The organism is Streptomyces sp. NPDC111520, from assembly GCF_055635295.1.
In genome coordinates this window covers 53796-110664 of the sequence record NZ_JBVKBW010000021.1, presented here as the reverse complement: position 1 = coordinate 110664, position 56869 = coordinate 53796, and the positions used below count along the sequence as shown (strand labels likewise).

The following is a 56869-nucleotide window of genomic DNA, read 5'->3' as shown; positions in this document are numbered from 1 at the left end:
GGGGCGGCCACACCGGCAGTTACGCCCGCAGCGTGCGGGTCGGGGTGCTGGAGGGCATGGAGCGGCTGGCCGGGATGCGGGCCCGCGGCAAGCGGACCACCGTCGTGGCCCCGCTGACCGCGCTCGGCGACGACGCGCTCGACCCGCGCACCTGCGGGGTCTACTCGGACGCCTTCTACCGGGCCCAGGACGTCGTGCGGCCGTTCGCCCCCGACCGGCCCCTCCCGTGGGTGTGGGGCTACTCGCTGCGCGAGCGGCGCCCGGTGCTGGTCCCCGAGGTGCTGGCGTACTACCACGCGCCCGGCGGCCTGGAGAACCGCTTCGTGCAGGAGAGCTCCAACGGCTGTGCCTCCGGCGGCAGCCTGGAGGAGGCCGTGCTCTTCGGGCTGATGGAGGCCGTCGAGCGGGACGCGTTCCTGATCGCCTGGTACGCCGGGCTGCCGCTGCGGGAGATCGACCCGGCGACCAGCGGACGCGCCGCGACCCGGCACATGGTCGAACGGCTGGCGATGTACGGCTACCGCGCCCGGTTCTTCGACACGCGGATCACCTTCCCCGTCCCCGTCGTCACCGCCGTCGCGCAGCGCGTCGACGGGGGCACCGGTGCGCTCTGCTTCGGCGCCGGGGCCGCGTGGGACCCCGAGGCGGCCCTCGCCGCGGGCCTGTCGGAGATCGCCACCGACGCCGTCAAGCTGCGCCGCCGCACCGAGCGGGACCACGACCGGCTGGCGGCGATGGCGGCGGACTTCGGCGCGGTCCGGGTGCTCCACGACCATCCGCTGCTGTACGGGCTGCCCGAGATGGCCCGGCACGCCGCCTTCCTGCTGGACCGCGGGGACGAGGAACCGTTCGCCGGGCCACTCGCAGTAGCCGACCTGCGGACCGGCCGCCCGCCCGCCGCGGACCTGCGCGAGGACCTGGAGGCGGCCGTCTCCGCCGTCACCGACCGCGGGTTCGACGTCGTCGTGGTGGACCAGACGATGCCCGAACAGCGCGACGCCGGCCTGCACACGGCGTCCGTCCTCGTACCCGGGCTGGTCCCCATCGACTTCGGCTGGTACCGCCAGCGCGCCCTGCACATGCCCCGGTTGCGCACGGCCCCGCGCGAGGCCGGGTTCACCGGCCACGACCTGCGGACCGAGGAGCTGAACCTCGCCCCGCACCCCTTCCCCTGAACCGCCGCCCGTGCACAGCGGCACGACGGCCGCAGACAGAGAGGACCGGACATGGGGCACACCCATGAGTACGCGACCGCGGTGATGCGGCGCGGCAGGGTCGCGATGGAGCCCGCCGACTTCGTACCCGACTGGGTGGACCGGCCCAGGAAGGAGAAGTACTACCCGGGCGCCGAGCGCTTCCCGCTGCCCGACGGGGACTTCCCCGACGACGCGGGCGTCGGCCGGGGCCTCGCCGGGCCGCACGGCGACGCGCCGTTCACGCTTCCGCTGCTGGGCGGAATGCTGCGCGACTCGTACGGGCTGGTCGGCCGCCGCCTGGCCGTCCAGGCCAACACCGACCTGGGCACGCTGCCGATGTACACCCAGGCCAACTGGTCGCGCGGCACGGCCTCCGGCGGCGGCCTGTACCCGGTGGGCGTGCACTGGGTCAGCGGTGCCTCCGGCCCGATGACCCCCGGCGTGTACCACTACGCGCCCTCGCACCACGCCGTGCAGCGGCTGCTGACCGGCGACGTGTCGGCGGAGGTCCGCGCCGCGGTCGGGGACGCCCGGCTGCACCGGGACACCGACCAGTTCCTCGTCCTCGGCGTGAAGTTCTGGCAGAACTCCTTCAAGTACAACAGCTTCAGCTACCACGTGGTGACCATGGACACCGGGGCGCTGCTGCAGACCTGGCGGACGTGGGCGCAGGCCCGCGGGCTGCGGATCGACCCGGTGCTGTGGTTCGACGAACCGCGCCTGGGCCGCCTGCTGGGGGCGGAGGCGGACGAGGAGGGCGTGTTCGCGGTCGTGCCGCTGCGCTGGGCCGGGACCGTCCGCTCCGTGTCGGGCGGGGCGGCCACCTCGGGGGTCCAGCGCACCGAGCAGGAGCGGTCGCGCCGCGTGCTCGCCTTCGAGACCGTGCGGCAGGTGCACCACGCCACGCTCGACGGCGCGTCGGCCCGTCCTGCGCCGGACGCGCTGGAGGACGCGGCGGCCCCCGCCCTGCCACCCGGCGGACCGCGGCAGCCGCTGCCGCCCGCCGCGCCCCTGGAGCTGAGCGTGCGTCGCGCGCTGCGGGAACGGCGCAGCAGCTTCGGCCGGTTCACCGGCATCCGGCCGCTGTCGGCGGAGCACCTGGCCGCCGCGCTGAAGGCGGCGGAGGCGGGCGCGGCGCTGGCCACCGACGTCACCCCGAACGGCAGCCCGCGGCTGGCGTCGCTGTACGTCTTCGTCAACCACGTCGAGGGCGTCGCGCAGGGCGTGTACGCCTACGACGGCGGGGCGGGCGAACTGCGGCTGCTGAAGAAGGGCTCGCCGGGCGCCTTCCTGCAGGCCCACTACTTCCTCAACAACTACAACCTGGAGCAGGCCGCCGCGGTGATCGTGCCGGCCGTCCGCACCCACGCCGTCCTCGACGCCGCCGGGGACCGGGGCTACCGGCTCGTCAGCGCGGCGGTCGGCGCCGCCGCGCAGGCCGTCTACACCGCCGCCGCGGCCTCGGGGACCGCGTGCGGCGTGGCGCTCGGCTTCGACAGCGTCGCCTTCGCCGAGGAACTCGGGCTCGCCGGCACCGGGGAACTCCCGCTGCTGCTGATGCTCGTCGGGCACGAGCGGCCGCGCCCCGCCGACTTCCGCTACGACCTCGTGCCGTCCCCGGAGGACGGCGGCACGCGCGGCGGCGGGGCGGACCGGGACGTGCGGGAGGGCGAGGCCCGGTGAGCACCTCACTCGAACGGCCCGTCACCGGTCGGGCGACCGCGCTGTCCCCGCGCTTCATGCTGCGGCTGGCCGGACTGCCCGTCGAGGCCGCGCAGCGGCTGCGCAGCGCGGACGCCCGCCGGTGGGCGGACGACGTCCTGGACGAGGAGGGCCGGCTCGCCGAGGCCGGCGCCCGGCTGAGCGACCCGCTGGCCGCGCTGGTGGCGGACAACGCCGACGACGCGATGCGCCGCGAAGTGCTGCGGCTGCGCCGCGCCGTCTTCAACAACCGCCTGCCGCAGGACGTGCCGGGCGCCCTCGCGCTCGCCGCCGGGCTGGACGGACCGACCGGCGCGGAGCTGCTGTCCTGGCTGCGCGACCGGCACGCGTGGGAGGAGCGGCGCGCCCGCGGCCGGGCGGTGCTGGAGGCCGCGTTCGGCGAGGGACGCGCGGCGCTGCGCGAACTCGCCGCCGGGGAGCAGCTGCGGACGGGCCTGCTGCTGGCCTCGCCCACCCTGGACGGTCAGCTCGACGCCTACGTCCGGGGCGACGCGGCGGCGGCCGGCAAGCGGGGCCGGAAGATCGAGCGGTCGCTGCTGGCGTACCTGTACCGCACCGCCTGCAAGACCAGCCCGTTCAGCACCTTCACGGGCGTCGCCGTCGGCGAGTTCCGCGCGGACGGCGCACCCGGCGGGGGCCTCCACGTCGCCGAACGCTGGAGCGGGCACGCCCGGCTGAACGTGGTGGTGCTGCGGCGGCTCGCCGACGCGATCGCCGCCGACCCCGAGCGCCGCGGCGACCTGCTGGTCTCCCTGGCGTCGGGCTGGGAAATGGACGACGAGCGGGTGCGCTTCGTGCGGCGCTCGGTGACCGCGGGCGACGATTCCGCCGCCGTCAGCTTCGACGCGGCCCGCGACCGGCTGTTCTTCCTGCGCCGCAGCGGCGCCCTGGAGGGGCTGCTGGCCCTGCTGCGCGAGCGGCCGCGGCTGCGCCACCGGGACCTGGTGGCCTGGCTGTGCCGGGAACGCGGCGCCACCACGGAGGAGGCCGGACGCTATCTGTCGGCGCTGCTGCAGCTCGGCATGGTGCAGCTCAACTCCCTCCACCCGGACGTCCACAGCCCCGACCCGCTGCGGGACTTCCAGGCGGCGCTGCGCGAGGTCGGCCGGCCGTGGGCCGCGGCGCTCGCCGCGCGGCTGGAGGGGACGGCCGCCGGTGTCGCCGCCTACCCGGCCGCGCCGCTCGGCCGGCGGCGCGAGCTGCTCGGCGGGCTGCGGCGGGAACTGCCCGCTGTCGTGGAGTCGCTGGGCGCCTCCGGGACGACGCTGCCGCAGACCCTGCTGTACGAGGACGCGCGCGCCGCGGACGGTCCGGTCACCGCCGACCTGCGCCGGTGGACGGAACTGGCCGAGGGGCCGCTCCGCTCGCTGTCCCGTGTGCTGCCGGCCTTCGACGTCTCCCTGGCGCAGCGGCTGACCTTCAAGGGCTTCTTCCTGGCCCGCTACGGCCGGGGCGGGCGCTGCGACGACCTGCTGAGGCTCGTCCACGACTTCCACGAGGACCTGTTCGAGCAGTACCTGCTCTTCACGTCCCAGCGCCCTCCGCACGACGGCCGGAAGGGCCACCAGCCGGAGGAGAACTGGCTGGGCCTGCCCCAGATCACCGCGCTGGACCGGGCCCGCGCCGCCTTCGTGGCGGGCATGCGGGAGGCGTGGCGGGACCTGGGCGCGGACCCGGGCGCGAACCCGGACACGGCCCCGGGCGCCGCCGAACTGCACGTCGGCGACGGCCTCGTCGACGCGGTCGCCGCCGAACTCGCCCCGATCCCGGCCGGTTTCGCCCCGCAGAGCCACTTCCTGCAGCTCGCCGACCGGGCCGAGGACCCCCTGGTCGTCCTCAACGGCTCCTACGGCGGCCTGTGCTTCCCCTTCACGCGCTTCACCCACTGCTTCGACACCGTCGCGGACTCCCCCGGTCTGTCGGAGCGCCTGCTCGCCACCCTGCGGGCCACCCAGCCGCGGGGCGCGGTCTTCGCCGAGATCACCGCGGGTTCGGCGACCACCAACCTCAACCTGCACGGTCGGCTGACGGACTATCAGATCCTCTGTCCCGGGGAAACCGGGTCGGCGCCGCCGGAGGCCCGCATCCACCTCGACGACCTCTTCGTCGAGCACGACACGGGCGAGGACCGGCTGGTCGTGCGCTCGCGAAGGCTCGGCAAGGAGGTGATCCCGCTCTACCTGGGCTATCTGGTGCCGATGGTGCTCCCCGAGATCCCGCGCACCCTGCTGCTGCTCTCCCCGACCTCCAAGACGGCGCTCGACGTGTGGACCGGCGTCCCCGAGGCGCCCGCCGTCGACGGGGTGACGACCCGGCCGAGGGTCCGGCACGGCTCCGTGGTGCTCGGCCGCCGCCGCTGGACGGCCGACGCGACGGCGCTGCCGCGGCGCGCCGCCGGGGAGGACGACGCCGACTGGTTCCTGCGCTGGCGGCGCTGGCGGCGCAGGCACGGCGTGCCCGCCCGGGCCTTCGCGACGGTGCTGCCGGGGGCCGGGGCGCCGGCGGGCTGGGCGGGCGGTTCCAAGCCGCACTACGTCGACTTCGACGCCCCGTTGTCCCTGCTGGCCCTGGAGGGCCTGGTGAAGGACCCGGCGGGGCGTGTCGTCCTGGAGGAGATGCTGCCGGCCGAGGACGACCTGCACGTCACCTCCGGTCGCGGGCGGCACGTCGCGGAGCTCGCCGTGGAGCTGTTCCCCACCGGCCCGGCACATCCCGTACCCGACGAGGAAGGACATGGTGAGCGGGCATGACCTCACCCGCCCTGACCGGCACCGGCGGTCCCGGGGGCGCCGGCGCGCCCGGTGACTGGCAGGCCCTGCACGTCTTCTACGCGGCGAGCCCGCGGCCGCTGCTCCTGGACTGCGTCAGGCCGCTGGTCGACGAACTGACCGACGACGGGCTGCTCTCCGGCTGGTTCTTCATCAACTACTGGCTGCAGGGCCCGCACGTCCGGCTGCGCCTGAGGGCCTCCTCCGCGGCCGCCGAGGCGGAGGTCCGGGACCGCGCGCTGGCCGCGGTGCAGCGCTTCCTCACCACGCGCCCGGCGCTGTACGAGGTCAAGGCCGGTTTCCTGGCCGACCTGTACAACACCCTGTTCGAGCTGGAGTACCCGCAGGAGCAACGTGGGAAGCTGCTCGGCCCGGACGGCCGGATGCTGCTCCGGGACAACAACTCGGTGAGCCTCGAACCGTACGAGCCGGAGTACGGCAAGTACGGCGGCCCGGCCGGCGTCGCGCTCGCGGAGTGGCACTTCCAGCGCTCCAGCGACCTGGTGCTCGAGGCGCTGCGCACGATGAACCTGCACGTCCGCACCGTGCTGCTGGGGACGGCGGCACAGCTGATGATGGTGATGTCCGCGTCCTTCCTCGACGACGACGAAGAACTGGCGCATTTCCTGGAGCGCTACCACGCCTTCTGGGACGGTGCCTTCTCCGAGACCGAGTTCACCGCCCGCAAGGGCTACGACCGGGCCTACGCGGAGATGGGCGCGGAGCTCGGGCGTCGTTTCGCCTCGGTCAGGGCCGCGATCGCGCGCGGCGCCGAGGAGGAACTGCCGGCGTTCCTGCGGGGCTGGGCGGTGCACTGCCGCGAGCTGGCGGGGCGGGTGCGCGGGCTGGCGGCCGACGGGCGGCTGGTGTTCCGGCGCTGGAGCGGGGGCGAGGAGTTCGGCGTCGCCGACGAGCGCCACGCGCTGGCGATGCTGATGTCGCCGTACATGCACATGACCAACAACCGGCTCTCGGTGACCATCCGGGACGAGGCGTTCCTCGCCTACGTGCTCGCCCGCACCCTGCGCGAGGGCGGAGGCCCCGCCGCGGCACCGAAAGGGACCGGATGAGAACCCCCGGCATGCTGGAGGCGCGGCCGCGCCGGCGCCCCGACCTGCTGGTCGGCCCCGCGGTGCTGCGCGGGGCCGCGGAGCTGCGCCCGGTCAAGGAGCCGGCCGGCGGCCGCCGTTACGAGCTGCGGGCCAAGGAGTTCTTCGTCCTGGACCACCTGGACGGGGAACGGACGCTCGCCGAGGTCGGCGACGCGTACGCCCGGCGCTTCGGCGCGCGTCTCGGCGAGGCCCAGTGGCGGCAGTTGCTCGGCCTGCTGTACGGGCGCGGTCTGCTGGCCGGCGCAGAGGGCCCCGCGCCGGTGGGGACGCCGGGGGCGGCCGGGCCGGGACCCGAGGGCGCCCTGGCCGGCCGGTCCACGGTGCTGAGCGGGCACGTCCGCATGGTCGCCGACGCCGCTGCGTTGATCGAGCGCCTGCACCGGCGCACCGCCTTCGCCCGGACGCCGTTCTTCCTGGGCACGGTGGTTCTGCTGGTGTGCGCGATGATGATCCATCTGGCCGCGGAGTTCGGCACACTGGTCCACGACATGAATCAACTGGCCCGCACCCCAGTGCTGTTGATGGCCGTGGGCGTCGGGCTCTGGGTCAGCATGGCCCTCCACGAGCTGGCACACGGCCTGGTGGGCCGCGCCTTCGGCGGCACCGTCACGGAGATCGGGCTGCGCTGGCGGCTGCCGGTGACCTACATGTACTGCCTGGTGCAGGACGTGCCGTTCTTCGCGCGGCGCCGCCACCAGATGGCGACGGCGGTCGCCGGCCCGGCCATGAACCTCGCCCTCCTCCTCCCGCTGTGGCCGCTGTGGGTGTGGGCGCCGCCCGGGGCGCCGCACTCGGCCCTCGGCGGCGCGCTGCTGACGGGCCTGGTCTTCGCGCTGGCCAACCTCCTTCCGCTGCCCCCGCTGGACGGCTACAAGCTGCTCGGGTACGGCCTGGGCGTGGAGCGGCTCGCCGCGGGCAGCCGCGACTACCTGCGCGCCGCCGTCGCGGGCCGGTGGGGCCGCGGCCCCGGCACCGCCGGCTACCCGCCGCGGGCGCGTGCCGTCTACACGGCGTACGGGCTGCTGGCCGGTGCCCTGACCACGGGGGCCGCCGCGCTGCTCCTGCTCCTGGCCGGCCGGGCGCTGGCCGACCGCTACGGCGCCGTGGGCGGCTGGGCCCCGGCGCTGCTCCTCCTGGCCGCCGTCGTGCTGTGGCGGCTGGGCCTGGCCGCGCGCGCCAGGCGCCTCCAGCACACACCGCCGGACGGGGACGAGGGCGCGCGGGAGTCCGCGCGGCCACCCGGTACCGCGCCCGCCGTCACCGCGCACCTGCCGCGGGAGACGGCCGGCGACGACCATCACCCAGCAAGGGAACCAAGGGAACAAGTGATGACGCCAGTGGAACCGGCCGCCGAGGCCGTGGTGATCGACGACGTGCGCAAGAGCTACGGCGACCTGAAGGCCGTGGACGGGGTGTCGCTCACCGTGCGCCGCGGGGAGTTCTTCGGCATCCTCGGGCCGAACGGCGCCGGGAAGACCACGCTCATCGAGATGGTCGAGGGGCTGCGGCGCGCCGACGGCGGGAGCGTGTCCGTGCTCGGTTCGTCCCCGTGGCCGCGCAACACTGAACTGCTGCGGCGGCTCGGCGTCCAGACCCAGGCCTCGGCGTTCTTCACCCGGCTCTCCGCGCTGGAGCACCTGCGGACCGTCGCCACCCTCTACGGCCTCGGCCCCGAGGCCGCCGACCGCGCGCTTTCGGAGGTGGGACTGGGCGAGCAGGGCGGCACACGCGTCGACGACCTGTCCGGCGGACAGCGCCAGCGTCTGGCGATCGCCACCGCGCTCGTCCACGAGCCCGAGTTGATCATGCTGGACGAGCCCACGGCCGCCCTCGACCCGGAGGCCAGGCGCTCGCTGTGGAGCCTGCTGCGGGGCCTGAAGGGCCAGGGGCGCACCATCGTGCACACCACGCACCACCTCGACGAGGCCGAGGCCCTCTGCGACCGGGTGGCGATCATGTCCCACGGCAGGGTGATCGCCCTGGACACGCCCGCCAACCTGGTGCGTTCCCTCAAGGCGCCGACCCGCGTGCTGGTGCCCGCCGACCGCATCACCGTCGAACGCGCCCTGGCCATCGACGGCGTGGACCGCGCGGAGGTGGACAACGGCGAGGTCGTCATGGAGACCCGGGTGGCCGGCCAGGTGATCGTCGCCGTGAACGAGATCGCCGGGCCCGACGCGGTGCAGACCCGCACCGCGACCCTGGAGGACGCCTACCTCGCCCTGACCGGATCGGAGCACTGACCGTGAGCGCGTACACCGCACTGACCCGGGCCAACTACCGTGCCGCGGTCCGGGACAAGACGACCGTCTTCTTCACCTTCGCCTTCCCCCTGCTCTTCCTGATCGTCTTCGGCCTGATCTTCCAGGGCCAGACCGTCAAGGACGACGGCCCCCCGTACATCAACTACATCGCCCCCGGCGTGCTGTCCTGGGGCGTCGGCAACGCGGCCATGTTCGGGGTGGCCTTCACCCTGATGCACTGGCGCCGCGACGACATCCTGCGGCTCATCTGGCGTACGCCCGCCTCGCTGACGTCCGTGCTCGCCTCCCGCTACGCCATAGCCGTCGCGGTGGGGCTGGTGCAGGCCGCGCTGTTCATCGGCGTGGCCCTGCTGCCGGGCTTCGGGCTGCGGCTCGCGTCCGGGTGGCCGCTGGTGATCCCGGTGCTGGTGCTCGGCATCACCACGTTCATGGCGCTGGGCCTGGTCGTGGGCAGCCTCGCCGACACGCCGGAGGCGGTCGCGGCGATCGCCAACTGCATCATGGTGCCGATGGCGTTCCTGTCCGGGTCGTTCTTCCCGGCCGACCTGATGCCGCCCTGGGTGCGCGACCTGTCGCTGGCGCTGCCGCTGCGCTACTTCAACGACGGCGTCCTCGGCGTGCTGTCCGAGACCCACCACGGGAGCGCGGCCGACTACGCCCTCTCCTGCGCCGGACTCGTCGGCTTCGCGGTGCTCTTCGCGCTGCTCGCCGCGAAGACCTTCCGCTGGAGCAACCGCGGATGACCACCGAACTCGCCCCCACGACGGCGCCCCCCGCGGCGCTGATGGACACCGCGGCCCGCGCGCTGCGCGAGGCCCTGGCCGAACGGCATCCCGCGGCGCCGCCAAAGGTGGTGCCGCTCGGCACCGCCGACACCCTCGCCCCCGGACGCGACCCCCACCGCGCCGGGCGCCCGGCCGCCCGGATCCACCTCACCTGGGACGCGGTGCTCGTCGGCCCCTGGGCCGGCACCGACCCCGCCGAGCGGGCGTGCGGCCAGTGCCTGGCCATGCGCTGGCAGCGGCTGCGCACCCGTTCGGAGCGCGAGGCCTGGGAGACCGGCACGCGGACGCTGGCGGCGGGCGAGTGGCCCGCCCTGCCCGGCTACGTCGTCGACGCCGTCTCGGCCCTCTACGAACGCGCCCTGGCCGCGGGCCCGTCCGGACCGCTGCCCCGCGTCACCCGGCTGGACCTGGCGACCCTCCAGGTCAGCTCGGTGCCCCTGCTGGGCGAGCCCCTGTGCCCGCACTGCGTCCCGGAGGGCCAGGACGGCGGGGAGGCCGCGGAGACGGTGACGGCGCCGCCGCCCCGGCCCAAGCCGTCCCCGGAGGCGTACCGGCTGCGCTCCCCGCGCTCGTACGGGCTGCCCGCCGACGCGCTGGCCAACCCGGTGTGCGGCGTTCTCGGCGCCACCACCTGGACGGACGTCAAGTCGCCCACGACCGCCCCGGTCGCCGGGAGCGTCTTCATGCGCGGCTACGCGGGCCTGACCGACGTCACGTGGAGCGGCCAGGCCAACTCCTTCCGGGCCAGCCGTGACCTGGCCTTCCTGGAGGGCCTGGAGCGGTACGCGGGCACCCACCGGCGGCGCCTCGGGCCGCTGCTGACGGAGGCGTACGACGTGCTCGGCGACCGGGCGCTCGACCCGCGCGAGTGCGGGCTGTACGCGCCGGAGACGTACCGCGACGACCCGATGCTGAGCCCGTTCGCGCCGGACCGTCCCATCCCGTGGGTGCGGGGGTGGTCGCTGCGCGACGAACGGCCGGTCCTCGTCCCGGCCCGGCTCGTCCACTACAGCGCGGGCCTGGCGGCGGACAACTTCGTCTTCGAGTGCTCCAACGGCTGCGCCATCGGCAGCTGCTGGGAGGAGGCGGTGCTGTTCGGCCTGCTGGAGCTGATCGAGCGGGACTCCTTCCTGCTCGGCTGGTACGGCAACGCGGCGCTCACGGAGATCGACCTGGCCTCCTGCACCCGCGGGGCCACCCGGGCCATGGTCGACCGGGCCGCCCTGCAGGGCTACGACGTGCACGTCTTCGACAACCGGGTGGACCTGACGGTGCCGGTCGCCACCGGGCTCGCGGTGCGCCGCGACGGCGGCCCGGGCACCCTGGCCTTCGCCGCGGGCGCGGCCTTCGACCCGGAGACCGCCGTGGAGTCGGCGGTGTCCGAGATCCTCACCTACATCCCCCACCTGCCGGGCCAGGTCGGCGAGCGCCCGGAGGAACTGGCCGCCATGGCTCGGGACTTCGGGCTCGTGCGGCGGCTGCCCGACCACGCCGCGCTCTTCGGGCTGCCCGAGATGGCCGAGCACGCCGCCTCCTACCTGCGGCCGGCCGCCGTACGCCCGCTGGGCGAGCTGTACGCGGACTGGGAGCGGCGGTTGCCGCGCACCGGGGACCTCCTCGACGACGTCCGGCTGTGCCGGGACGTCCTGACCGGGGCCGGCTTCGACGTGATCGCCGTCGACCAGACGACACCGGAGCAGGAGCGCCTGGGTCTGCGGACCGTGGCCACCCTGGTGCCCGGGCTGCTGCCGATCGACTTCGGCTGGACGCGGCAGCGCGCCCTGCACATGCCCCGGCTGCGCACGGCGTTCCGGCGGGGCGGGCTGCGGAGCACGGATCTCGGGGAGGACGAACTGCGGCGCGTGCCGCACCCGTTCCCCTGAACCGAGGGCCGCTCGCCGTGTCACCGCCCCGGCCGGGGCGGTGACACGGCGAAGCCCCCCGCGCGGCGGCGCGAGCCGCGGCGCGGGGGGCGATGACCCGGATCCGGAGGATCAGGCGGTGCAGCTGGTGGTGCTGGTGGTGCTGGAGCAGGTGCTGGTGCTCGAGCAGCTGGTGGACGAGCCCAGCATGACCTCGCTCGCGTCCGAGTAGTCGGTGATCTCGAAGGTCTCGGACTCCAGCTCGAGGATCTCCTGGGCGAGCGACTCCAGCGAGTTCTGCGGCATCGTGTCTCCTCCTGAGGGAACGGGCCGGTCGGCCCATGGGTGAACGCGACGACAAGGGCGCGGCTCCGGGCGCCGGTTGCGGACAACCGCACACCCGTGCGCCGTACCCGGGTTCCTTTCTAAGGGGTGCCGCTGGCAGATCCGTGCGCGTCCCGCTGTCACCCCGCTGTCAGCCCCCGGCGCAGCCGCCGCCGGCCCCGGCACCCCATCGACAGGAGGCAGTCGTGAGCCCTTCCGCGAACGGCGCGGAGAACGGCACGAAGAACGACACGGAGGACGGCGCGTACGGCCCGGTCCTCGACGGACTGCGGGCCGTGCTGCGGCCCACCGTCGCCGACTACCTCGACCTGCACCGGCATCCCGAGCTCTCCGGCGCCGAGGAGCGCACCGCCGCGCGGCACGCCGAACGCCTGCGGGGCGCGGGGCTCGACGTCACCACCGGCGTCGGCGGCCACGGCGTGGTCGGCGTGCTCCGCAACGGCCCCGGCCCCGTGGTGATGCTGCGCGCCGAACTCGACGCGCTGCCGGTCCGGGAGGCCACCGGCCTGCCCTACGCCAGCGAGGCCGTCGCCCTCGACGCCGAAGGCCGCGCGGTGCCCGTCATGCACGCGTGCGGGCACGATCTGCACCTGGCGTGCCTCGGTGGCACGGCGGCGCTGCTGGCGGCCGCCACCGGCCACTGGTCGGGCACCTTGGTGACGGTGGGCCAGCCGGCGGAGGAGACCCTCGGCGGGGCCCGCGCCATGCTGGAGGACGGCCTGTACACCCGCTTCCCGGTCCCCGACGTCGTCCTGGCCCAGCACACCGCCCCGCTGCCGGCCGGGATGGTCGCCCACGCGCACGGTCCGGTGCTGGCGGGCAGCCGGCTGCTGGAGGTCGTCGTGCACGGCTCGGGCGGTCACGCGGCAAGCCCCCACCTGGCGGTGGACCCCGTGGTGGCCGCGGCCGCGATCGTGCTGCGGCTGCAGACCGTGGTGTCGCGGGAGACGAGCCCGGCCGAGCAGGTGGTGCTGACGGTCGGTTCGCTTCACGCCGGCACGCGGGGCAACGTCGTGCCCGAGACGGCGACCCTGGAGGTCTCGGTGCGCGCGTTCGGCGAGGAGGCGCTGGAACGGGTGACGGCGGCCGTGCACCGCATCGTGACCGCCGAGTGCGCCGCCTCCGGCTGCCCGCGCGAACCCTCCGTCCGGGTCCTCGCACGGTCGCATCCGACGCTCGCGGACCCCGGCACGGCCGCCGCCGTGCGGCGGGCGCACGAGCGGGCCCTCGGCGCGGAGCGGGTGGCGGTCTGGCCCGCGTCCACGGCCACCGAGGACTTCCCGCTGTACGGCGCGGCGGGGGCGGCGCTGCACGGTGTGGGCGAGGTACGCACCGCCTACTGGATGCTGGGGTGTGTCGGCCCGGAGCAGTGGGCGCGGACCCCGGGTGCGGGCGCCGCGGCCAAGATGGCGGCGCTGCCGCCGAACCACTCCCCCGCGTTCCGTCCCGATCCCCGGCTCGCCGTCCCGGCGGGCGTCACCGCGCTGACGGCGGCCGCCCTGGCCCAGCTGGCGGGCGCGGCTCAGGTGACGGACCAAGGGCCCCCCACCGGGGCGGAATTGGCCGCTCCACCCGTTCCCGCGCCCCGTCAGGCGCCGTGAGCGGCTGTGTGCTCTGCGCAACGATCTCGTCAAAAGATCTTGACTTGGCGGCGCGCCGGGCCGTGAATAGGACGGCGCGCTGCCCGTCCCCGGGAGGAACAGCCGTCTCCGGGGAATGAGGAAGGTGCGATGCCACAACGGGGTGGAGGTACGGATTGAAGACACAACGGAAGGTACGCAGAACTGGAGTGCTCGACGTCGGGTGCCACAGCGCCCTGCTGACGATCGTGGAACGGCGGGAGGACTCGCCGCTGGAGCCGGTGCTGGCGCGCAAGGTGCGGCTGCGGCTGCACGAGACGCTCGACGCGGCGGGACGGCTCGACCGGTCGGGGGTGCGCAGCGTCCAGCACGCGGTGGCCCGGACCCTGGCGGCGGACGGTGGGCGATCGCTGCCCTCGGTGTACGCGTTCGCCACCTCCGTCATCCGGGACGCGCCGAACCGTGACGAGGTCATCGCCCAGGTCGCCCGGACCACCGGCACACGGCTGCGGGTGCTCTCGGGCGAGGAGGAGGCCCGGCTCGCCTACGTGGCCGCCCGCCGCTGGGCCGGGGAGGACGGACTGCCGCTGCTGGTGCTGGACATCGGCGGCGGCACGGTGGAGATCGCGGACGGCACCGGGCAGCAGCCGCGTGCGGTCCACTCCTTCCCGCTCGGGGCCCGCGCCGTCAACCGGCAGTGGGACCTGGTGGAGGCCGTCAGCTCGAAGCGGCGGCTGCACGAGGTCCGCGACCGTCTACGCGCGTCGGTCGGCGAGCTGGGCGACACCCTGCCGCGGGCACCGCGGGACGGCCGGGTGCTGGCCTCCTCCAAGACGTTCACCCAGCTGGCGCGGCTCGCGGCCGCCCGCGGCGTGTCGGACGAGGGCCCGGACCGCCTGTCGCTGCGGCAGGTCCGGGAGATCGTGCCGGTGCTCGCGGCCATGGGCCCGGCGGGGCGCGCCAAGCTCCCGGGCATCTCCCGGCACCGCGCCGGTCAGTCGCTGGCGGGGGCGCTGGTGGCCGAGACGCTGATGGAGATGTGCGGGGTGGACAGCGTGGAGATCTGCCCGTGGTCGACCCGCGAGGGGCTGCTCCTGGAGCGCCTGGAGTCGCCGGCCCCGGCCGGCCGCCGCCGCGCCGTCTGAAGGGGCCGGCGGACCCGGGGCTTTCGCGTCAGCCGTCGCCGGTCCGCGGGGGCCCGCCCGTCCCGGCGCCGACGGCCGCCGTGACGTCCCAGTCCAGGCGCAGGACCGCCAGGTCGTCGGTGTGGCGTTCCTCGTTGAGGTCGCGGACCTGCCGGATCAGCGCGTCGAGGTGGGCGTCGGGCCCCGTCACGGGGGTGCGGGCGAGCAGACCCAGCAGCCCCTCCGAGCCGAGCCGCTCACCGCCGGGGCCCGCGTGGCCCTCGATGAGGCCGTCGGTGTAGAGGGTCAGGGTGCCGCGCTCCGGCAGGTCCAGCACGGTGGCGGGCCAGTGGTCCAGGCCGGGGGCGATGCCGAGGGCGACGCCGTGGGCCGCCTCCACCGGTCGCGTCACGCCGCCGGTGGTCAGCAGGGGCTCGTGGTGGCCGGCGAGGTGCACCGTGGCCCGGGACGCGGCGAAGTCCAGGGTGAGCAGCGTGCACGTGGTGAACAGGTCGGGGTGGGAGCGTTCCGCGACGAGCATCCGCTCCAGCAGGCGCAGGAGTTCCGGGCCGCGGTGGCCGCCCAGGGTCAGCGCGCGCCAGGCGATGCGCAGGCAGACGCCCAGTGCCGCGGCGTCCGGGCCGTGGCCGCTGACGTCGCCGATCACGGCGTGGACGCGCCCGTCGTCGGTCTGCACCACGTCCAGGAAGTCGCCGCCCAGCAGGGCGCTCTCCCGTCCCGGGAGGTAGCGGCTGGTGGCGGTGACGGCGGGGGTGGTGAGCAGCGGCTGCGGCAGCAGGCCCCGTTCGAGGCGGGCGTTCTCCTGCGCCCGCAGCCGGCCGGCCTGCAGGTCGGCCCCGGCCCGTTCGACCTGCTTGCGCTGCACGGCGTAGCGCACGGCGCGCTGCAGGAGTTCCGGCTCGACCTTGCCCTTGACGAGGTAGTCCTGGGCGCCGGTGGCGAGGGCTCCGGAACCGGCCTGCCCCTCCGCGAGGCCGGTCAGCACGATGACCGCGGTACCGGGGTCGGCGCGCTGGATCTCGGCGACGGCGCCGAGGCCCGCGGCGTCGGGCAGGTGCAGGTCGAGCAGTACGCAGTCGGCCGCCCGCTGGGACAGCTCGAAGCAGGCGTCGGCCAGGGTCTTGTGCCAGACGAGCGTGTACCGCAGCGAGGTGTCGGCGAGCAGTTCCGTCACCAGCAGGGCGTCCCCGGCGTCGTCCTCGACGAGCAGGATCCTGTGGTGCGTGACGGGTGCGAGCTGGGTGGGGGGTGTCGTCACGGTCGGGGCTCCCCCGCGCCCCCGTCGGCGTCCGCCGTGGCGGTCCCGGGCACGGTCTCGGACTCGGGCCCGGGGTCGGGCTGCTGCTGTGCGGGGAGGGTGAAGGCGATGCGGGTGCCGGGGCCGTACTCCGGGTCGATGGCGATGGTGCCGCCGTGGAACTCGACGATCTTCTTGCACATGGCCAGCCCGATGCCGTTGCCGGGATAGGCGTCCTTGGTGTGCAGCCGCTGGAAGATCACGAAGACCTTCTCGGCGAACTCGGGGTCGATGCCGATGCCGTTGTCCGTGACGGAGAACCGCCACAGGTCGCCGTCGCGCCGGGCCGCGACGTGGATCCGCGGCACCCGTTCGGGGTGGCGGAACTTCACCGCGTTGGAGATCAGGTTCTGCCAGAGCATGCCCAGCTGCGTGGTGTCGCCGACGACGGTCGGCAGCGGGTCGCGGGTGATCCCGGCGCCGGACTCCTCCAGGGCGACGCTCAGCGCATCCTCCGTGGCGTCGGCGATCCGCTCGAGGTCCACGGTGCTCTGCTGGTTGTGGACCCGGCCCACCCGGGAGAAGGCCAGCAGGTCGTTGATGAGGGTCTGCATGCGGTTGGCGCCGTCGACGGCGAACGCGATGTACTGGTCGGCGCGCTCGTCGAGCTGGTCCCCGTAGCGGCGTTGCAGGAGCTGGGTGAAGCTCGACACCTTCCGCAGCGGTTCCTGGAGGTCGTGCGAGGCGACGTAGGCGAACTGCTCCAGCTCGGCGTTGGAGCGCTTCAGCTCGGCGGACTGCTCGTCGAGCATCCGCCGGGCCCGCTCGGCGAAGGAGAGCTCTTCCGCGAGCCTGCCGCGCATGGCCTCCACGTCGCCGCCCAGGCGCCGCAGGTCCGCCGGGCCGGTCGCGGTGATGGGGTGGTCGAAGCGGCCGCGTGTCACGTGCCGGACCTCGTTGCCGAGCCGTTCCAGCGGCCCGTTGATGCCGCGGCGCAGTCCCTCGAAGACGAGGACGGCCAGCAGCACGATGACCGCGGCGATGGCGGTGAAGACCGCGTTGCGCAGCCGCACGGCGGCGTCGAGCTGGGTGCCGGCGGTGACGCGGGCCTGCCGCAGGTGCTCCTGCTGGGCGTTCAGGGCGCCGCGGACCCGGTCGAAGGCGGCCCGGCCCTCGTCGGCGCGCTCGGTGGCGAGCGGCAACGGCTCCCCCGGCGTCGCGGAGAGGGCGGCGACGGGCCGCGCGATCAGTCCCTGCCAGGCTTCGGCGGCGTCCACCACGCCGTCGAGGTCGGCGCGCGCCCGCGGGTCGTCCTCGACGAGGGGACGCAGCCGCTCGAGGGCGGTCCGCTCGTCGGTCAGGCCCTGGGTGTACGGATCGAGGAACTGCCGTTGCCCGCTCAGCCCGTAGCCGCGGACGCCGGTCTCCTGGTTCACCAGCGCGGCCTCCAGCCGGATGGCGTTGACCAGCGCCGGGGAGCGCTGGTCCACCAGCTGGTCGGTCAGCGCGGTGCTGCGGTCCAGCGCCCATATCCCGAGCGCGCCCAGCGCGGCCAGCACCGCGAGGGCGAGGCTGACGCCGACGCGGAGCCACCGGCGGGTCGTCCACGCCGACAGCCGGCCCGGGCCGCGGGCGTCGTCGGGGACGTGCGCCGCCGCCTCCGGTCCGCCGCCGGCCGCCTGCACGATCGTCTCGCCCGTTGCCACGCCGCACACCCTCCGCTTGCCTCTCCGCCGTTCGGACGCCCGAAGGCGGAACCCACTGTAACGGCCACCCGACAACACTTGTTGTCGTGCGATGTGGCAGGTCCTAAGGTGGGGGCCATGCCTGGCACCCACTTCGCTCCGCGCCTGTCGGAGGAGGAACTCACCGCACTGGCGATCGGCGCGGTCGACGACCTCGCCGGGCGCCTGGCCCGCCGTGCCCTCCGCCCGCTCACCGTCCCCGGGACCCCCGCGGACGACGGTACCGAAGCACGCGGTGAGGCCCTAGCGTACCTGCACATGCTCAACCTCCTCCAGCAGGCGATCGCACACCTGGAGGACCTCGCGGCCGAGCAGGCGGCCGCCGCAGGTGCCGGATACCCCCAAATCGGCCGCGCCTGCAACATCAGCCGCCAGGGCGCCCGCCGCCGCTGGCCCGGCCTGGTGACCAGCGACACCCCCCACCGTCCTTCGCGGCGCACCGACCGGACCCGGAGCCAATGATGATGATCGCCCCCGCCCGCCCCCACGACGTGCTGCTGGTCGAGGACGACCCCGCGGACGCCATGCTCATCGGCGACGCCCTCGCGGAGCGCGGTGCCCGCAACCTCACCCAGGTCGAGGACGGCCTCGCGGCGCTGGAGTACCTGCGCGACCCGGCCAACCGGCTGCCCGACCTGATCGTCCTCGACCTCAACATGCCGCGGATGAACGGCCACGAGCTGCTGGCGATCCTCAAGAGCGACGAGGAACTGCGGGCGATCCCCGTGGTCGTGCTCACCACCTCGGCCGCGCCCGACGACGTGACCGGCGCCTACCGGCAGCACGCCAACGCGTACGTGACCAAGCCCGTCAACCTGGACGACTTCGAGCGGGCCGTGCGCAGCATCGACGCCTTCTACCTGGACACCGTCACCAAACTGCCCCGCCGGTGAAACCGGCCGGGAGCCGATGAGTCACCGGCGGAAAACGGGGTAGACGGACGGCTGGCCGCGCCTGAGCGCGGCCGGCCGGGAAGCAGTACGAAAGGCACCACCATGGAACCGAGGCTGGACGGCCGCCCCGCCCACCTGGCCGACTGGCCGTGCATCCACGCCGGATTCGCGCACGAGGGCGACTCGGAGGCGATCTCCGCGGCGCGCAGGTTCGCCGCCGACTTCCTCGCCCGCGTCCAGGGTGAGCACGGCGTCCCGGTACCGGTCGAGACGGTCGAGACCGCCCAGCTCGTCGTCAGCGAGCTGGTCACCAACACCTGCAAGTACGCTCCCGGCCCCGGCCTGCTCGACCTCGAGGTGGACGTGGACACGGCGACCCTGCTGGTGTCCGTGTGGGACACCAGCAGCACCCTCCCGCTGGCCCGCGCCGCCGAGCCGGGACGGATCGGCCAGCACGGCCTGGAGATCATCCTCGCGCTGTGCGAGGGCTACGACGTGCAGCGCCAGCCGGTGGGCAAGCGGATCACCGTCCGCGTCTCCCTGGAGCCCCGGGTCCGCTGAGGCACGCGGCTCCACGGCCGTGGCGGCGATCGGGTGAACCCCCCGGCCCGCCCGGTTCGCCGCCGGGCGCGCATGGAAGGTGCCTCACGCGCCGGACCGCCTTTCCGGCGCCCCGCCCGGCCACCGGAACAGGACCGTCCAGGAGCAGCACCATGACCAGGATCGCCGTCATCCTCGGCAGCACACGCCCCCGGCGCCTCGGCGAGGCCGTCGCGCAATGGGTGTACGAACACGCCGCGCTGCGCGGCGACGCCGAGTACGAACTGGTCGACATCGACGACTACGACCTCCCGCTGCTCGACGAGCCGGTGCCGCCGTCGATGGGGCAGTACAGCCGTCCGCACACCTTCGCGTGGGCGGAGAAGATCGGCTCGTTCGACGGCTACGTCTTCGTGACGGCCGAGTACAACCACTCGATCCCCGGGGCGCTCAAGAACGCCATCGACTACCTCTTCGCCGAGTGGAACAACAAGGCGGCGGGCTTCGTCGCCTACGGCAGTGTCGGCGGGACCCGCGCGGTGGAGCACCTGCGGCTGGTGATGGCAGAGCTGCGAGTCGCCACCGTCCGCGCGCAGGTGGCGCTCTCCCTCTTCCGTGACTTCGCCGACATGAGCCGCTTCGAGCCCGGCCCGCGCCGGGCGGGTGAGCTGGAGGTCGTCCTCGACGAGGTCCTGGCCTGGAGCGACGCGCTGGCGCCGCTGCGCCGTACGCCGTCCTGATCTTGCCCCCGCCCGGGGTTCCCTCCCGCCGCGGCGCCCTCGTAGGGTCCTGCCATGGACGGACGACAGGGGGGCGGTACGCCGGAGTGCGAGCGGTGCGGTGGGACGGTGGCCCCGGACGGTCACTGCTGGGACTGCGGCGCCGCCCAGAGCGGGTTCAGGTCGCGGGTGGAGGCCGTCGCGGGAGGCGCGGCCGGCGTCACCGACCGGGGGAAGCGGCGTGAGGTGAACGCCGACGCGATGGCCGTGACCACGGCCGGGGCCTGGACGATCGGCGTGGTGTGCGACGGGGTGTCCATGTCCCCGCGCTCCGAGCGGGCGGCACGGCTCGCCGCGGAGGTCGCCTCGGGCGCGCTTGCGTCGGCGTTGCTCGCGGGCACCGTGCCCGAGGTCGCGCTGGAGGACGCGACGCGGCGCGCGGGACGCGCCGTCGCCGCACTCGCCGTCACCCCGGACGAGGCACCGGCCTGCACCTTCGTCGCGGGCGTCACCGGTCCCGGCGGGCTGTGGTGCGCGTGGATCGGTGACAGCCGGGCGTACTGGCTGCCGGACGAGGGCCTGGCCCTCGCACTGACCGACGACGACACGGGCGAGCTGGAGGCCCTGACCGGCTGGCTCGGCGCCGGGAACGGCGACCCCGTACCAAGGGTGCGCAGCGGCCGCCCGGCCGTCCCCGGCCGCCTGCTGCTGTGCACCGACGGGCTGTGGCGGTACCTCCCCGGCGCGGAGGAACTGCGTGCCCGGCTGACCGCGACGCCCGCCTCCGGGGCCGGCGCGACGCCGCTGGACGGCGCCCGTTCCCTGGTCGGTCACGCGCTCGACGCCGGCGGCCACGACAACGTGACGGCGCTGCTGCTGCCCGTTCCCGCCGACGTACCGCCACGGGCGGGGTCGGCGGGAGAGGTGTAAGCAAGAGGTATGCGTCTTGCACCACGCGCCCGCACGTACTGGTCCGTGGAGCGGAATCCCGCCCTGATAGCGGTCCCGGTGCTGCTGATCGTGGCGATCGTCATCAGCGACCTGGTGATCCCCACGGAGGGCCACCTGGGTCCGCTCCTGGTCGTGGCACCGGCGCTGACCGCGTCGTTCGGCGGGCTCCGGCTCACCGCCCTGATCGGCGGGCTGGCGGTGGCGTCGCTCACCGTGGTGTCTGTGGCCGACGGCACCATCACCACCTCGTACCGCCAGAGCGAGATCATCGCGCTGGTCCTCGTCTCCGCCTTCACCGTGCTCTTCGTCAGGCTGCGCGAACGGCACCAGGCCGAGCTGCAGCAGGTGCGCTCGGTGGCGGAGGCCGCGCAGCAGGTCGTCCTGCAGCCCCTGCCGGAGCGCATCGGCCCGCTGCGGATCGCCTTCGACTACCAGGCCGCCGAGGACCAGGCCCGGATCGGCGGCGACCTGTACGCGGCGGTGCGCACGCCCGGCGGCACCCGGCTGCTCATCGGGGACGTCCGCGGCAAGGGCCTGCCGGCGATCGGCGACGCCTCCCTGCTGCTCGGGGCGTTCCGCAGCGTCGCCTACCGCGCCCCGCCACTGCCGGCGATGTACGCGCACCTGGAGGCGACGGTGTCCTGGAAGGCCGCGCAGGGCTGCGGCGACGGGCTGCAGGAGGACGCCGCGGTCGAGTCGTTCATCACCGCGATCCTGGTCGACTTCCCCGACGACCGTCCCGAGGTCCGCATCCTCAACTGCGGCCACCCGTCGCCGCTGCGGCTGGCCGAGGACGGTCTCGCCGCGCTCGACCCGACCCAGCCGGCGCCGCCCATCGGCCTCGGCCTGCTGCAGCCCTCGCACCCCGGCGTGGACACCTTCGCCTTCGGCCCCGGCGACGTCCTGCTGCTGTACACCGACGGCGTGACGGAGGCGCGTGACCCGTCGGGGCGCTTCTACCCCCTCGCCGAGCGCGTGGCGTCCTGGCAGGGCCGTCGGACCCCCGAGGACCTGGTGCGGCACGTGCGCGAGGACCTCCTCGCCTACTGCGGCGGACGGCTCGGGGACGACGCCGCGCTGATCACCGTGCGCCGGGAGCCGGCGGGCATCGGGCTGTCGCACGGACCGCCGGCGGTCGACGGGCCGTCGGCCCTGTCCGGGGGGCCCGACCCCGGTCCCTCCACGCGGGTGCCGCCCTTCGGCTCCGAACGGGAATGACCTCTCCCCGCGTCCCGTCGTCCCCGCCCGTGTTCCGCCGCCGGAGCGCTGATCTACGCTGGGCCCGCCCACGCCAGCGGCGGCCCCGTGGCATCACGCCCAGGGGCCCGCCCCACCGGAAGGACGGTCCATGAACGAGCAGCGCCCGATCGACTGGGACGAGGCCACGTGGCTCAACGCCCCGCAGCACGCCGAGGCGGACGGATCGGGGTTGCTGGTCACCACCCGGGACCGCAGCGACTTCTGGCGCACCACCGGCTACGGCTTCGTCCGCGACGACGGCCACGCCCTGCTCGCCGCCTTCCCGGCGGACTCGTCGGTGGAGGTGACCTTCCGCGCGGACTTCGACACCCTGTACGACCAGGCCGGGCTGATGATCCGGGTCGACGCGGAGAGGTGGATCAAGGCCGGGATCGAGATGTCCGACGGCGTGCCGCACCTCGGCGCGGTCGTCACCCGCGGGGTCTCCGACTGGTCGCTGGCGCCGGTGCCGGACTGGGCCGGGCGCTCCGTCACCGTACGCGCCAGCCGTTCCGGGGACGCGGTGACGATCCGCGCGCGCCGCGACGACGGCCCCTGGCGGCTGGTGCGGCTCGCGCCTCTCGACCCGGACGCCGCCGCGGGCGCGGGACCGTTCTGCTGCTCCCCCGAACGTGCCGGTCTGCGGGTTGCCTTCACCGGATTCACGCGGGGCGCGGCCGACTCGGCGCTGCACGAGGAGCCGGCGCAGGCCGGCACGGGGGCCACTGAGATCCGGTGAGGACACGATGGGCTTCGTTGGCGAGACCTGGCGGGTGCTGAGCGACGGCGAGCCCGTCGGTGACATCACGGTCGAGGAGGCCGACTTCCCGTGGCTGTCGGGGCGGTTCACACCCGCCCCGGCGTTCGCCCGGGTGGGGCCGCTGTTCGCCCGGGAACTGGACTTGATGCAGACGGCGATGACCGCGCCGGCCGAGGAGGACGAGCCCTGGGCCGCGTGGGAGGCGGCGTACGCGGAGGTGCGGCGCGCGGTCACGCTCTCCTCGCCCTCGGGGCCCGTGGCGGAGTTCCTGCTGCACATCGAGGACGACCAGGCCTGGTTCCGGTGGAGCGACGAGCCCTTCGACGACGACTCGCCGAGCGACTGAGCCGGTACGGCCTCCCGGGGCCGTCGGCCTCCCGCCCGCTGAACGCGGAGCCTGGTAGTGGCACTACCAGGCTCGCTCCTTGACGTCGCGACCTGGCGGTCGCAGCGTGGGGGCTGTGGACAAATAGTGGCAAAGGCAACATTTCGAACATCACCACTTGACCGCGGGACGTCACAGTCCGCGGGCGGGGGTGGGGCGCCGGCCGAACGTGCGGCGCAGTGGCCTTTGAACCGCGTCCACGCCCAGGAACCAACCTGGCTAGGAGAGTTCTCATGCGTATTTCCAAGTGGCCCCTCGCCGCAGTGGCAGGCCTCGCGCTCGCCCTTGGGGGTGCGGCCTCCTCGGCCGTCGCGGCACCGACGAGCTCACCGGCCTCAGCGGCGGTCAGCTACGCCGAGCACGGCGGTGGCGGCGGCGGTGGCGGTGGCCACGGCGGCGGCGGTGGCGGTCACGGTGGTGGCGGCTACGGCGGCGGCTACGGCGGTTACGACCGCGGCGGCGACCACGGTGGCGGCTGGGGCGGCGGTTACGACCGCGGCTACAGCGACTACGGCTGGGGTGGCGGCGGTGGCGGTCACGGTGGTGGCGGCGGCGGCCACGGTGGTGGCGGCGGCGGTCACGGCGGTGGCGGCGGCGGCCACGGCGGCGGCGGCGGTGGCGGAGGCCACGGTGGCGGCGGCGGAGGCCGGTAACACCTCCACCAGGGAGCGGTCGACAATCGTTCCCCGGTACCAGCAGGACAATCTGCGACCGGCCGCAGCAGGCTTCTGACCAGCGTTTCGGCGGTCGCGCACCTCACGGAAGCGGAAGCCGCGCCCACGGGAGACCGGTGGGCGCGGCTTCCGTTCTTCGTACCCGCGCGAAGTCCGTGAGGTCCGGCGCATCGCACCGGACGCAGGGAGCACCGGACACCGGAAGGGAAACTCGATGATCGTGTACGACAGGCTGTTCATCGGTGGTGTCTGGACCGCGCCCGCGCATCCCGGCCCCCTGGACATCCGCTCCCCCCACGACCGCTCCCTGCTCGGGCGCGCCGCCCAGGCCGCACCCGGTGACGCCGACGTCGCCGTCGCCACGGCGCGCGCGGCCTTCAACAGCGGGCCGTGGCCGCACACGGATCCCAAGGAGCGGCAAGAGGTCGTCCGCCGGGTGAACGCGCTGCGCGAGGAGCGCGCGGCGGAGGCTTCCGCGCGGGTGTCCGCCGCGACCGGGACGCCCCGCCGGTTCACGGACGCGGAGCAGGCCTCCCTCACGCGCCGGGTCGACGCCTGTCTCAAGGCCGCCGAGGAGCTTGGCTGGGACGAGACCGTCCGGCCCTGCGACCCCTCCCCCGGCCACGACACCATCGTGCGGCGCGAGGCCGTCGGCGTCATCGCCGCGGTGATCCCGCTGCAGTGCCCGTTCTCGGCCGCCACGGCGCGGCTGACGCCCGCCCTCCTGGCGGGCAACACCGTCATCCTGAAGGTCGCGCCGGAGACCTCCCTGGCCGTCGGGCTGCTGGCCGAGCTGTACGCGGAGGCGGGGCTGCCCGAGGGCACGCTGAGCGTGCTGCCCGCCGACCGCGACACGGGCGAGTACCTGGTGACCCACCCCGACGTGGACGAGATCGCCTTCACCGGTTCCACCGCGGCCGGGCGCCGTGTCGCCTCGCTCGCCGGGGAGCAGCTCAAGCGGGTCCGCCTGGAACTCGGCGGCAAGACGGCCGCGATCGTCCTGGAGGACGCCGACCTCGGGCGCACGGTGCGGGGGCTGTTCGCCTCGCTCGGCGACAACGGCAGGATGTGCGCCGCGCGGACCCGCGTCCTCGCGCCCCGCCGCCGGTACGAGGAGGTCGTCACGGCCGTCGCGGACGCCGTCGGGACGCTGAAGGTGGGCGACCCCGCGGACCCGGACACCTCGATCGGGCCGATGGCCGGCCCGGAGCGGCAGCAGCGCCTGATGTCGTACATCGACCTCGGCGTCGAGGAGGGCGCCCGCCTGGTGACCGGAGGCTCCCGGCCCCCCGCGGGCCTGGAGAACGGCTACTACGTGACGCCGACCGTCCTCGCCGACGTCGACCACCGCATGCGCATCGCCCAGGACGAGATCTCCGGCCCGGTCCTCACGGTCATCGCCCACGACGGCGACGACGACGCCGTACGCATGGCCAACGACTCGGAGTACCGCCTCTCCGGCGGCGTGTGGGCCGCCGACCCCGAACGCGCCGTCGCCGTCGCGCGCCGGCTGCGCACGGGCGCCGTGCCCGTCAACGGGACCGCGACGGGCATGGACGCGACGACCGGGCTCGAGGGGTACGTCGTACACCGGACGATCACCCGCCCCCGCTGAGCGCCCTTCCGGGCGGACGGGGGTCAGGACGCGACGCGGCCGAGGAAGCCGCGGGCCCCGGCCGGGGCGTAGACCTCGTCGTCCGCGCCCCAACACGGCCGGCAGCGGCACCTGGCTGGTCCTGAAGTACCCGTGCAGCGCCGCTTGGAGCTCCGCGTCGCGGGCGTGGCCCCGGAACAGCCTCAGCTGGATCACGTCGCTGCCAGGGCGCTGCAGGAGCGCGGCATCGTGGACCCAGGTGTCGGGGCCCACCAGGCTCGGGGCGGGGACCCCGGTGAGGTACCGGCGGCGCACGAGTCGGCGGCGTAGGCCCGGACGTCGGACCGGAAGGCGTCGCCGAGGCCCTCCTGGGACGCGTTGCTGTTCTGCGTCACGATCCCGGTGATCCGTGCCGGGGCGCGCAGCGCCCAGGCACCGGCCGATGGCCGCCCCCACGACGGGGGCGTCGCAAGGGCGCGGATTCACGCGGTTGCCCGCGCACCGGGTGCCGCCTTCCGCGTACGGAACGGTGGCCGGTGCGTCACCGCGCAGCACCGCACCGGGGCGCGGGCGGAGTGAGTAGGCGTACTCATGCCCGCATCGCCGCCGGCCGGGACGATGGAGGCAACGGATCGGCCGGAGAGGGAGGTTGGAGGCGGGCATGGGGAGATTCCTGGGCGCGGTGCTGGCGTTGGCGGTGACCGCGGGGGCGCTGGCCCTGGTCTACGCGGTGGGGGCGCCGCTGCCGGTGGTCCTGGGCGTGGGGGCCGGGGTGCTCTGCCTGCTGTGGCTGCTCGTCCTGCTCACGGTGCCGTGGAACGTCTACTTCCGGGCGCACACGGTGCTGGCCGAGATCTCGGTGAGCCGGGGGAAGGGGCTGACGGTCCCGCAGGCGCGTGACGCCGAGGCCGCGCGCATCGCCCAGACGATGCTGCGGGTCGCCCTGGCGGGCCATCTGCTCACGGCGGCGGGGGTGGTGGCGGTCACGGTGGCGACCGGCCACGGCGCGGGGTACTGGATCGCCGCGTTCTTCCTGCTGAGCACGGTGTTCCGCCCGGCGGGCGCGTGGTTCGGGCAGCTGCGCGGGCGGCTGGGCGCCCTGCTGAAGGACGTCACCTATCCGCGTGACGACGTCGTGGGGCTGAAGCAGCGTGTCGAGCGCACGGACAGCGGCGTCAAGGTCCTGGAGGGGAAGGCCGAGGAGCACTACCGGGCCCTGGCCGAACTGCGGCGCACGGTGGACGCGCTGGGAGTGTCGGTGTACGAGCGGGCCGAGGACGCCGACCGCCGGATCACCGCGCTGGCGCGGGAGTTCGAGGCCACGATCGACCGGCTCACGGACAACGAGGAGATCATCACGGGCCTGAAGGCCTTCCTGCGGCTGCTGCGCGCGGGCGACACGGCCCCGGGCCGGGCCGCGGCCGACGGCTGATCTCCGATACCCGACGGAGGGCGGCGGCCCGTACGGACAGGTAGGACGCCCGGAGCCGGCCTCAGGCGGACGGCGCGCCCGAGCCCGCCGCCACGGCGCTGAAACCGGTCAGCTTCGCCGGGTTGAGCACCCACATGAGCTGGTCGATGCCCTGTTCGGTGGCGCTGATGGCCAGCAGCGCCACCGGTGCGCCGCCGTGGACGACGAGCGCCGCGGGCCGGCCGTTCGCCTCGACCCACACCACCTCGGTGTCGGGCCAGAAGCGCGGAGCGAAGGCGGCGAGGAACTTCGCCACCTTTGCGATGCCGGAAACGGGGATCCTGGCCGCGTTGCGCACGGCGCCGCCGCCGTCGCCGTAGTTGACCACGTCGCTGGCGAGCAGCTTCTCCAGGCCGGCCATGTCGCCCGCCCTGGCCGCCGCCACGAACGCCTCGAGGAGCCGGCGGTGCTCCGCCGTGTCCACCTGCTCGCGGCGGCCGGCGGCGATGTGCTTGCGGGCGCGGCTGACGAGCTGGCGGGAGTTGGCCTCGCTCAGGTCGAGCACGGCGGCGATCTCCCGGTACGGGTAGTCGAACGCCTCGCGCAGCACGTATGCCGCGCGCTCGGTGGGCGTCAGGCGCTCCAGCAGGAAGAGCACCGCGATCTCCACCGCCTCGCCGCGTTCGGCGCCCAGCGCCGGGTCGGCGCGGGTGTCGACGGGTTCGGGCAGCCAGGGGCCGACGTAACCCTCGCGCCGGACGCGGGCGGACTGGGTGACGTTGATCGCCAGCCTGGTCGTCGCGGTGGTGAGGAACGCTGTCGGGTTCTCCACGACGTCGCGGTCCGCCGCCTGCCATCGCAACCAGACGTCCTGGACGACGTCCTCGGCCTCCGCGGCACTGCCGAGCATCCGGTAGGCGATGCCGAACAATCGGGGGCGCAGGGCCGTGAACACCTTCGCGGCCTCGTCGAGCGAGCCGTCGTGCTCCGCGTCCCCTTGCTGCATCGTCGCGTTTTCCTCCACCGTCACATTCGGGCCGCCTGCTCGTTCCAGCGTACACAGAGGGCGATTTCCCCCGGGTCGGGGGGCGCTCGGCGCCCGGGCCGGGTCCCGGTGGTGCGGGACGGCGTCTCCCTTGTGCCGTGCGTTCCTCAGGGCGGCGAATTCCCGTCGCATTCCTGCCGCATTCCGGTTCCGTGCCGGCGTCCGGCCCGCAGGCGCACGTAACCCCCAAGGAAGACCGGGCAGCGGATCCGTTTGTGACAGCCGGATTCAAAGGGCGGTCCCGGCCGGGTCCGCGCGATGTGTGCGCGGATCTTCACCGAATTTCGCACACGCGTTCCAAAAATGCCGTGGAACAGGGTAACGTTACGTATTGCAGCAGGATCCGCACAGGGAGGGACGGGGCATGGAGCCCACCACTACGACAGTGCGCCGTGGGCGACCCCAGGGCTCGGACAACCCCGGCCCCGACGGGCTGACCAACCGTCAGTCCCGCATCGTCGAGGCGATCCTGAGCTCGGTGGAGAACCGCGGTTTCCCGCCGTCGATGCGCGAGATCGGTGAGGCCGTCGGCCTGGCCAGCACCTCCTCGGTCGCCCACCAACTGGCCGTGCTGCAGCGCAAGGGCGTGCTCGAGCAGGATCCGCACCGGCCGCGCGCCTACCGCGTGCGGTGCTCCTGGCCGTCGCAGCACGCGTCCGAGCCGGGCGCCGAGCCCGTCAGCGCCTCCCCGTCCGCGCGCGTGCCGGTGATAGGCCGGATCGCGGCGGGCACCCCGATCCTCGCCGAGGAGCAGGTCGACGAGGTCTTCGTGCTCCCCCGGCAGATCGTCGGCGCGGGCGAGCTGTTCGCCCTCAAGGTGGTCGGCGACTCGATGACGGGTGTCGCGATCTGCGACGGCGACTGGGTCACGGTACGCAGTCAGGACGCCGCCGACCACGGCGACATCGTAGCCGCGATGATCGACGGGGAGGCCACCGTCAAGCGGCTCAAGCACGACGGCGACCGGGTCTGGCTCATGCCGCACAACCCCGCCTACGACCCGATCCCCGGCGAGGAGGCGGTCATCCTGGGCAAGGTGGTCGCCGTGCTGCGACGCCTCTGAACCCCGGCGCGCCGGCCCCCGCTCAGTCCGCCGCCCCGGGCAGCACCGACCGCAGCCCGCCCAGCAGATGGGCCCGGAAGGCCGCGTCCCGGTAGGCCTGAGCGGAGTGCCCCAGCGCCGTGTAGAAGACGGGGCCTCCGCCGTACTCGTGGCACCAGGCCAGCGGATGGTCCGTGCCCATCGAGCCGCCCGCGTACGAGGACTCGTCGGCGGAGGCCAGCACGCGCACGCCGGGACGGGGGCTGCGGTCGAAGTCGTACCACTCGTCGGTGACCTTCCAGGCCGCGCGCAGGTGCGCGGTGGCCGGGTGGGCGGTGTCCTCGACCAGGACCGTGCCCGCCTGCAGGGGCGGATGCCCCGTGAAACGCGCGCCCAGCAGCTCCCCGTAGTACGGCCAGTCGTACTCCGTGCAGGCCGCAGCGTGGACGCCCATGAACCCGGCGCCGTCCGCGTGGTGCGCCACGAGGGCGGCCCGGCCGGCGTCGCCGAGCACCTCCCCGCTGGTGGACAGGAACACCACGGCGTCGTAGGCGCGCAGACGGGCCCCCTCGAAGTCCTCGGGGCGTTCGGTGGCGTCGACCCGGAAGCCGTGCCCGGCGCCCAGTTCGGTGAGGGCCCGGACGCCGTCCGGGATCGAGTCGTGCCGGTAGGCGGTGGTGCGGGTGTAGACGAGCACACGGGGGTCGCGGCGGGACAATCGGCCCTCCAGGGCGGTGACGGACGGCGAGCGGCCGCCACCAGTCTCCCCGGCGCCGCCACGGCGCCCGCGGCGGCCCCGGCCCGTCAGTGCCCGATGCTGTCGATCAGCTCGCGGGCACCCTGCCGCAGCAGCGCCACCGCGACCGACGTGCCGAGCGTGGCCGGGTCGAGGGGACCCGCCCATTCGTGGGCGTCCAGGACGGTCTTGCCGTCCGGAGAGAAGACCCGCGCCCGCAGCGAGAGCCGGCCGTCGCGTTCGGCATGGGCGTAGCCGGCGATCGGGCTGTTGCAGTGGCCCTGCAGGACGTGGAGGAACATCCGCTCGGCCGTGGTCTCCCGGTGCGCGGCCGGGTCGCCGAGGTCGCTCACGACGTCGATCGTCTCGGCGTCGCCCTCCCGGCACTGCAGGGCGAGGACGCCCGCGCCGATCGGCGGGATCATCGTCTCCACCGGCAGCACCTCGCTGATGACCTCGGTCCTGCCGATCCGCTCCAGCCCGGACACGGCCAGGAGCAGCGCGTCCGCCTCGCCCGCCGCGAGCTTCTCCAGGCGGCGGTTGGCGTTGCCGCGCATGGGGACGCAGGTCAGGTGCGGGTGCGAGGCCATGATCTGCGCGATGCGGCGCACGGACGAGGTGCCGATGCGCGTGCCCGGCGGGAGCCGGTCGAGGGTGAGGCCGCCGGGGTGCACCAAGGCGTCACGGATGTCGTCCCGCTTGAGGAACGCGGCGAAGACCGTCCCGGCGGGCAGCGGCCGGTCGGCGGGGACGTCCTTCACGCAGTGGACGGCCAGGTCGGCCCGGCCCTCCAGCAGCGCGGCGTCGACCTCCTTGGTGAACGCGCCCTTGCCGCCCAGCCGCGCCAGGTCGCCCATCCAGCGGTCACCGGAGGTGGTGACGGGCACGACCTCCGTCCGGATGCCGGGGTGGAGCGCGGCCAGCTCCGCGCGGACGCGCTCGACCTGGGCGAGCGCCATCGGGGAGGAGCGGGAGACGATGCGGATCAGCTCGGGAACTGCCATGCGCCCACGGTACGACGTCCGCCGCGCGGCCCGCGCAACACCCCGAACCCCACGCGCCCGCCCGGCCACGGGGCTAGTGTGTCCCGCGGCGCCCACCGGGCGGGCGCCGGCGCGGGGACGTGGCGCCACAGGGACGGGCGACGGGGTAAGCGCACCATGACGCAGGAACGGCCCTCGCCCGCCGCGCTGTCCCCCGAACCGGCGACGCCCGCCGCCGTCACCACCCCTCCGGTGCGCCGCTTCCCGGCCCCCGCGCCACGGCACCGCCGTCCGCTGTACGTCCTGGCCGTGCTCGCGCTCCTCGCGCAGGTGGCGTGCGCGATGGTCACCACGGCCGTCCGGCAGACGCCCACCATCGACGAGCCGGTGTACGTGGGCACGGCGACGGTCTACCTGCGCGAGCACAGCCTGCGGTTCAACCCCGAGCACCCGCCGCTCGGCAAGCTGGTCATCGCCAGTGGGCTGGTGTTCGCCCACCCGCGCCTCGACCCGGACTTCGAGGGCGACCAGACGCAGCTCGGCCGCAGCGTGCTCTACGAGTCCGGCAACGATCCGTGGCGCCTGATGCTTGCGGCCCGGCTGCCGATGATCGTACTGACGCTGCTGTTCGGACTGGTGGTGCTCGCCTTCGCGCGGGATCTCACCGGCCCCGCCGGAGGGCTGCTCGCCCTCGCCCTCTACGCCTTCTCGCCGGACGTCGTCGCACACGGCTCCCTCGCCACGCTCGACGTCCCGGCGGCCGGCTTCCTGCTCACGTCGGTGTGGGCGCTGTGGCGGGCGCGGGAGCGTCCGGGCCGCCACCTGCCGCTCGCCGGCGCGGCGTTGGGCGCGGCGCTCGCCACGCGCATGAGCGCGCTTCCCGCGGTGCCGGTCCTGCTGCTCCTCGCCGCCCTGTCGGTGTGGCACGCGGGTGGGCGAGGCACGGCTGGGAGAGGTGCGGGGCGGGCCGGTACCGCCCGGTCGCTGCGGCGCGCCGCGGTGGCGGCGGGCGGGGTCGGGCTCGTCGCCGTCGCGGTGGTGTGGGCCTCCTACCTCCTCGTCGACCCCCGGCTGCGCTGGACGGCGCCCGACACCCTGCCGGCCCTGCACGGTCTGCGGGGCCTGGCCGTGGACGCGCTCCCGCTCCCCCGGGCGTACCGCGACGGGATGGCGGTCCAGTTCGGCTTCGAGGACTCGACGTTCGAGGGCTTCCTCTTCGGCCGCCACTACCGCGGGGCGCTCTGGTACTACCTGCCGGCCGCGGTGCTGGTGAAGACCCCGCTCGGCATGCTCGCCCTGTGGCTCGCCGGCGCCGCCGCGCTGCTCGCCCTGCCCCGGCTGCGCCCCGCCGCCCCGTACCTGCTCGTCCCCGCGGCCGTGCTGACGGCTGCCGCCATGACCGGCTCCCGGGACTTCGGCGTCCGCTACGTCGTCTTCCTGCCGATGTCCGGGGCGGTGGCGGCGGCCTGCGTGACCCTCGTGGCACGGAAGTGGGCGAGGCCGGCGGCCGCGGCGCTCGCCGTCCTCGTCGCCGTCAGTTCACTGCGGACCTTCCCGTACTACCTGCAGTACTCCAACGAGGCCTTCGGCGGCACGTCGAAGACCCATCTGCGGCTGCACGACTCCAACGTCGACTGGGGCCAGGACCTGGGCCTCCTGGCGGACCGGCTCCGCGAACGCCACCCCGGCGAGCGGGTGTGGCTGGTCTACAAGGGCAGCGGGGTCCCCGCGTACTACGGCATCCACGCCGCCGACCCGCGCGAGGTCCCCGCGGACCAGGTCCACGGGCTGCTCGTGGTGTCGGACTCGGCGGTCGCCAAGGCGGAGGGCCGGCTGGCCGAACTCATCGCCGGCAGCGTGCCGGTCGACGAGGTGGGGCACTCGATCACGATCTACCGCCGCGACTGACGCCGGGCGCCGCCGCCCCCGTCCGTCGGGGAGGACGGCGCCGGGTGCCGCGGCGTCAGGGCTTGCGCGCCACCACGGCGTAGACGTTGATGTCCGCGTCCGTGACGTCGGTGATGCTCCGGTAGCGGATCTTGTCGATGTCCTCCAGGCCCTCGACGAACTCCGGGGAGGCGTCGGCGTGGGCGGCGAGGGTGTCGTCGACGCCGTCCGGGCGCCAGTGGTGCACGGGGACGAGACCCGGCTCCACGATCTCCAGGCCGTTGTCCGTGACGAAGCGGAGGACCTCGGCGTGCCCGCGGAGCACGAAGGAGAAGCCGCGGTCCTGGTAGGTCTTGGCGACCTTGGCGATCTGCTCCGCGTTGAGGTCGGAGGTGAGGTGGCTCAGCACGACGTGGCTGCCCGAGGGCAGCGCGTCGACCAGGTGCTTGACGATGCCGTACGCCTCGTCGTCCTCGACGAAGTGCAGCACGGCGACGAGGACGAGCGCGACGGGCTCGGTGAGGTCCAGCGTGCCGGCCGCGTCGCGCAGGATCGCGGCGGGGTCGCGCAGGTCCGCGTCGATGTAGTCGGTCCGGCCCTCGGGGCCGCTGGTCAGCAGGGCGCGCGCGTGGGCCAGGACGACGGGGTCGTTGTCGACGTACACGACCCGCGCCTCGGGGACGAGGCGCTGGGCGATCTGGTGCACGTTCTCCTGGGTGGGCAGCCCGGTGCCGATGTCGAGGAACTGGCGGATGCCGCTCTCGCCCGCGATGTGGTTCACCGCGCGGCGCAGGAAGTCGCGGTTGTGCCGCACGTCCAGGTAGCCGCGCGGATTGGCGGCCAGCGCGGCCGTGGCCGCGTCGCGGTCCACGGGGTAGTTGTCCTTGCCCCCGAGGAAGACGTCGTAGACGCGCGCCGGATGCGCCTTGGTGGTGTCGATCCGCCTGCGGAGCTGTTCGGCGGAGTCGTAGTCGTTGGGAGCGTCGCTGCCGCTGGTCATGGCCATCCCCTGGGACTCGGATACGCGATCTGATCAGCACACAACTTAGCTGGTGAAACGGCCAGTTGGTGCCACTCCGCCGGGCTCCCACGAGCGGTCCTCGCAGCAGGCGGCGCAGAAAGGCCCGAACGGGCCCTCCCGTCGGCCGCCCCCGGTCGTTGACCCTGGTGACCACACATCCCGGGACCGCCCTGGAGGCCCACTTGACCTCGAACCGCGACGCCGAACCGGCCGCCGGTGAACCCCGCGACACCTCGGTGCTCGTCCACAACGACCGGGGCGAGTACCTGCTGCACCTGCGCGACCGCCGTCCTGACGTCCGGAACCCGGGCACGTGGTCGCTGCTCGGCGGCGGCCGTGCGCCGGACGACGCGTCGCTGGAGGCCACGGCCCGGCGGGAGCTGCGCGAGGGCGCCGGACTCGACCTGCCCGTGCTGCGTGAGTTCGTGGTGGAACACGTCCACGATCCAAATGGGTCGCGCCTGCCGGTCCAGGTGTTCACCGCCCGCTGGAACGGTGACCCCGACGCCCTGGAGCCGGCCGAGGGCGTCGTGTTCCGGTGGTTCCGGCCCGAGGTCATGCCGCGGCTCCGGTTGGGCCACGCGACCCTGGACCTCGTCCGGCGGCACGCCGGCCCGGCCGCCGTTCCCGGCACCCGGGCCCCGGCGGGCGGCCGGAGCGTGCTGCACGTCGTCGGCGCGCACCTGTACCTGGAGAACCCCGGCGGCGAGGTCCTGCTCGGGCTCCGCCACCCCGACTCCGCCTTCGCCGGCGGCGAGTGGCACTTCCCCGCCGGGCACTGCGAGAGGGAGAGCGCCGTCGCCTGCCTGGTCCGGGAGGCGAACGAGGAAGCCGGCCTGCGGATCAGGCCGGAGGACGCCGAGTTCGCGCACGCCGTGCACCTCGTGGACGCAGGTGGTGGCCCGCCCCGGCTGCAACTGGTCTTCCGCGTACGCCGCTGGCAGGGCGAACCGGTGGTCCGTGAGCCCGACAAGTGCCTCGCATGGCGCTGGTGGCACCCGGACGCCCTCCCCGAACGCCTCGTGCCGTACACCCGGGCCGCGATCGAAGGCATCCGCGCGGGCCGCCCCTACACCGAGTCGGGCTGGGCATGACCCCCACCCCGGGCGCACCGGAACCCGGGGTGCGCCGCTTCGCCGAGCGCGCGGTCGGACCGGTCGTGCGCTGGACGGACACCTCCTGGCCCCGCCGGGGCAGCCGGGTGTGGCGGGCCGACGCCGCGGACGGCCTCGTCAGCTACGTCAAGGTCCACCTGAACGACCGTTTCCACGGCCGGGAGGTGACCGCCTACCGGACGTGGGTACCGGGCCTGGGAGCCGCCGCACCGCGGCTGGCCGCGGCCGACGCACGGCTGCGCGCGGTCGTCGTGACCGCCGTCCCCGGCCGCCCCCTCAGCGACGGTGCGCGGCGCGCCCCGGACAAGGAACGCGCCCTCTTCGTCCGCATCGGCGCGCTCGCCGCCGCCATCCACGGCAGCGCACCGGCCCGGGCCTCTTGCGAGGACGAGGGACCGCCCGTGCGGAAGCTCGACCGGCACCTGGACGGCGCCCGTGCCCACCTGGCCCCCGGCGACGAGGAGTTCGTCCGGGCGCCGGCGGCCCGGTCAGCCGCCCTTCCCCCGCTCGAACCGGTCCCCACGCACGGCGACTTCCAGTTGCGCAACCTGCTGTGGTCCGGCCGGCTCGCCGTGATCGACTTCGAGCGCAGCGAGCCGCAACCCGCTCTCCGGGACCTCGTACGGCTCTCCGACGCCTGGGCCGGCCGGCCCGACCTCCACGAGGCGTTCCTGACCGGCTACGGGCGCCGGCCCACCCCGCTCGAGGAGGAGCGCCTGGCCGTCGACTCCGCCCTCGACGCGGTCTCGGGCGTCGCCTACGGCGCGGCGGAGGACGATCCGGAAGTCCTCGCACGCGGCCCGCGCACCCTCGCCCGGCTCCGTGCCGCGGCCTGACCCGGGCGGCTCGGGCGCGAGGGGCGGCCACGCCCCGGGGCGGGCACCGACGACCGCCCCCGCCGCGGCGTCATGCCGAGTCCGGGGTCCCGTGCCGCTCGTCGAAGGTGAGCTCGGGCGGCGGGGTGCGGAAGCCGCGCGTCAGGTAGGCGAGGTAGGCGACGCCGAGGACGAGCCAGATGACGCCGAGGGTGAGGGCCTTGCCGTCGAGGTGGAGCAGGAGCCAGAGGTCGATCAGGGCGCCGACGGCCGGGACGACGGCCCAGGCGAGGACACCGGCGGGCTCGCCCGCGCGGCGCTTGCGCAGGAACGTCGCGATCACGCTGAGGTTGACGAAGGTGAAGGCGGTGAAGGCGCCGAAGTTGATGAAGGACGTGGAGGTGGCGACGTCCAGGCGGAGGGCGACGAGGCCGACCAGGCCGGTCAGCAGGATGTTGAAGGCCGGCGTCAGGTGGCGGGGGTGGATGTAGCCGAAGACCTTGCGGGGCAGCACGTCGTCGCGGCCCATGGCGTAGAGCAGGCGCGAGGTGCTGGCCTGGGCGGCGACGCCGGAGGCGAACTGGGCGACGACGAGGCCCGCGAGGAACACGGACGAGAAGAGGTCGCCGCCGATGGTCCTGGCGATCTCGAAGGCGGCGGAGCTGGGGTCGTCGAAGTCGCTGCCCGGATGGGCGAGCTGGGTGGTGTAGGCGAGCACGATGAAGATGCCGCCGCCGATGAGTGCGGTGAGCATGATGGCGCGCGGCATGGTCCTGCGGGGCTCGACGGTCTCCTCGGTGAGCGTGGTGACGGCGTCGAAGCCGAGGAAGGAGTACGCCGCGATGGCCGCGCCGCCGGAGATCCCGGCCAGCGTGGTGGCGTCGTTGTGGAACGGTGACGCGCTCAGCAGCCCGCCGGCGCCGTCGGTGTGGAAGACGTGCCGCAGCGAGAGCAGCGCGAAGATGGCGATGACCAGGATCTGGAACGCCATCAGCAGGGAGTTGGCCCGGTCCGCGGCCTGGATGCCGAGCAGGTTGAGCGCGGTGGTGGTGAGGACGAAGGCGAGGATCCACACCCACATCGGCACCCCGGGCCACTCGGCCTGGAGGTAGGCGCCGCCGATCAGCCAGATGACCATCGGCAGGAAGAAGTAGTCCAGGAGGGTCGCCCAGCCGACGAGGAAGCCGGCCCGCCCGTCGATGGAGCGCCGCACGTAGGTGTAGGCGGAGCCGGCGACGGGGTGCTCGGCGGCCATCTTCCCGTAGCTGTAGGCGGTGAAGAGCATGGCGACGAGCGCCAGGGCGTACGCGGTGGGCACCGCGCCGCCGGTCTTCTCGGCGACGACGCCGAAGGTGCCGAGCACGATCAGCGGGGTCATGTAGGCCAGGCCGAAGGAGACGACGGCTCTGAGTCCGAGGGTGCGGGACAGCGCGGGGGCCGTGGTGGCGGAGCGCGCGGCGTTGTCGGTCATCGTGGGGCTCCGGGGATGGGTCAGCCGCGGCGGGCGGGGTGCCAGCTGCGAGGGTCTATGCGCCCTTCGTACAGGGGGAGTTCGAGGGGGCGGTCGGTGTCGGTGAACTGGGACCACATGCGGTTGAGGCCGGCCGTCCCGTAGGTGCGCACCCGGGTGACGTCGTCGAGGTCCAGGACGTCGGTGAGCGCGGTGGCGGCGCTGTCGGGCGCCTCGGTGCGCACGCGCCCCTCGGGGTCGACGACGAGGCTGCGGCCGGTGCCCTGCGGCCCGGCCGTGTTGACGCTGACCACGTAGACCTGGTTGGTGATGGCGTTGGCGCGGGCCAGGACGAGTTCCTGGGCGCGGTCACCGGTCGTGGTCATGACGGGGTTGACGATGACCTCGGCGCCCATCCAGGCCAGGTGCCGGGCGACCTCGGGGAACCAGGCGTCGTAGCAGATGGAGAAACCGACGCGGCCGGCCCCGGGGACGTCGAAGACCACGAACCGGTCGCCCGGCGTGTAGGGCTCGCGGGGTCGCCAGGGGAAGACCTTGCGGTAGTGCGCGGCGAGCCGGCCCTCGGGCGAGAAGGCGAGCGCCGTGTTGAACAGCTCGCCGTCCGGGCCGCGTTCGCAGATGCTGCCGGGCAGCAGCCAGACGCCCAGGTCCCCGGCGATCTCACCGAGCTCCCGTACGAGGCGTCCGTCCAGCGGCTCCGCGGTCTCCCGCAGTTGCTGGACGGCGTCCTCCGGGCCCCCGTCCACGCCGAACAGGTGCAGCTCGGGGAAGGCCATCAACCGGGTCTGCGGGAAGCGCGCCAGCAGCGTCCCGGCCTCGTCCGCGAAGCCGGAGACCGGCGCCCCCGCCGGGCGCGGCCCGGCCTGGGCGAGGGTCACGGGAAGGGGTCGGGACATGGTTCACCTGCTTCGTTCGAGTGCTGTGGAAATTAGAGCATTCTGATCAGATAAACAAGAGTGCTCAAGGTGAGATGTTTTCCGGTACTACAGTCGGTCCCATGCCCGACACGGAGAAGCGGACCGGCCAGGCCGCGCCCCTCGCCGCCGGCCCGCCGCTGAGCACCCCGGCCCTGGGCGGCATCCGCCGGCTGTCCGCGCTCGACACCGTGCGCGCCCGCATAGCCATGGCCGTCGACCTGGGCCTGCTCGCCCCCGGGGAACGGCTGCCCGCGGCGGCGGAGATCGCCGCGGCGCTGGACGTCGGCGAGATCACGGTGCGCCGGGCCCTGGTGGCGCTGTGCGACGACGGGCTGCTGGAGCGCCGCCGCGGCCGCAACGGCGGCACGCTGGTCGCCCGGCACCCGGCGAAGGGCTCGGTCAGCGCGGTGGGCAGCTACCGCTCCGACACCGACGCGGTACGCCGGCTGATCGACCACCGGCTGGTGCTGGAGTGCGGCATCGCCCACCTCGCCGCCGGCCACGTCGACGACGACGCGCTGCGCGAACTGGAGGGCCTGGTCGACCTGATGGACCGGGTGACCAGCTGGGCCGAGTTCCACCGCCACGACGAGGAGTTCCACCTCGCGGTCGCGTCCGCCACGGGGACCCCGTCGGTCGTCGTCCCGTACGCGGCCGTCGTCCGCGAGCTCTACCGCTACTACCTGCCCTACCCGCTCGACGCGCTGCGCGCCTCCAACGCCGAGCACCACGAGCTGGTCCACGCCCTGCGCCGCGGTGACCGCGCCGCGGCGGCCGCGGTCGCCGAGGGCCACGTCCAGGTACTGCACCGGACGATGTTCATCGGCCTCCCCGACGCCGTACCCGGACCGGCCACCACCGAGGGCTGAGAGCCGGCCGCGTCGCCAGTACAGTCGAGCCACACGTGCGGCGCCTGCCGCCACAGGGGTGGAGGAGACGTCCGTGGAGGGGCTGGCGCTCGTCACGCTCATGGCCGGTGCGGTGCTGGTCACCGCTGTCGCCCGCCGACTGGGGGTGTCGCCCCCGCTGCTGCTGGTCGCCGTCGGCCTGTGCGCGTCCTTCGTGCCGGGGATCCCCGCCTACGCCATCGAGCCCGAACTGGTGATGGTGCTGGTCCTGCCCCCGCTGCTGTACTCCTCGGCGCGGGAGAGTTCCTACCTGCGCTTCCGGGACAACCTGCGCCCCATCGGGCTGCTGGCCGTGGGGCTGGTGCTGTTCACCACGGTGGTGATCGGTTACGCGGCGTCCTGGCTGGTGCCGGGGCTGCCGCTGGGCTCGGCACTGGTGCTCGGCGCGGTCCTGTCGCCGCCCGACGCGGTCGCGGCGACCTCCATCGGACGCCGGCTGGGCCTGCCGCGCCGGCTGCTGACCGTGCTCGGCGGCGAGAGCCTGGTGAACGACGCGACCGCGCTCACGGCCTACCGCGTGGCCGTCGCGTCCGTGGCCGGCGCAGGCTACACGCTGCTGCAGGGCGTCGGGGTCTTCCTGATGGCGGCCGTGGGAGGCTCGCTGATCGGTCTGGCGATCGGCCGGCTGGCCCGCCTCGGGCACCGGTTCCTGCCCGGGGACCTGGCCAGCGCGCTCGGTCTGCTCGTGCCGTTCCTCGCCTACCTCGTCGGCGAGGAGGCGCACACGTCGGGAGTACTGGCCGTGGTCGTGGCCGGCCTCTACCTGGGACACCGCTCCCCCGACACGGAGGCGACCTCCCGGCTGCAGGTCTACGCGGTGTGGAGCGCCCTCGACACCGTGCTGGAGGCCCTCGTCTTCGCGCTGATCGGCCTGCAGGTGCGGGGCATCGTCGACACGGTCGACACGGGCGTGTGGCAACTGGTCGCGGCCGGTGCCGCGCTGACGGCGGTGACCGTCCTGGCGCGCGCCGTGTGGGTCTACCCCGCGACCTACCTGCCACGGCTGATGTTCCCGCGGATCCGGGCCCGCGACCCCTACCCCCCGTGGCAGTACCCGGTCGTCCTCTCCTGGGCGGGCATGCGCGGCGTGGTCTCGCTGGCCGCGGCCTTCGCGCTGCCGGAGACCACCGACAGCGGCGCGCCGTTCCCCGGGCGCGACGAGATCCTGTTCCTGACCTTCTTCGTCACGGTCGGCACGCTGCTGCTGCACGGGATGACGCTGCCCCCGCTCATCCGTCGGCTCGGCATCTGCAACAAGGAGGCGTACGAGGACGCCCTGGCCGAGGCGAACGCCCAGCACAGTGCCGCCCGGGCGGCACTGGCGCGCCTGGAGGAGCTGGCCGGGGACAAGGGCTCCCACCAGGCCGTGCTGGAGACCCTGCGGCAGACCGCGGAGGCCCGCCGCAACGCCGCCTGGGAACGGCTGGGCGGCCCGACCGGCGGGGGCGCCGAGCCGCCGAGCGTGGCCTACCGGCGGCTGCGCCGCGCCATGCTCGACGCCGAGCGGCAGGAGTTCGTGCGCTTCCGCGACGAACGGCTCATCGACGACGAGGTGCTGCGCCACGTCATGCGCGAACTCGACCTGGAGGAGGCGGTGCTGCAGCGCGAATAGCGCCGGACGGGGGGAAGGGGGGCCTCAGCCCATGGACTCGTGGACGAAGCACCAGCGCCAGGTCTCGCCCGGCTGGTAGGAGCGGATCACCGGGTGGCCGGTGGCCCCGTAGTGCGCGGTGGCGTGCCGTCCCGGGGAACTGTCGCAGCATCCGACGTGGCCGCAGCTCAGGCACAGCCGCAGGTGGACCCAGTCGCGGTGTCCGGCGGCCAGGCAGTCGGCGCAGCCGTCCTCCGGCGGCGCGGCCGCGACGTCGGCCGGGGCCTGCTCCAGATCGGTACACGCTGCTGTTGTCACGCGGGCCACCTGCGCCTTCTGCGGATCGCTGCTTCGGGACGCCCCAGGCTACGTCAACCCGCTGCCCGGCGCGATCAGCGGCCGGGGCGGGCGCACGCGGGTGCCGCCGGGGTTCAGTCGCGGAGTTCGCCCTCCAGGAGGCCCATGGTGAACATGTCGTACCACCGGCCGTCGCGCCGGAAGACCTGCCGCAGCCGGCCCTCCTCGACGAAGCCGACCTTCCGGTAGACGTGGTGCGCCGCCTCGTTCTCGGTCACGACGGTGAGCGAGATCTTGTGCAGGCGCATCTTCTCGAAGCCGTAGCGGCACATGGTCCGCATGGCGTCGGTGGCGTAGCCGCGGCCCCAGTACTCCTTCTCGCCGATGTAGATGTCGAGTTCGGCGCACCCGGTCTCGGGCTCGGCGTCGCGCAGCCGCACCAGGCCGATGAGCCGGCCGTCCTCGCGCACCTGGATGCCGTGGAGCACGTCGCCGTAGGCGTTGCGGGGCCGCTCCTCCATGCGCTTCCTCACCTGGGCGAGGGGCTGGGCGTAACCGTCGTCCATCCAGCGCATGACCTCGGGGTCGTGGTTCCAGCGCCACAGCGCCTCGGCGTCCGAGGGCTCCATCGGGCGCAGTGTCACCAGTCGTCCGGGCACCATGGGGCGGCCCCCTCCGGGTCGTCGTGATCGTGGTCGTGGAACCCGACAGGGTTAACACGTCCGTCCTCGACCGATCAACCGGATTGCCCGCCGCCGGGCGGGCGTTCAGCTCGCCTCGGCCCGGCCCCCGCCCTCCGCGGCGAGCACGCGCTCGACGTCGGCCCACGAGGCCCCGTGCTCGGCCAGGACGTCCGCGACCACACCGGGGCCGACCGTCAGGGCCAGCAGGATGTGCTCGTCACCGATGTGGCGGTCGCCCCGGGCCACCGCGGACCGCAGGGAACGCTCCAGGACACCCTTGGCGCCGCGGCCGAACGGCCGCCGTCCCGAGGGCCGCCGGCGCCGCGGCCCGGAGCCGGCGGCAAGGGCGCCGGAGCCGTGCGCGTCCTCCACGCGGGCGACGATCTCGGCGACGTCGATGCCGAGTCCGGCCAGCGCCTCGGCATCGGCCCGCGAGACCCCGCCGCGCCGGCGGCTCTCCCCCAGCGCCTCCTCCAGGGCCTCGCGGCGTCGGTCGACGCCCAGTGCGGCCAGGGCCGCGGAGGCCCGGGTGCCACGCCGGTCGAGGAGCGACAGCAGCAGGTGGTCCTCGGTGACCGCCGGGTCGGCGGCGCGTTCGGCATGCCCGACCGCGCCCTCGACGACCTCACGCGCGCTCTTGGTGAACCTCTCGAACATCCTCAATGCCTCCCGTACTTCTTGTGCACGGCCTGCCTGCTGACGCCGAGTTCGTGGGCGATCTCCTGCCACGACCACCCCTGCGCCCGCGCGCTCCTGACTTGTACGGTCTCCAGCTGCTCCAGCAGCCGCCGCAGCGCGGCGACGGCCCGCAGCCCGACCCTCGGGTCGCGGTCACCCGCCCGCTCGGCGAGATCGGTTGCCTCGGTCATGTCTGTCAAATTACGTTGACAGGCACGGACGTGTCAACCCGAGTTGACGGCCGGGGCCGCGGGCCGGGCCGGGGTGGCCGGGGGCCGGGGTGTCAGGCGCCGCCCTGCGCGGCGGCCCGGCGCTGCCGCTTGCCCAGCGGCGCCTGGGAGAGGTCCTCGGCCTGGGACCTGAGGTTCTTGTGGCCGTACCCGCGCTCGCCCAGCCAGGCCCGGGCCGTCGCCTCGGCGCGTTCGGCGGCCTCCAGGATGTCCTCCTCCGCCTCCCCGGAGTCGAGGAACCGGAAGGTGAAGGCGGGTCGAGCGGCGATGTCGTAGGTGAGGTGGCCCTCGGGGGTGAAGGCGGCGCGCAGGACGTCGTGTTCCGCTGCGTGGGCGAGGAGTTCGGCGCGCTGCTCGGCGGTGAGTCCGTCGAAGACGCCGCGGACGGTGACGCGGAAGGTGCGGGTGCTCATGCGCCGACCCTAGACAGCGCGTTCCGTTCCGCTCCACCGCATTTCGCCGGGCCGCCCCGGCCCCGCGCCCACCGGGCAGACGACACCCGGGGGTGGACGCCAGGGCGCCGCCTCGCTCCGTGGCTGGGTGACCGCATGTCGGCCGTCATGCGCCGACCCCCGAAGACGGGGACCGAGGAGCCGTCCGGGAGCCGGCGACCTCACCATGCGATACGACGCCTAGCGGTCCCGGGTCACCGCGAGGAGCGCCATGTCGTCGTCGGTCGGCCCGCCCGCGTGCCGGTGCACGTCCTCGAGCAGCGCGTCCAGCAGTTCGGCCGGACCTCCGCGCCGCACCCCCGCCAGCCGTCCCGCCAGATCGTAGAAGCGACCCTTGACGTCGCGGGCCTCGGTGACGCCGTCGGTGCACAGCAGCAGCGTCGAACCCGCGGGGAAAGGCACCGTGTCCACCACCGCGTCCGCCTCCCCCAGCCCCTCCACCAGGAGCAGCCCGTTTTCCGACGGATCGGCCGGGCGCACCCGCCCGCCCCGCAGCACCAGCGGCGCCGGGTGGCCGAGGTTCACCAGCCGGACGTGGTCGCCGCCGTGCGGGAACTCGGCCAGCACCGCGGTGGCGAACCACTCCAGCCGCTCGCCGTCCTCCCGCCGGCCGACCTCCCGCATGAGGGCCCGCAGCATCTGCCGCGCCACGTCCGCGAGGGTCGCCTGCTCGTCGGCCGCCATCCGGAAGCTCCCGAGGACGAGCGTCGCCGCCTCCACGGCGTCCAGGCCCTTGCCCCGCACGTCCCCCACGATGCAGCGCAGCCCGTACGGGGTGTCCTGGACCGCGTAGAGGTCCCCGCCGATCTCGGCCTCCTCCTCGGCGGCCTCGTAGCGCGCCGCGATCCTCAGGTCGCCGACGCGCGCGGGCGGTTCGGGGAGCACCGCGCGCTGCACGGTCGCGGTGACCGAGCGGGCGGAACGCAACCGGGACTCGCGTGCCTCCAGCAGCCGGTTGATGAACACCGCGACCACGGCGACCAGCGAGACGGTCAGCAGCTCGCTCATCCCGCTCAGCCCCCGCAGCCGCCCGAAGTGGGCCAGGATCCAGGTGTCCGCGGTGATCGCCGCCAGGCCGACCACCATGGTCGCCCGCATCGACAGCAGCGGCGCCGCGAGCACCGGCGCGACGGAGTAGAAGGCGGCGCTCGTGTACTGCGTCGGGGTGACGAGGTCCACGCACAGCCCACCGACCAGCACCACGACCGGGAGCAGGCGGATGTACCAGGCCACGTCGGCGGCGCCGCCGAAGCCCTGGTCCTCGGCCCTCCCCACGCACCCTCCCGGTCTCTCCCGCTGGCGATCCCCCTCACGCTCCCCGGCAATCGCCCCCGCGGCCACCTCAGGCCCTCCCCCGGAGTGAACCGGCCCCCCACGGTGCTCCGCCGGGCGCCGGGCCGTGGACCCGTCTGGCCCACGCGGCTTCAGGCCGGGGCCGAAAATGTCGATCATTGCGGCAGGACGCACGGAACTGGTTCCCGACACCGCCGAGGAGTCGCGCCGATGACGACGTGGACGAAGGACGAACTGGACCGCATCGAGCACGCCTGCGAGCTCTCCGTCGCGCCCCCGCGCGACCCCGGCACCCTGGACCCGCCCACCACCGTCCGGGTGGTCCGCGCCGAGCCCATGGTGGCCGGCACCGCGCGCGCCGCGACGCTCGAACTCGTCCCGCGCTGAGCGCGGCCGCACAGCGGAACACGGGACGGACATGACGACCATGGTCATCGTCGGTGCGGGGCGCGGTCTGGGCGCCGCGGTGGCGCGCCAGTTCGGCAGCGACGGCTTCGACGTCGCGCTCGTCGCCCGGGACCAGGACCGCCTGGACACCCTCGCGGCCGCGCTGGACAAGGACGGCGTCAACGCGCAGGGGTTCGCAGCCGACGTCCGCGACCCGCTCGGCCTCGGCGCCGCGCTGGACGCCGCCGCGGCCGCGCTCGGGCCGATCGAGGTGCTGCAGTACAGTCCGGCGCCGCACAGGGACTTCATGAGGCCCCTCCTGGAGACGACCGCCGCCGACTTCGCGGGGCCCCTGGAGTTCTCCCTGTACGGCGCGGTCACCGCCGTCCACGCGGTGCTGCCCGACATGCGCTTCCTGGGACGCGGCACGATCCTCTTCGTCAACGGCGGCAGCGCGGTGCGGCCGCTGCCCACCCGCGCGGGGACCTCCGTGGCGTTCGCGGCGGAGAGCGCCTACGCCCGGATGCTGCACGACACGCTGGCCGCCGAGGACATCCACGTCGCGCAGCTGATCGTGCCGGGCGTCATCGCCGCGGGGCATCCCAGGAACGATCCCGCCGTGCTGGCGGCCGCCCTGTGGTCGGCGCACCGGGACCGCAGGGGGTTCCGGCACTTCTCGGTCCCGCCGGAAGGAGCGGCCTGAAGGAGCGGCGCGGCGTCCCGGCGGCGCGGGAGGGGACGCGGGACGAGTGCCGCCCCGAACGGCCGCTGCGGCGGCGAGCCGACTTCGGGGGTGACCGTACGTGAGGTAGACAACCACCGCGGACACGGACCGTGCGGGTCCGTGGATCGCGCCGCCCCGAGGAGCCAGCCGTGCACCAGGAGTTCTCCGGATCCACCGCCCTCGTCACCGGGGCCACCGCAGGGATCGGGCGGGGGGTCGCGCTGCGGCTGGCGGCGCTGGGCGCCGAGGTCGTCGTCCACGGACGGGACCCGGGGCGCGGTGCGCGGGTCGTGGCGGAGGCGGAGGACGCGGGCGGGCGGGCCCGGTTCGTCGCCGCCGATCTGTCCGACCCCCGTGATGTGCTGCGCCTCGCCGAGGCGGCGGGCGCGGTGGACGTGCTGGTCAACAACGCCGGCGTCTACCGGTTCGCGGGCGCCGCGGACTCCACGGCCGGGATGTTCGACCTCCACATGGCGGTCAACGCCCGGGCGCCCCTGCTGCTGGTCGGGGCCCTCGTACCGGCCATGGCCGCGCGGGGCCGCGGTGCGGTCGTCAACCTGAGCACCCTGGCGGCGCGCGTCCCGACGCGGCGGGGCGCCGTCTACGGGGCGTCCAAGGCGGCGCTGGAGCTGATGACCCGCGTGTGGGCCGACGAGTTCGGGGCCCGCGGGGTGCGCGTGAACGCCGTGGCCTCCGGCCCGGTCCGCACCCCCGGCACGGCGGAGATGGGCGAGGACGCGCTGGCGACCGTCGCGCACGGCACCGCCCTCGACCGGGTGGCCGAGCTCGACGAGATCGTCGAGGCGGTCGTCTTCCTGGCCTCGGACCGCGCGGGCTACATCACCGGCGCCGTCCTCGACGTGTACGGCGGGCAGCGGGCGATCGGCTGACGGCGAGGGCCGCCGCCCGCCGCACCGGCCCGCGTCCGCGTCCGCTCCGGAGAACCGAAAGGGACCCGCCCCGTGAAGGTGCCGCCGCATCCCGGCCTCGACGGGAACACCGTCTACCTCGACCACAACGCCACCACCCCCGTCGACCCGAGGGTCGTGGAGGCGATGGGCCCCTGCCTCACGACCGGGTTCGGCAACCCCTCCAGCGGGCACGCCTGGGCGGCGGAGCCCGCCGCGGCGCTGGCGCGGGCCCGCCGCCTGGTCGCGGCGCTCGTCGGGGCGACGGCGGAGGGGATCGTGTTCACCGGGTCCGGGTCCGAGGCGAACAACCTGGCGCTGCGTGGCGCGGTGCTCGCCGCCGGTGCCGACCGTCCGCGGGTGATCACCCAGGTGACCGAGCATCCCTCGGTGCTGGAGACGTGCCGCGCGCTGGGGCGGCTGCACGGGGTGCGGGTGACCTGCCTGCCGGTGGACCGGGAGGGCCGTCTGGACCCGGCCGTGCTGGCCGCCGCCCTCACCCCGGACACCGTGCTCGTCTCCGTCATGGCGGCCAACAACGAGACCGGCACGCTGCAGCCCGTGCCGGAACTCGCCCGGCTGGCCCGCGCGCGGGGCGCCCTCTTCCACTGCGACGCCGCCCAGGCCGCCGGGAAGGTCCCGCTGGACGTGGCCGCGCTCGGGGTGGACCTGCTGACGGTGGTGGGGCACAAGATGTACGCCCCGAAGGGGATCGCCGCCCTGTACGTGCGCCCGGGGCTGCGCCTGGAGCCCCTGGTGTACGGGGGCGGGCAGGAGGGCGGGCTGCGGGCCGGCACCGAGAACGTCGCGCTCGCCGTGGCGCTGGGGGAGGCCGCCGGGCTGGCGGCCGCGGAACTCGCCGGCGGCGGGGGCGAGCGCGCCACGGCCCTCCGCGACCGGCTGTACGGGGCGCTGACCCGGGCGCTGCCGGGGCGGGTCCACCTCAACGGGTCCGCCCGCCACCGCCTGCCCACCACGCTGAACGTGGCCGTAGACGGCGTCCCCGGCCACGAGCTGCTCGCCGCGGTGCCCCGGATCGCGGCCTCCACCGGTTCCGCCTGCCACAGCGGCAGCCGCGCGCCCTCCCCCGTCCTGCGGGCCATGGGCCTGGACGACGACCGCGCCCTGAGCGCCGTACGGCTGTCGGTCGGCCGCTGGACCACCGCGGACGACGTCGACCTGGCGGCCGCGCTGCTCACCTCGGCCGCCCGCGCCCTCGCCGCGCGCTCCGGCTCCCCCGCCTGACCACGCCGGCCCCGCCCGACCGCGCCCGCCGGGCGCGTCGCCGCCGGACTTGCGGGCGGCCCCCCGCCCGGTAGCGTCGACAGGAGGTGGGACCACCGCACGAAGGAGCAGGCGGATGGGCGTGAAACGGTGGATCGACGCCTGGCCGGTGTACCGGCAGCTCACGGGTACGGACCCGCTGGGCCGGGGCAAGGCCGCGCAGTCGGCCCGCTCGGCCGGGCTCGGGTCCCGTACGGACAGCGCCGACCGGGTGGTCGGCTCGGTGTGCCCCTACTGCGCCGTGGGCTGCGCGCAGCGCGTCTTCGTCAAGGACGGCAAGGTCGTCCAGATCGAGGGCAACCCGGACAGTCCCATCTCGCGCGGCCGGCTGTGCCCCAAGGGCTCGGCCAGCAAGCAGCTCGTCACCGGACCGCAGCGGGAGCAGCGGGTGCTCTACCGCCCGCCGTACGGCACCGCCTGGCAGGAACTCGACCTGGACACGGCCATGGACATGGTCACCGACCGGGTGCTCGACGCACGGCGGAAGGGCTGGCAGGACACCGACGCGGACGGGCGGCGGCTGCGCCGCACCATGGGCCTGGCCAGTCTGGGCGGTGCGACGCTGGACAACGAGGAGAACTACCTCATCAAGAAGTTGTTCACCGCCCTCGGCGCCCTGCAGATCGAGAACCAGGCCCGTATTTGACACTCCGCCACGGTTCCCGGTCTGGGAGCCTCGTTCGGACGTGGCGGCGCCACGGACTACCAGCAGGACCTGATCAACTCCGACTGCATCGTCATCATGGGCTCCAACATGGCCGAGGCCCATCCGGTCGGGTTCCAGTGGGTCATGGAGGCCAAGGCGCGCGGCGCCAGGGTCATCCACATCGACCCGCGGTTCACGCGGACGAGCGCGCTCGCGGACCAGCACGTCACCATCCGGGCCGGCACCGACATCGCGTTCCTCGGCGGCGTGATCAACCACATCCTCACGCACGGCCTCGACTTCCGGGAGTACGTGGCGGCGTACACCAACGCGCCCTTCCTGCTGAGTGAGCGCTACCAGGACACCGAGGACCTGGACGGGCTGTTCAGCGGCTACGACCCGCACACCGCCGCGTACGACGCGTCGAGCTGGACATACGCGAGCGTCCCCGTGGAGGAGCGGCCCGGCCACCACCTGAAGGAGGTGTCCGCCCCCTTCCAGCACGGCGCGGGCGGCCCGTTCATCGAGGGGGCCGAGGGCGGGATCGAGTCCGACCCCGCACTGGAGCACCCGCGCTGCGTGTTCCAGGTGCTCAAGCGGCACTTCTCCCGCTACACGCCCGAGATGGTGGAGCGGATCTGCGGGGTGCCGCAACCTCTCTTCCTGGAGGTCTGCCGCGCCTGGACGGAGAACTCCGGCCGGGAGCGCACCGCCGCGCTGGTGTACAGCGTCGGATGGACCCAGCACTCGGTGGGCGTCCAGTACATCCGGGCCGCGTCGATCATCCAGCTGCTGCTGGGCAACATCGGCCGCCCGGGCGGCGGGATCTTCGCCCTGCGCGGCCATGCCAGCATCCAGGGCTCCACGGACGTGCCCACGCTGTTCAACCTGCTGCCGGGCTACCTGCCGATGCCCGACATCACCCACGAGGACCTGGCCACCTACCTGGACGGGGTCCGCGGAAGGGGGCAGAAGGGCTTCTGGGGCGCCGCCGACGCGTACACGGTGTCGCTGCTCAAGGAGTACTGGGGCGACGCCGCGACGGCGGAGAACGACTACTGCTTCGACTACCTGCCCCGGATCAACGGCGACCACGGCACCTACCGCACCGTGATGGACATGGTCGACGGCGGCAAGGTCTTCGGCTACTTCCTGCTCGGGCAGAACCCCGCGGTCGGCTCGGCGCACGGCCGGCTGCAGCGCCTGGGCATGGCGAACCTCGACTGGCTGGTCGTGCGCGACCTCACCATGATCGAGAGCGCCACCTTCTGGAAGGACGCGCCGGAGATCGAGACCGGGGAGATCGTCACCGAGGAGTGCCGCACCGAGGTGTTCTTCTTCCCCGCGGCCTCCCACGTGGAGAAGGCCGGCACCTTCACGCAGACGCAGCGCATGCTCCAGTGGCGCGACCAGGCGGTCGAACCGTCCGGGGACCAGCGGTCGGAGCTGTGGTTCTTCCACCGGCTGGGCGTGCTGCTGAAGGAGAAGCTGGCCGGCTCGGCCGACGAGCGCGACCGACCCCTGCTGGACCTGGCCTGGGACTACGAGACGGAGGGCGAGGAGCCTTCCGCGGCGGACGTGCTGCGCCACATCAACGGCATCGACCTGCGCACCGGCCGGACGGTCGACGGCTACCTCGACCTGAAGGCCGACGGCACCACCGCCTGCGGCTGCTGGATCTACAGCGGCGTCTACGCGGACGAGACCAACCAGTCCCGGCGCCGGACCTCCCGCTTCGAGACGGGCCCGTACGACGCCGAATGGGGCTGGACATGGCCCCTCAACCGCAGGGTGCTGTACAACCGCGCCTCCGCCGACCCGCAGGGACGGCCCTGGAGCGAGCGGAAGAAGCTGGTCTGGTGGGACACGGCGGCGGGTGAGTGGACCGGCCGCGACACCCCCGACTTCGAGAAGCACAAGCCGCCGGACTACCGGGCGCCAAAGGGCGCGTCGGGCGTCGAGGCGCTCGACGGCGACGACCCGTTCATCATGATGCGCGACGGGAAGGGCTGGCTGTTCGCCCCGACCGGGCTCGCGGACGGCCCGCTGCCCACGCACTACGAGCCGCACGAGTCGCCGATGCGCAATCTGCTCTACGGCCAGCAGGGCAACCCGGTGCGCAAGGTCTACGGCCGTCCCGACAACCCGTCCAACCCCTCCCCGCCCGAGGCGCACTCCGAGGTGTTCCCCTATGTGTTCACCGCGGCCCGGCTGACCGAGCACCACACGGCGGGCGCGATGAGCCGACAGCTGCCCTATCTGGCGGAACTCCAGCCGGAGTTGTTCGTGGAGGTCTCGCCGGAGCTGGCGGCCGAGCGGGGGCTGCGCCACCTGGACTGGGCGCATGTGATCACCAGCAGGACCGCGGTCGACGCGCGTGTGATGGTGACCGACCGGATGGCGCCGCTGCGCGTGGACGGACGGGTCGTGCACCAGGTCTGGATGCCGTACCACTGGGGCCAGACCGGGCTCACCAAGGGCGACGTGGTCAACGACCTCATCGGCGTGGTCGCCGACCCGAACGTGTTCATCCAGGAGAGCAAGGTGCTGACCTGCGACGTCCGGCCCGGACGGCGTCCGCGGGGGCCCGAACTGCTCGCGTACGTCGAGGACTACCGCCGCCGCGCCGGCATCACGGCGGAGACCGGCACCCGCATAGCGACGGCCGGCGGCCACGCCGAGCGGGCGCACATCGAACCGGACCGGCCGGAGGAGCCGTCATGACGCAGGACAACAGCTTCTACGGGCCGCTCGCGGACCCCGCGGGGAACGCCGGGCACAGCGACCACCCGCCGCGGGTGGGCTTCTTCACCGACACCTCCGTGTGCATCGGCTGCAAGGCGTGCGAGGTGGCCTGCAAGGAGTGGAACGCCATCCCGGAGGACGGCATCGACCTGCTGGGCATGTCGTTCGACAACACCGGGATGCTGGGCGCGAGTTCGTGGCGGCACGTCGCCTTCATCGAGCAGCAGCGCCCGCTCGGCCGGCAGGACGCGGGGCTGGCCGACCTGCCCGTCGGCCCGTCCAGCACAGAAGGGACGGCCGAGGTGGTGGCCGACGCCCTGGAGGTCGCCAAGCGGGGCGGCGGCGACCTCGGCACCGCCCCGGTGGACCTGGGCTTCCCCTCCTTCGACCTGCCCGGCGCAGGGACGGGCGCCGAGGCCCGCACCGAGTTCCGCTGGCTGATGTCCTCCGACGTGTGCAAGCACTGCACGCACGCCGGCTGCCTGGACGTGTGCCCCACCGGCGCGCTGTTCCGCACCGAGTTCGGGACGGTCGTCGTCCAGCCCGACATCTGCAACGGCTGCGGCTACTGCGTGTCCGGCTGCCCCTACGGCGTCATCGACCGGCGACCCGACGACGGCCGGGCGTGGAAGTGCACGATGTGCTACGACCGGCTCCGGGGCGACCTGGAACCGGCCTGCGCCAAGGCCTGCCCCACCGACTCCATCCAGTTCGGCCCGCTCGACGAACTGCGCGAGCGCGCCGACCGGCGCCTGGCGCAGCTGCACGAGGCCGGGGTCGCCGAGGCGCAGCTCTACGGCCGCGACCCGGACGACGGGGTGGGCGGGGACGGCGCGTTCTTCCTGCTGCTGGACGACCCGGAGGTGTACGGGCTGCCGCCGGACCCGGTCGTGCCGACCCGCGACCTGGCGTCGATGTGGAAGCACGCGGGCGTTGCGGCGTCGGCGCTGCTGGCGGCCTCGGCCGCGGTGTTCCTCGGCGGGGTGCGGCGGTGACCCGCGACGGGGCCGGGCGCGACGGGCGCGTTGGCCGGGGCGGCCGCGACGACGACGGGAGCCGCGAGCGCCCCATGGTGCCGAAGGCGACGTTCCGCTCCTACTACGGGCGCCCGGTGCTCAAGCCGCCCGTGTGGGAGTGGAAGATCCCGGCGTACCTGTTCACCGGCGGGCTGTCGGCCGGCGCCGCCCTGCTCGCGGCGGGCGCGGACCTGACGCGGCGTCCCGCGCTGGCCAGGGCGGGCCGCGTCGGCGGCTTCGGCGCCTTGCTGGTGAGCATGTACCTGCTGGTCGCGGACCTCGGACGGCCGGAACGTTTCCTCCACATGCTGCGGGTGGCCAAGCCGAGTTCGCCCATGTCGGTGGGCACCTGGATCCTCGTCGCCTACGGTCCCGGCAGCGCGCTGGCGGCCGCGGCCGAGGTGCTGCCCGCGGGCGTGCGCGGCACACTCCCCGGGAGGCTGCTGCGCGTCGCCGCGCGCCCGGCGGGGCTGTCGGCGGCCCTCCTCGCCCCGGGAGTCGCCTCGTACACGGCGACGCTCCTGTCGCAGACGGCGGTCCCGGCGTGGCACGACGCCCGCCGCGAACTGCCCTTCGTCTTCACCGGCTCCGCGGCGGCGAGCGGCGCGGGCCTGGGCATGCTGCTGGCCCCGGTGGCCGAGGCGGGCCCCGCCCGGCGGCTCGGCGTGCTCGGCGCGGCGGCCGAACTCGTCGCGGCGCGGCTCATCGACCGCCGCCCCGGCCTGGTGACCGAGGCCTACACCACCGGCCTCCCGCACCGGCTGCGCCGGGCCTCCGAGTGCCTGACCCTCGGCGGCGCGCTCACCGCGCTGACCCTCGCCCGCCGCAACCGCGCCGCGGCGGCCGTGGGCGGCCTCGCCCTGATGGCGGGCAGCGTGCTGCAGCGCTTCGGCACGTTCGAGGCGGGCGTGGTGTCCACGAAGGACCCGGCGTACGTGGTGAAGCCGCAGCGCGAACGCCTCGACGCACGCGCCGAGGCACGCGCCGAGGCCGACGGGGGCCCCGGCGGGGGGTGAGCAGCCGGTTAGGTCACGCCGCGCGACGCACCCCGGCGCCGGACGTCGAGGTTGGCACGAGGTCAGGCGGCGGCGGTGCCGTGGCCGACCTGGCCGCGTCGACGTCCCGCCGACAGGCGGCCAGCCCGGTACGCGTCCGCGGTGACGGGGCACGTCGCGGTGAGCGCCCGGTACTGGGCGTCGGGTCGGCCTGGGCGGGTTACCGCGTCGGCCCGGCGCCGATCTCGGCCGCGGTCATGGCGGCGGCCCTTCGGGCGACCGCGTCCGCGTGCTCGAGGAAGTCGGAGCGACGCCCTCGATCGGGTCCCGCCCGGCGGGCAGGTGCCGGTGGTGCCCGCGCGGCGCCTCCACCTCGTCGGCCTGCCGGGCGAGGACCCGGCCGATCTCGGGTGGGCCGATCTCCGGTGCCCGCCCTGACGGGCGACAGCAGTCCGGTCTCGTCGTGGTGCCGCGGGGTCCGGACGGTCACGCCCGGCATCCGGGCGACCTCCGCGGTCGGCCACTCCATCGCCGCTCCCTCAGGACCGCTCGCTCGGGCCGGCCCCTCCGGCCCTGGTCAGGACGGTGGAAGTCGCCGCTGCCGCGACCGCAGGCCCCGGACTCGGCATGCCGGGCCCCCGGGAAGCCGCGCCCGGTGTGGCGGGAACACCCACGGGCCGCGGCCGCCGTACCCTGGGCGGCATCCAGGCCAGAGCGAAGGTGCTGCTGATGGACCGCGACCAGACCTCCACCGCTCCCTCCCCGTCCGCCGCCGACGCACGCAGGCACGTGCCCCGCACGGACACCCTGCTGGCGGATCCCCGGCTCACCGCGGCGGCGGAGCGGCTCGGGCGAGCCGTGGTGAAGGAGGCGGTGGCCCGGGTGCAGGAGCGGGCGCGGGCCGGTGAGGTGCCGGTCGACGGGCTCGCCGAACTCGCCGTCGCCGCGCTCCCGGCGACCGCCGCGGGGCTGCGTCCGGTGCTCAACGCCACCGGGGTGCTGCTGCACACCAACCTCGGTCGGGCCCCGCTGTCGCGGGCGGCCCGGGACGCCGTGCTCGCCGCCTCCGGGACCACGGACGTGGAGCTGGACCTGGAGACCGGCGCGCGCTCCCGCAGGGGCCGGTCCGCGCTGGCGGCGCTGCTGCGACAAGTGCCCGCCGCCGAGGCGGCGCACGTGGTCAACAACGGCGCCGCGGCGCTGGTGCTGGCGGCGACGGCGCTGGCGCAGGGGCGCGAGATCGTCGTCAGCCGCGGTGAGCTGGTGGAGATCGGGGACGGTTTCCGGCTGCCCGACCTGCTGGTCTCGACGGGCGCCCGGCTGCGCGAGGTGGGGACGACCAACCGGACCTCGCCGGAGGACTACGCCGCGGCCGTGGGGCCGGACACCGGGTTCATCCTGAAGGTGCACCCCTCCAACTTCCGCATCACCGGATTCACCCGCGAGGTGCCCGTCGCGGAGCTGGCGCGGCTCGGCGTGCCCGTGGTGGCCGACATCGGTTCGGGGCTGCTCGTCCCCGACCCGGTGCTGCCGGACGAGCCCGACGCGACCGGGTGGCTGCGCGCGGGGGCCTCCCTGGTCACCGCGAGCGGCGACAAGCTGCTGGGGGGTCCTCAGTGCGGCCTGCTGCTGGGCCGCGCCGACCTGGTGCGGCGGCTCGCCCGGCATCCGCTGGCCCGCGCGCTGCGCGTCGACAAATTGACACTGGCGGCGCTGGAGGCGACCGTACACGGCCCAGAGACCCCGACCCGGGCGGCCCTGCACGCCGACCCCGCACGGCTGCGGGACCGCGCCGGACGCCTCGCCGCCGAACTGCGCGCGCACGGCTTCGACAGCACGGCGTGCGACACGCAGGCGGTCGTCGGCGGCGGCGGGGCGCCCGGCGTCACGTTGCCCAGCGCCGCCGTGTCGCTGCCCGCCGGGTACGCCGCGCTGCTGCGGCGGGCCGATCCGGCGGTGCTGGCCCGCGTGGAGGACGGCCGGTGCCTGCTCGACCTTCGGGCCGTGCCGGAGGAGGCGGACGAGGAGCTGGCGGTGGCCGTGCGCGGGGCCGGCGTCCTGCCGGGGACCGGGGGCTGACGTGTACGTCGTCGCCACCGCGGGGCACGTCGACCACGGCAAGTCGGCGCTGCTGCGGGCCCTGACGGGCATGGAGCCCGACCGGTGGGCGGAGGAACGGCGGCGCGGCATGACGCTCGACCTCGGGTTCGTGTGGACGCGGCTCCCCGGCGCCGGGGACTTCGCCTTCGTGGACGTACCCGGGCACGAGCGCCTGGTGGGCAACATGCTGGCCGGTGTCGGCCCGGTCCCCGCGGTGCTGTTCGTGGTCGCCGCCGACCAGGGCTGGCAGCCGCAGTCCGAGGAGCACCTGGCCGTCCTGGACGCCCTCGGCGTACGGCACGGCGTCCTCGCCGTCTCTCGCTGCGACCTGGCCGACCCCGGCCCGGCGCGGAAGGAGGCGGCGGCCCGCATCGCCGAGTCCTCCCTCGGCGAGGTGGAGTGCGTGGCCGTCAGCCCCGTCACGGGCGCCGGCCTCGACGCGCTGCGGGCCGCCCTGGTCCGGCTGGCGGGCACGCTGCCGCCGCCCGATCCGGCGGCGGACGTACGGCTGTGGGTCGATCGTGCCTTCACGGTGCGGGGCCGCGGCACCGTCGTCACCGGGACGCTCGGCGCGGGCACCGTACGGGTCGGCGACCGGCTGCTCCTCGCCTGCGACGGGCGGCCGTTGCGGGTACGGGGGCTGGAGTCCCTGAAGGAGCCACGGCAGGAGGCCGCCGCGGTGGCCCGGGTGGCGGTCAACGTGACGGGCCCCGGCGCCGGTTCCGTACGACGCGGCGACGCGCTGCTGACCCCGGACCGCTGGCTGACCACCGACCTCGTCGACGTGCGGCTGCGCGGCGACGCCGCCGGCGACCTGCCCCGCGAGCTCATGCTGCACGCCGGTTCGGCGGCGGTGCCGGTGACGGTCCGTCCGCTCGGCGACGACAGCGCGCGCCTGCGGCTGGCGTCGGCGCTGCCCCTGCGGGTCGCCGACACCGCCCTGTTGCGCGACCCGGGGCGGCACCGCGTCCCGGCGGGACTGACCGTGCTCGACGTGCGTCCGCCCCGGCTGACCCGCCGCGGCGCGGCCGCGGCCCGCGCCGGTGAACTGAGCATCCTGCCCGACGTCGCGGACGGTGCGGCGGAACTGCGCCGCCGGGGGCTGGTCCGGCGCACCGAACTGCTCGCCATGGGCGTCCGACCGCCGGGCGGGGCGGTGGCGGGCGACTGGCTGGCGGACCCGGGCCACTGGGCCGCGCTGCGCGACCGGTTGTGCGAGGCGGTCGAGGAGCACGCCGTACGCAACCCCCTGGAGCCGGGCATGCCCCTGGAGGCGGCCCGCCAGGCCCTCGGCCTGCCGGACCGCACCCTGGTGGAGGCGCTCGCCGGGTCCGTACCGGGCCTGCGGCAGGGCGACGGACGGCTGTACGGGAGCCGCACGCGCCCGACGCTGCCGCCCGGCGCCCGGGCCGGCGTCGAGGCGGTACGGGCCGACCTGGCGCGTACGCCCTTCCGTGCGCCGGAGGCCGAACGGCTGGAGCAGCTCGGGCTGACGCCGAAACTGCTCGCGGCGGCCGAGGCGGCGGGGGCGCTGCTGAGGATCGGCGAGGGCATCGTGCTGCTGCCGGGCGCGGACGCGCGGGCGGCGGCCGTACTGGCGGGACTGGAGCAGCCGTTCACCGCGAGCGAGGCGCGCCGGGCGCTGGACACCACCCGCCGGGTCGTCATCCCGCTCCTGGAGCACCTCGACCGGCAGGGCCGCACCGTACGCCTGGACGGCGCGCTCCGGCGCTGCGCGCGGGCCCCGGGGAGGGCGACGTGAGCGGCGCCGGCGTACGGGGGCGGCGGGCCGGCCGGCGGAGACGGACGGGAATCGAACCCGCCTGCCCGAGTTGCTCGGACACCTCGGTTTTGAAGACCGGGAGGGCCACCAGGCACCCTGACGTCTCCCTGCCGTGCCGGATGCCCATGGAACCTCCGGCCCCCACCCAAGTCAACGCGCCACACGGCGGCGTCGCCCGGGCCCGGGCGAC

50 protein-coding genes and 1 tRNA gene (1 of these 51 running past the window's edge) are annotated in these 56869 nt (G+C 74.7%); 34 read left to right on the top strand and 17 right to left on the bottom strand.

The window, feature by feature from the left end; translation table 11 throughout:
• The 7 genes from ACZ7MY_RS35760 to ACZ7MY_RS35730 form a co-directional block, all read left to right on the top strand.
• Window positions 1-1175, top strand: the 3' portion of a protein-coding gene (locus ACZ7MY_RS35760) for a TOMM precursor leader peptide-binding protein (RefSeq protein WP_499608499.1). 751 nt of this gene lie to the left of the window's left edge; the window shows 1175 of its 1926 coding nt (coding positions 752-1926); the start codon falls outside the window, past its left edge; the stop codon is at window positions 1173-1175.
• A 51-nt stretch (window positions 1176-1226) separates the two neighbouring features.
• Window positions 1227-2879, top strand: coding sequence for a SagB family peptide dehydrogenase (locus tag ACZ7MY_RS35755; protein ID WP_499608498.1), 1653 nt, complete (start codon window positions 1227-1229; stop codon window positions 2877-2879).
• Window positions 2880-2935: 56 nt separating this feature from the next.
• Window positions 2936-5668, top strand: coding sequence for a lantibiotic dehydratase (locus ACZ7MY_RS35750; RefSeq protein ID WP_499608547.1), 2733 nt, complete (start codon window positions 2936-2938; stop codon window positions 5666-5668).
• Complete coding sequence (locus ACZ7MY_RS35745) at window positions 5665-6756, top strand: lantibiotic dehydratase C-terminal domain-containing protein (protein WP_499608495.1); 1092 nt, start codon at window positions 5665-5667, stop codon at window positions 6754-6756. Before ACZ7MY_RS35750 ends, ACZ7MY_RS35745 begins: the two co-directional genes overlap by 4 nt.
• A gap of 1370 nt (window positions 6757-8126) precedes the next feature.
• Entirely contained in the window at window positions 8127-9041 is a 915-nt protein-coding gene (locus ACZ7MY_RS35740; protein ID WP_499608544.1) for an ABC transporter ATP-binding protein, read from the top strand.
• Window positions 9042-9043: 2 nt separating this feature from the next.
• Entirely contained in the window at window positions 9044-9805 is a 762-nt protein-coding gene (locus ACZ7MY_RS35735; RefSeq protein ID WP_499608493.1) for an ABC transporter permease, read from the top strand.
• The gene (locus ACZ7MY_RS35730; RefSeq protein WP_499608491.1) at window positions 9802-11730 is read left to right on the top strand and encodes a TOMM precursor leader peptide-binding protein; all 1929 of its coding nucleotides are present in this window, start codon (window positions 9802-9804) and stop codon (window positions 11728-11730) included. The genes ACZ7MY_RS35735 and ACZ7MY_RS35730 overlap by 4 nt, the downstream gene beginning before the upstream one ends.
• Window positions 11731-11841: 111 nt before the next feature.
• On the opposite strand, the gene ACZ7MY_RS35725 is transcribed toward ACZ7MY_RS35730, so the two are convergent.
• Window positions 11842-12015, bottom strand: a complete 174-nt coding sequence (locus tag ACZ7MY_RS35725; protein ID WP_089228050.1) for a thiazolylpeptide-type bacteriocin — start codon at window positions 12013-12015, stop codon at window positions 11842-11844.
• 305 nt (window positions 12016-12320) lie between these two features.
• On the opposite strand from ACZ7MY_RS35725, the gene ACZ7MY_RS35720 reads away from it, so the two are divergent.
• Window positions 12321-13655, top strand: coding sequence for an amidohydrolase (locus ACZ7MY_RS35720; protein ID WP_499608542.1), 1335 nt, complete (start codon window positions 12321-12323; stop codon window positions 13653-13655).
• 188 nt (window positions 13656-13843) lie between these two features.
• Window positions 13844-14779 carry a Ppx/GppA phosphatase family protein gene (locus ACZ7MY_RS35715; protein WP_499608488.1) on the top strand — a complete coding sequence of 312 codons (936 nt, stop codon included), beginning with the start codon at window positions 13844-13846 and terminating at the stop codon, window positions 14777-14779.
• 28 nt (window positions 14780-14807) lie between these two features.
• Here ACZ7MY_RS35715 and ACZ7MY_RS35710 read toward each other — a convergent pair whose 3' ends face one another.
• Window positions 14808-16037, bottom strand: coding sequence for a PP2C family protein-serine/threonine phosphatase (locus ACZ7MY_RS35710; protein ID WP_499608486.1), 1230 nt, complete (start codon window positions 16035-16037; stop codon window positions 14808-14810).
• A complete protein-coding gene (locus ACZ7MY_RS35705) occupies window positions 16034-17722 on the bottom strand; it encodes a sensor histidine kinase (RefSeq protein ID WP_499608485.1) in 1689 nt (562 codons plus the stop codon). The genes ACZ7MY_RS35710 and ACZ7MY_RS35705 overlap by 4 nt, the downstream gene beginning before the upstream one ends.
• Window positions 17723-17839: 117 nt before the next feature.
• Between ACZ7MY_RS35705 and ACZ7MY_RS35700 the strand changes: the two genes are divergently transcribed.
• From ACZ7MY_RS35700 to ACZ7MY_RS35665, 8 genes are all read left to right on the top strand, one after another.
• Window positions 17840-18223, top strand: coding sequence for a hypothetical protein (locus ACZ7MY_RS35700; protein ID WP_499608484.1), 384 nt, complete (start codon window positions 17840-17842; stop codon window positions 18221-18223).
• Window positions 18223-18654 carry a response regulator gene (locus ACZ7MY_RS35695; RefSeq protein ID WP_499608481.1) on the top strand — a complete coding sequence of 144 codons (432 nt, stop codon included), beginning with the start codon at window positions 18223-18225 and terminating at the stop codon, window positions 18652-18654. Before ACZ7MY_RS35700 ends, ACZ7MY_RS35695 begins: the two co-directional genes overlap by 1 nt.
• Window positions 18655-18756: 102 nt before the next feature.
• Window positions 18757-19215 (top strand): ATP-binding protein, encoded by a 459-nt coding sequence (locus ACZ7MY_RS35690; RefSeq protein WP_499608479.1) that lies wholly within the window; start codon window positions 18757-18759, stop codon window positions 19213-19215.
• A gap of 152 nt (window positions 19216-19367) precedes the next feature.
• Window positions 19368-19934 carry an NADPH-dependent FMN reductase gene (locus ACZ7MY_RS35685; protein ID WP_499608476.1) on the top strand — a complete coding sequence of 189 codons (567 nt, stop codon included), beginning with the start codon at window positions 19368-19370 and terminating at the stop codon, window positions 19932-19934.
• A 54-nt stretch (window positions 19935-19988) separates the two neighbouring features.
• Window positions 19989-20843, top strand: a complete 855-nt coding sequence (locus ACZ7MY_RS35680; RefSeq protein ID WP_499608474.1) for a PP2C family protein-serine/threonine phosphatase — start codon at window positions 19989-19991, stop codon at window positions 20841-20843.
• A gap of 9 nt (window positions 20844-20852) precedes the next feature.
• The gene (locus tag ACZ7MY_RS35675) at window positions 20853-22082 is read left to right on the top strand and encodes a PP2C family protein-serine/threonine phosphatase (protein WP_499608472.1); all 1230 of its coding nucleotides are present in this window, start codon (window positions 20853-20855) and stop codon (window positions 22080-22082) included.
• 130 nt (window positions 22083-22212) lie between these two features.
• Window positions 22213-22842 (top strand): DUF1349 domain-containing protein, encoded by a 630-nt coding sequence (locus ACZ7MY_RS35670; RefSeq protein WP_499608470.1) that lies wholly within the window; start codon window positions 22213-22215, stop codon window positions 22840-22842.
• Between the two features lie 7 nt (window positions 22843-22849).
• Window positions 22850-23209 carry a hypothetical protein gene (locus ACZ7MY_RS35665; protein WP_499608468.1) on the top strand — a complete coding sequence of 120 codons (360 nt, stop codon included), beginning with the start codon at window positions 22850-22852 and terminating at the stop codon, window positions 23207-23209.
• A 374-nt stretch (window positions 23210-23583) separates the two neighbouring features.
• Here the strand turns inward: ACZ7MY_RS35665 and ACZ7MY_RS35660 are convergent, their stop codons facing one another.
• A complete protein-coding gene (locus ACZ7MY_RS35660) occupies window positions 23584-23910 on the bottom strand; it encodes a hypothetical protein (protein ID WP_499608465.1) in 327 nt (108 codons plus the stop codon).
• Between the two features lie 226 nt (window positions 23911-24136).
• On the opposite strand from ACZ7MY_RS35660, the gene ACZ7MY_RS35655 reads away from it, so the two are divergent.
• Complete coding sequence (locus tag ACZ7MY_RS35655) at window positions 24137-25537, top strand: aldehyde dehydrogenase family protein (RefSeq protein ID WP_499608463.1); 1401 nt, start codon at window positions 24137-24139, stop codon at window positions 25535-25537.
• A 640-nt stretch (window positions 25538-26177) separates the two neighbouring features.
• Window positions 26178-26948 (top strand): hypothetical protein, encoded by a 771-nt coding sequence (locus tag ACZ7MY_RS35650; RefSeq protein WP_499608461.1) that lies wholly within the window; start codon window positions 26178-26180, stop codon window positions 26946-26948.
• A 61-nt stretch (window positions 26949-27009) separates the two neighbouring features.
• Here ACZ7MY_RS35650 and ACZ7MY_RS35645 read toward each other — a convergent pair whose 3' ends face one another.
• On the bottom strand, window positions 27010-27933 hold the full coding sequence (locus ACZ7MY_RS35645; protein ID WP_499608459.1) for an RNA polymerase sigma-70 factor: 924 nt from the start codon (window positions 27931-27933) through the stop codon (window positions 27010-27012).
• Between the two features lie 403 nt (window positions 27934-28336).
• Here ACZ7MY_RS35645 and lexA point away from each other — a divergent pair, with 403 nt between their 5' ends.
• Window positions 28337-29035 carry a transcriptional repressor LexA gene (lexA, locus tag ACZ7MY_RS35640; protein ID WP_499608456.1) on the top strand — a complete coding sequence of 233 codons (699 nt, stop codon included), beginning with the start codon at window positions 28337-28339 and terminating at the stop codon, window positions 29033-29035.
• A gap of 22 nt (window positions 29036-29057) precedes the next feature.
• Here the strand turns inward: lexA and ACZ7MY_RS35635 are convergent, their stop codons facing one another.
• Window positions 29058-29732, bottom strand: coding sequence for a ThuA domain-containing protein (locus tag ACZ7MY_RS35635; RefSeq protein WP_499608453.1), 675 nt, complete (start codon window positions 29730-29732; stop codon window positions 29058-29060).
• A gap of 86 nt (window positions 29733-29818) precedes the next feature.
• Window positions 29819-30754 carry a hydroxymethylbilane synthase gene (gene hemC / locus ACZ7MY_RS35630; RefSeq protein ID WP_499608451.1) on the bottom strand — a complete coding sequence of 312 codons (936 nt, stop codon included), beginning with the start codon at window positions 30752-30754 and terminating at the stop codon, window positions 29819-29821.
• Window positions 30755-30910: 156 nt separating this feature from the next.
• Between hemC and ACZ7MY_RS35625 the strand changes: the two genes are divergently transcribed.
• The gene (locus ACZ7MY_RS35625) at window positions 30911-32641 is read left to right on the top strand and encodes an ArnT family glycosyltransferase (RefSeq protein WP_499608449.1); all 1731 of its coding nucleotides are present in this window, start codon (window positions 30911-30913) and stop codon (window positions 32639-32641) included.
• A 55-nt stretch (window positions 32642-32696) separates the two neighbouring features.
• Here ACZ7MY_RS35625 and ACZ7MY_RS35620 read toward each other — a convergent pair whose 3' ends face one another.
• Entirely contained in the window at window positions 32697-33620 is a 924-nt protein-coding gene (locus ACZ7MY_RS35620; protein WP_499608447.1) for an SAM-dependent methyltransferase, read from the bottom strand.
• A gap of 203 nt (window positions 33621-33823) precedes the next feature.
• Here ACZ7MY_RS35620 and ACZ7MY_RS35615 point away from each other — a divergent pair, with 203 nt between their 5' ends.
• On the top strand, window positions 33824-34735 hold the full coding sequence (locus ACZ7MY_RS35615) for an NUDIX hydrolase (protein ID WP_499608445.1): 912 nt from the start codon (window positions 33824-33826) through the stop codon (window positions 34733-34735).
• Window positions 34732-35592 carry a phosphotransferase family protein gene (locus ACZ7MY_RS35610; protein ID WP_499608442.1) on the top strand — a complete coding sequence of 287 codons (861 nt, stop codon included), beginning with the start codon at window positions 34732-34734 and terminating at the stop codon, window positions 35590-35592. Before ACZ7MY_RS35615 ends, ACZ7MY_RS35610 begins: the two co-directional genes overlap by 4 nt.
• 70 nt (window positions 35593-35662) lie before the next feature.
• Here the strand turns inward: ACZ7MY_RS35610 and ACZ7MY_RS35605 are convergent, their stop codons facing one another.
• Both ACZ7MY_RS35605 and ACZ7MY_RS35600 read right to left on the bottom strand, forming a co-directional pair.
• Window positions 35663-37042, bottom strand: coding sequence for an APC family permease (locus ACZ7MY_RS35605; protein WP_499608440.1), 1380 nt, complete (start codon window positions 37040-37042; stop codon window positions 35663-35665).
• A gap of 20 nt (window positions 37043-37062) precedes the next feature.
• Complete coding sequence (locus tag ACZ7MY_RS35600) at window positions 37063-37938, bottom strand: carbon-nitrogen hydrolase family protein (RefSeq protein WP_499608436.1); 876 nt, start codon at window positions 37936-37938, stop codon at window positions 37063-37065.
• A 101-nt stretch (window positions 37939-38039) separates the two neighbouring features.
• Here ACZ7MY_RS35600 and ACZ7MY_RS35595 point away from each other — a divergent pair, with 101 nt between their 5' ends.
• Window positions 38040-38828: a FadR/GntR family transcriptional regulator gene (locus ACZ7MY_RS35595; protein WP_499608433.1), complete on the top strand. Its 789-nt coding sequence runs from the start codon at window positions 38040-38042 to the stop codon at window positions 38826-38828.
• Window positions 38829-38901: 73 nt separating this feature from the next.
• Window positions 38902-40479 (top strand): Na+/H+ antiporter, encoded by a 1578-nt coding sequence (locus tag ACZ7MY_RS35590; RefSeq protein ID WP_499608430.1) that lies wholly within the window; start codon window positions 38902-38904, stop codon window positions 40477-40479.
• 24 nt (window positions 40480-40503) lie between these two features.
• On the opposite strand, the gene ACZ7MY_RS35585 is transcribed toward ACZ7MY_RS35590, so the two are convergent.
• From ACZ7MY_RS35585 to ACZ7MY_RS35560, 6 genes are all read right to left on the bottom strand, one after another.
• Window positions 40504-40752, bottom strand: coding sequence for a UBP-type zinc finger domain-containing protein (locus tag ACZ7MY_RS35585; protein WP_499608540.1), 249 nt, complete (start codon window positions 40750-40752; stop codon window positions 40504-40506).
• A 137-nt stretch (window positions 40753-40889) separates the two neighbouring features.
• Window positions 40890-41417 carry a GNAT family N-acetyltransferase gene (locus ACZ7MY_RS35580; protein WP_499608428.1) on the bottom strand — a complete coding sequence of 176 codons (528 nt, stop codon included), beginning with the start codon at window positions 41415-41417 and terminating at the stop codon, window positions 40890-40892.
• A 105-nt stretch (window positions 41418-41522) separates the two neighbouring features.
• Window positions 41523-42095 carry a Clp protease N-terminal domain-containing protein gene (locus ACZ7MY_RS35575; RefSeq protein ID WP_499608426.1) on the bottom strand — a complete coding sequence of 191 codons (573 nt, stop codon included), beginning with the start codon at window positions 42093-42095 and terminating at the stop codon, window positions 41523-41525.
• A 2-nt stretch (window positions 42096-42097) separates the two neighbouring features.
• Window positions 42098-42307 (bottom strand): HTH domain-containing protein, encoded by a 210-nt coding sequence (locus tag ACZ7MY_RS35570; protein ID WP_018557908.1) that lies wholly within the window; start codon window positions 42305-42307, stop codon window positions 42098-42100.
• Between the two features lie 92 nt (window positions 42308-42399).
• Window positions 42400-42759: a DUF6204 family protein gene (locus ACZ7MY_RS35565; RefSeq protein ID WP_499608424.1), complete on the bottom strand. Its 360-nt coding sequence runs from the start codon at window positions 42757-42759 to the stop codon at window positions 42400-42402.
• A gap of 219 nt (window positions 42760-42978) precedes the next feature.
• On the bottom strand, window positions 42979-44073 hold the full coding sequence (locus tag ACZ7MY_RS35560) for a PP2C family protein-serine/threonine phosphatase (protein ID WP_499608422.1): 1095 nt from the start codon (window positions 44071-44073) through the stop codon (window positions 42979-42981).
• 228 nt (window positions 44074-44301) lie between these two features.
• On the opposite strand from ACZ7MY_RS35560, the gene ACZ7MY_RS35555 reads away from it, so the two are divergent.
• The 9 genes from ACZ7MY_RS35555 to ACZ7MY_RS35515 all read left to right on the top strand — a co-directional run bounded on the left by ACZ7MY_RS35555 (window position 44302) and on the right by ACZ7MY_RS35515 (window position 56658).
• Window positions 44302-44478: a hypothetical protein gene (locus ACZ7MY_RS35555; RefSeq protein WP_499608419.1), complete on the top strand. Its 177-nt coding sequence runs from the start codon at window positions 44302-44304 to the stop codon at window positions 44476-44478.
• 31 nt (window positions 44479-44509) lie between these two features.
• Window positions 44510-45181 (top strand): SDR family NAD(P)-dependent oxidoreductase, encoded by a 672-nt coding sequence (locus ACZ7MY_RS35550; RefSeq protein WP_499608417.1) that lies wholly within the window; start codon window positions 44510-44512, stop codon window positions 45179-45181.
• 170 nt (window positions 45182-45351) lie between these two features.
• The gene (locus ACZ7MY_RS35545; RefSeq protein WP_499608414.1) at window positions 45352-46092 is read left to right on the top strand and encodes an SDR family NAD(P)-dependent oxidoreductase; all 741 of its coding nucleotides are present in this window, start codon (window positions 45352-45354) and stop codon (window positions 46090-46092) included.
• 72 nt (window positions 46093-46164) lie between these two features.
• Complete coding sequence (locus ACZ7MY_RS35540) at window positions 46165-47355, top strand: cysteine desulfurase family protein (RefSeq protein WP_499608411.1); 1191 nt, start codon at window positions 46165-46167, stop codon at window positions 47353-47355.
• Window positions 47356-47470: 115 nt separating this feature from the next.
• Window positions 47471-50764, top strand: coding sequence for a formate dehydrogenase (gene fdh / locus ACZ7MY_RS35535; RefSeq protein WP_499608409.1), 3294 nt, complete (start codon window positions 47471-47473; stop codon window positions 50762-50764).
• A complete protein-coding gene (locus ACZ7MY_RS35530) occupies window positions 50761-51780 on the top strand; it encodes a 4Fe-4S dicluster domain-containing protein (RefSeq protein ID WP_499608407.1) in 1020 nt (339 codons plus the stop codon). The genes fdh and ACZ7MY_RS35530 overlap by 4 nt, the downstream gene beginning before the upstream one ends.
• The gene (gene nrfD / locus ACZ7MY_RS35525) at window positions 51777-52817 is read left to right on the top strand and encodes an NrfD/PsrC family molybdoenzyme membrane anchor subunit (protein WP_499608404.1); all 1041 of its coding nucleotides are present in this window, start codon (window positions 51777-51779) and stop codon (window positions 52815-52817) included. The genes ACZ7MY_RS35530 and nrfD overlap by 4 nt, the downstream gene beginning before the upstream one ends.
• Before the next feature lie 708 nt (window positions 52818-53525).
• The gene (gene selA / locus ACZ7MY_RS35520) at window positions 53526-54875 is read left to right on the top strand and encodes an L-seryl-tRNA(Sec) selenium transferase (RefSeq protein WP_499608538.1); all 1350 of its coding nucleotides are present in this window, start codon (window positions 53526-53528) and stop codon (window positions 54873-54875) included.
• 1 nt (window position 54876) lies between these two features.
• Window positions 54877-56658 carry a SelB domain-containing protein gene (locus ACZ7MY_RS35515; RefSeq protein ID WP_499608403.1) on the top strand — a complete coding sequence of 594 codons (1782 nt, stop codon included), beginning with the start codon at window positions 54877-54879 and terminating at the stop codon, window positions 56656-56658.
• A gap of 35 nt (window positions 56659-56693) precedes the next feature.
• Here the strand turns inward: ACZ7MY_RS35515 and ACZ7MY_RS35510 are convergent.
• Window positions 56694-56786 (bottom strand) — tRNA-Sec (locus ACZ7MY_RS35510).
• Window positions 56787-56869 lie beyond the last annotated feature (83 nt).

Coding starts and splice junctions, on each gene's coding strand:
- ACZ7MY_RS35605 (WP_499608440.1), bottom strand. CDS start 37,042: ATGACCGACAACGCCGCGCGCTCCGCCACCACGGCCCCCGCGCTGTCC.
- ACZ7MY_RS35530 (WP_499608407.1), top strand. CDS start 50,761: ATGACGCAGGACAACAGCTTCTACGGGCCGCTCGCGGACCCCGCGGGG.
- ACZ7MY_RS35670 (WP_499608470.1), top strand. CDS start 22,213: ATGAACGAGCAGCGCCCGATCGACTGGGACGAGGCCACGTGGCTCAAC.
- ACZ7MY_RS35610 (WP_499608442.1), top strand. CDS start 34,732: ATGACCCCCACCCCGGGCGCACCGGAACCCGGGGTGCGCCGCTTCGCC.
- ACZ7MY_RS35725 (WP_089228050.1), bottom strand. CDS start 12,015: ATGCCGCAGAACTCGCTGGAGTCGCTCGCCCAGGAGATCCTCGAGCTG.
- ACZ7MY_RS35730 (WP_499608491.1), top strand. CDS start 9,802: ATGACCACCGAACTCGCCCCCACGACGGCGCCCCCCGCGGCGCTGATG.
- ACZ7MY_RS35555 (WP_499608419.1), top strand. CDS start 44,302: ATGACGACGTGGACGAAGGACGAACTGGACCGCATCGAGCACGCCTGC.
- lexA (WP_499608456.1), top strand. CDS start 28,337: ATGGAGCCCACCACTACGACAGTGCGCCGTGGGCGACCCCAGGGCTCG.
- ACZ7MY_RS35700 (WP_499608484.1), top strand. CDS start 17,840: ATGCCTGGCACCCACTTCGCTCCGCGCCTGTCGGAGGAGGAACTCACC.
- ACZ7MY_RS35600 (WP_499608436.1), bottom strand. CDS start 37,938: ATGTCCCGACCCCTTCCCGTGACCCTCGCCCAGGCCGGGCCGCGCCCG.
- ACZ7MY_RS35550 (WP_499608417.1), top strand. CDS start 44,510: ATGACGACCATGGTCATCGTCGGTGCGGGGCGCGGTCTGGGCGCCGCG.
- ACZ7MY_RS35625 (WP_499608449.1), top strand. CDS start 30,911: ATGACGCAGGAACGGCCCTCGCCCGCCGCGCTGTCCCCCGAACCGGCG.
- ACZ7MY_RS35665 (WP_499608468.1), top strand. CDS start 22,850: ATGGGCTTCGTTGGCGAGACCTGGCGGGTGCTGAGCGACGGCGAGCCC.
- ACZ7MY_RS35675 (WP_499608472.1), top strand. CDS start 20,853: ATGCGTCTTGCACCACGCGCCCGCACGTACTGGTCCGTGGAGCGGAAT.
- ACZ7MY_RS35740 (WP_499608544.1), top strand. CDS start 8,127: ATGACGCCAGTGGAACCGGCCGCCGAGGCCGTGGTGATCGACGACGTG.
- ACZ7MY_RS35650 (WP_499608461.1), top strand. CDS start 26,178: ATGGGGAGATTCCTGGGCGCGGTGCTGGCGTTGGCGGTGACCGCGGGG.
- ACZ7MY_RS35645 (WP_499608459.1), bottom strand. CDS start 27,933: ATGCAGCAAGGGGACGCGGAGCACGACGGCTCGCTCGACGAGGCCGCG.
- ACZ7MY_RS35745 (WP_499608495.1), top strand. CDS start 5,665: ATGACCTCACCCGCCCTGACCGGCACCGGCGGTCCCGGGGGCGCCGGC.
- ACZ7MY_RS35570 (WP_018557908.1), bottom strand. CDS start 42,307: ATGACCGAGGCAACCGATCTCGCCGAGCGGGCGGGTGACCGCGACCCG.
- ACZ7MY_RS35655 (WP_499608463.1), top strand. CDS start 24,137: ATGATCGTGTACGACAGGCTGTTCATCGGTGGTGTCTGGACCGCGCCC.
- ACZ7MY_RS35755 (WP_499608498.1), top strand. CDS start 1,227: ATGGGGCACACCCATGAGTACGCGACCGCGGTGATGCGGCGCGGCAGG.
- ACZ7MY_RS35685 (WP_499608476.1), top strand. CDS start 19,368: ATGACCAGGATCGCCGTCATCCTCGGCAGCACACGCCCCCGGCGCCTC.
- ACZ7MY_RS35580 (WP_499608428.1), bottom strand. CDS start 41,417: ATGGTGCCCGGACGACTGGTGACACTGCGCCCGATGGAGCCCTCGGAC.
- ACZ7MY_RS35690 (WP_499608479.1), top strand. CDS start 18,757: ATGGAACCGAGGCTGGACGGCCGCCCCGCCCACCTGGCCGACTGGCCG.
- ACZ7MY_RS35680 (WP_499608474.1), top strand. CDS start 19,989: ATGGACGGACGACAGGGGGGCGGTACGCCGGAGTGCGAGCGGTGCGGT.
- ACZ7MY_RS35695 (WP_499608481.1), top strand. CDS start 18,223: ATGATGATCGCCCCCGCCCGCCCCCACGACGTGCTGCTGGTCGAGGAC.
- ACZ7MY_RS35620 (WP_499608447.1), bottom strand. CDS start 33,620: ATGACCAGCGGCAGCGACGCTCCCAACGACTACGACTCCGCCGAACAG.
- ACZ7MY_RS35575 (WP_499608426.1), bottom strand. CDS start 42,095: ATGTTCGAGAGGTTCACCAAGAGCGCGCGTGAGGTCGTCGAGGGCGCG.
- hemC (WP_499608451.1), bottom strand. CDS start 30,754: ATGGCAGTTCCCGAGCTGATCCGCATCGTCTCCCGCTCCTCCCCGATG.
- selA (WP_499608538.1), top strand. CDS start 53,526: ATGGACCGCGACCAGACCTCCACCGCTCCCTCCCCGTCCGCCGCCGAC.
- ACZ7MY_RS35750 (WP_499608547.1), top strand. CDS start 2,936: ATGCTGCGGCTGGCCGGACTGCCCGTCGAGGCCGCGCAGCGGCTGCGC.
- ACZ7MY_RS35595 (WP_499608433.1), top strand. CDS start 38,040: ATGCCCGACACGGAGAAGCGGACCGGCCAGGCCGCGCCCCTCGCCGCC.
- ACZ7MY_RS35565 (WP_499608424.1), bottom strand. CDS start 42,759: ATGAGCACCCGCACCTTCCGCGTCACCGTCCGCGGCGTCTTCGACGGA.